Annotated in this window: 46 protein-coding genes, 3 rRNA genes and 2 pseudogenes (2 of these 51 only partly in view); 5 read left to right on the forward strand and 46 right to left on the reverse strand. The window is 45.7% G+C overall.

All coding sequences use genetic code 11. The features are described 5' to 3' along the window. The 6 genes in view from hemL to hemA are tightly spaced (at most 2 nt apart) and all read right to left on the reverse strand, a layout consistent with a single transcriptional unit that may run on beyond the window. Positions 1-1,202: the 5' portion of a glutamate-1-semialdehyde 2,1-aminomutase gene (gene hemL, locus V9W66_RS01845; RefSeq protein ID WP_144095279.1), read on the reverse strand. It extends 79 nt beyond the left edge of the window; the window shows 1,202 of its 1,281 coding nt (coding positions 1-1,202); its start codon is at positions 1,200-1,202; its stop codon lies beyond the left edge, outside the window. Beyond that, a complete protein-coding gene (hemB, locus tag V9W66_RS01850; RefSeq protein WP_022426908.1) occupies positions 1,202-2,185 on the reverse strand; it encodes a porphobilinogen synthase in 984 nt (327 codons plus the stop codon). The genes hemL and hemB overlap by 1 nt, the downstream gene beginning before the upstream one ends. A gap of 2 nt (positions 2,186-2,187) precedes the next feature. Further along, on the reverse strand, positions 2,188-3,693 hold the full coding sequence (cobA, locus tag V9W66_RS01855) for a uroporphyrinogen-III C-methyltransferase (protein WP_144095281.1): 1,506 nt from the start codon (positions 3,691-3,693) through the stop codon (positions 2,188-2,190). Then, complete coding sequence (gene hemC, locus V9W66_RS01860; RefSeq protein WP_334296091.1) at positions 3,690-4,583, reverse strand: hydroxymethylbilane synthase; 894 nt, start codon at positions 4,581-4,583, stop codon at positions 3,690-3,692. The genes cobA and hemC overlap by 4 nt, the downstream gene beginning before the upstream one ends. Further along, complete coding sequence (locus V9W66_RS01865) at positions 4,570-5,061, reverse strand: precorrin-2 dehydrogenase/sirohydrochlorin ferrochelatase family protein (protein ID WP_015525267.1); 492 nt, start codon at positions 5,059-5,061, stop codon at positions 4,570-4,572. Before V9W66_RS01865 ends, hemC begins: the two co-directional genes overlap by 14 nt. Further along, positions 5,051-6,280, reverse strand: coding sequence for a glutamyl-tRNA reductase (gene hemA / locus V9W66_RS01870; protein ID WP_144095285.1), 1,230 nt, complete (start codon positions 6,278-6,280; stop codon positions 5,051-5,053). The genes V9W66_RS01865 and hemA overlap by 11 nt, the downstream gene beginning before the upstream one ends. Positions 6,281-6,481: 201 nt before the next feature. Here hemA and V9W66_RS01875 point away from each other — a divergent pair, with 201 nt between their 5' ends. Beyond that, positions 6,482-7,279 carry a sirohydrochlorin cobaltochelatase gene (locus V9W66_RS01875; protein ID WP_144095287.1) on the forward strand — a complete coding sequence of 266 codons (798 nt, stop codon included), beginning with the start codon at positions 6,482-6,484 and terminating at the stop codon, positions 7,277-7,279. A 122-nt stretch (positions 7,280-7,401) separates the two neighbouring features. Here V9W66_RS01875 and V9W66_RS01880 read toward each other — a convergent pair whose 3' ends face one another. Together V9W66_RS01880 and V9W66_RS01885 are read right to left on the reverse strand one after the other, a co-directional pair. Then, positions 7,402-8,613, reverse strand: coding sequence for an NADP-dependent isocitrate dehydrogenase (locus V9W66_RS01880; RefSeq protein WP_059085918.1), 1,212 nt, complete (start codon positions 8,611-8,613; stop codon positions 7,402-7,404). 164 nt (positions 8,614-8,777) lie between these two features. Further along, positions 8,778-9,602 carry a S8 family peptidase gene (locus V9W66_RS01885; protein WP_015525272.1) on the reverse strand — a complete coding sequence of 275 codons (825 nt, stop codon included), beginning with the start codon at positions 9,600-9,602 and terminating at the stop codon, positions 8,778-8,780. A gap of 282 nt (positions 9,603-9,884) precedes the next feature. Here V9W66_RS01885 and V9W66_RS01890 point away from each other — a divergent pair, with 282 nt between their 5' ends. Continuing rightward, positions 9,885-10,046, forward strand: a complete 162-nt coding sequence (locus V9W66_RS01890) for a hypothetical protein (RefSeq protein ID WP_015525281.1) — start codon at positions 9,885-9,887, stop codon at positions 10,044-10,046. Between the two features lie 36 nt (positions 10,047-10,082). Here V9W66_RS01890 and spoIVA read toward each other — a convergent pair whose 3' ends face one another. The 4 genes from spoIVA to V9W66_RS01910 form a co-directional block, all read right to left on the reverse strand. Continuing rightward, on the reverse strand, positions 10,083-11,552 hold the full coding sequence (gene spoIVA, locus V9W66_RS01895; RefSeq protein WP_144100359.1) for a stage IV sporulation protein A: 1,470 nt from the start codon (positions 11,550-11,552) through the stop codon (positions 10,083-10,085). A 145-nt stretch (positions 11,553-11,697) separates the two neighbouring features. Beyond that, a complete protein-coding gene (locus V9W66_RS01900) occupies positions 11,698-13,395 on the reverse strand; it encodes a [FeFe] hydrogenase, group A (protein WP_144095291.1) in 1,698 nt (565 codons plus the stop codon). Positions 13,396-13,407: 12 nt separating this feature from the next. Next, on the reverse strand, positions 13,408-15,279 hold the full coding sequence (locus V9W66_RS01905) for an NADH-ubiquinone oxidoreductase-F iron-sulfur binding region domain-containing protein (RefSeq protein WP_144095293.1): 1,872 nt from the start codon (positions 15,277-15,279) through the stop codon (positions 13,408-13,410). Beyond that, positions 15,279-15,761: a complex I 24 kDa subunit family protein gene (locus tag V9W66_RS01910; RefSeq protein WP_144095295.1), complete on the reverse strand. Its 483-nt coding sequence runs from the start codon at positions 15,759-15,761 to the stop codon at positions 15,279-15,281. Before V9W66_RS01910 ends, V9W66_RS01905 begins: the two co-directional genes overlap by 1 nt. A 400-nt stretch (positions 15,762-16,161) precedes the next feature. On the opposite strand from V9W66_RS01910, the gene V9W66_RS01915 reads away from it, so the two are divergent. Next, positions 16,162-17,670, forward strand: coding sequence for a 4Fe-4S dicluster domain-containing protein (locus V9W66_RS01915; protein WP_144095297.1), 1,509 nt, complete (start codon positions 16,162-16,164; stop codon positions 17,668-17,670). 424 nt (positions 17,671-18,094) lie between these two features. Here V9W66_RS01915 and V9W66_RS01920 read toward each other — a convergent pair whose 3' ends face one another. The 16 genes and pseudogenes from V9W66_RS01920 to V9W66_RS01995 form a co-directional block, all read right to left on the reverse strand. Next, entirely contained in the window at positions 18,095-18,856 is a 762-nt protein-coding gene (locus V9W66_RS01920; protein ID WP_330418283.1) for a glucosaminidase domain-containing protein, read from the reverse strand. A gap of 30 nt (positions 18,857-18,886) precedes the next feature. Then, positions 18,887-19,738: a bifunctional 5,10-methylenetetrahydrofolate dehydrogenase/5,10-methenyltetrahydrofolate cyclohydrolase gene (locus V9W66_RS01925; RefSeq protein WP_015525289.1), complete on the reverse strand. Its 852-nt coding sequence runs from the start codon at positions 19,736-19,738 to the stop codon at positions 18,887-18,889. A 14-nt stretch (positions 19,739-19,752) separates the two neighbouring features. Beyond that, positions 19,753-20,382: a cyclodeaminase/cyclohydrolase family protein gene (locus tag V9W66_RS01930; RefSeq protein ID WP_021977714.1), complete on the reverse strand. Its 630-nt coding sequence runs from the start codon at positions 20,380-20,382 to the stop codon at positions 19,753-19,755. A 99-nt stretch (positions 20,383-20,481) separates the two neighbouring features. Beyond that, a complete protein-coding gene (locus tag V9W66_RS01935; protein WP_144095299.1) occupies positions 20,482-22,167 on the reverse strand; it encodes a formate--tetrahydrofolate ligase in 1,686 nt (561 codons plus the stop codon). 96 nt (positions 22,168-22,263) lie between these two features. Further along, entirely contained in the window at positions 22,264-22,926 is a 663-nt protein-coding gene (locus V9W66_RS01940; RefSeq protein WP_144095301.1) for a DUF3786 domain-containing protein, read from the reverse strand. A 27-nt stretch (positions 22,927-22,953) separates the two neighbouring features. Further along, positions 22,954-24,894 carry a corrinoid activation/regeneration protein AcsV gene (gene acsV, locus V9W66_RS01945; protein ID WP_144095303.1) on the reverse strand — a complete coding sequence of 647 codons (1,941 nt, stop codon included), beginning with the start codon at positions 24,892-24,894 and terminating at the stop codon, positions 22,954-22,956. Between the two features lie 148 nt (positions 24,895-25,042). Beyond that, positions 25,043-25,828 (reverse strand): carbon monoxide dehydrogenase/acetyl-CoA synthase methytransferase subunit, encoded by a 786-nt coding sequence (gene acsE, locus V9W66_RS01950; protein WP_015525295.1) that lies wholly within the window; start codon positions 25,826-25,828, stop codon positions 25,043-25,045. A gap of 110 nt (positions 25,829-25,938) precedes the next feature. Further along, positions 25,939-27,285 carry an acetyl-CoA decarbonylase/synthase complex subunit gamma gene (gene acsC, locus V9W66_RS01955; protein WP_118753227.1) on the reverse strand — a complete coding sequence of 449 codons (1,347 nt, stop codon included), beginning with the start codon at positions 27,283-27,285 and terminating at the stop codon, positions 25,939-25,941. A 21-nt stretch (positions 27,286-27,306) separates the two neighbouring features. Continuing rightward, positions 27,307-28,248 carry an acetyl-CoA decarbonylase/synthase complex subunit delta gene (gene acsD, locus V9W66_RS01960; RefSeq protein WP_144095305.1) on the reverse strand — a complete coding sequence of 314 codons (942 nt, stop codon included), beginning with the start codon at positions 28,246-28,248 and terminating at the stop codon, positions 27,307-27,309. Positions 28,249-28,420: 172 nt separating this feature from the next. After that, positions 28,421-30,550: an acetyl-CoA decarbonylase/synthase complex subunit alpha/beta gene (acsB, locus tag V9W66_RS01965; protein ID WP_144095307.1), complete on the reverse strand. Its 2,130-nt coding sequence runs from the start codon at positions 30,548-30,550 to the stop codon at positions 28,421-28,423. A 17-nt stretch (positions 30,551-30,567) separates the two neighbouring features. Next, positions 30,568-31,118, reverse strand: a pseudogene (locus tag V9W66_RS01970) (nucleotide-binding protein). Between the two features lie 44 nt (positions 31,119-31,162). Further along, positions 31,163-33,055, reverse strand: a complete 1,893-nt coding sequence (gene cooS, locus V9W66_RS01975) for an anaerobic carbon-monoxide dehydrogenase catalytic subunit (protein WP_119240556.1) — start codon at positions 33,053-33,055, stop codon at positions 31,163-31,165. 117 nt (positions 33,056-33,172) lie between these two features. Beyond that, positions 33,173-33,943, reverse strand: a complete 771-nt coding sequence (locus tag V9W66_RS01980) for a nucleotide-binding protein (RefSeq protein ID WP_144095309.1) — start codon at positions 33,941-33,943, stop codon at positions 33,173-33,175. A 112-nt stretch (positions 33,944-34,055) separates the two neighbouring features. Further along, positions 34,056-34,988: a methylenetetrahydrofolate reductase gene (locus V9W66_RS01985; protein ID WP_144095311.1), complete on the reverse strand. Its 933-nt coding sequence runs from the start codon at positions 34,986-34,988 to the stop codon at positions 34,056-34,058. 24 nt (positions 34,989-35,012) lie between these two features. Beyond that, entirely contained in the window at positions 35,013-35,195 is a 183-nt protein-coding gene (locus V9W66_RS01990) for a CooT family nickel-binding protein (protein ID WP_118369144.1), read from the reverse strand. A gap of 64 nt (positions 35,196-35,259) precedes the next feature. Beyond that, a complete protein-coding gene (locus V9W66_RS01995; protein ID WP_021650179.1) occupies positions 35,260-35,652 on the reverse strand; it encodes a hypothetical protein in 393 nt (130 codons plus the stop codon). 346 nt (positions 35,653-35,998) lie between these two features. Between V9W66_RS01995 and V9W66_RS02000 the strand changes: the two genes are divergently transcribed. Beyond that, the gene (locus tag V9W66_RS02000) at positions 35,999-36,826 is read left to right on the forward strand and encodes an aldo/keto reductase (RefSeq protein WP_186290108.1); all 828 of its coding nucleotides are present in this window, start codon (positions 35,999-36,001) and stop codon (positions 36,824-36,826) included. A 154-nt stretch (positions 36,827-36,980) separates the two neighbouring features. Here V9W66_RS02000 and V9W66_RS02005 read toward each other — a convergent pair whose 3' ends face one another. Genes V9W66_RS02005 through V9W66_RS02020 form a run of 4 tightly spaced genes read right to left on the reverse strand, consistent with a single transcriptional unit; the run spans position 36,981 to position 41,335 of the window. Beyond that, a complete protein-coding gene (locus V9W66_RS02005; protein ID WP_144095313.1) occupies positions 36,981-37,997 on the reverse strand; it encodes an NAD(P)H-dependent glycerol-3-phosphate dehydrogenase in 1,017 nt (338 codons plus the stop codon). 12 nt (positions 37,998-38,009) lie between these two features. Further along, on the reverse strand, positions 38,010-38,657 hold the full coding sequence (plsY, locus tag V9W66_RS02010; RefSeq protein ID WP_144095315.1) for a glycerol-3-phosphate 1-O-acyltransferase PlsY: 648 nt from the start codon (positions 38,655-38,657) through the stop codon (positions 38,010-38,012). A 4-nt stretch (positions 38,658-38,661) separates the two neighbouring features. Next, positions 38,662-39,987 (reverse strand): ribosome biogenesis GTPase Der, encoded by a 1,326-nt coding sequence (gene der, locus V9W66_RS02015; RefSeq protein ID WP_015525309.1) that lies wholly within the window; start codon positions 39,985-39,987, stop codon positions 38,662-38,664. Next, the gene (locus V9W66_RS02020) at positions 39,950-41,335 is read right to left on the reverse strand and encodes a DUF512 domain-containing protein (protein ID WP_144100361.1); all 1,386 of its coding nucleotides are present in this window, start codon (positions 41,333-41,335) and stop codon (positions 39,950-39,952) included. Before V9W66_RS02020 ends, der begins: the two co-directional genes overlap by 38 nt. 144 nt (positions 41,336-41,479) lie before the next feature. On the opposite strand from V9W66_RS02020, the gene V9W66_RS02025 reads away from it, so the two are divergent. After that, a complete protein-coding gene (locus tag V9W66_RS02025) occupies positions 41,480-42,652 on the forward strand; it encodes a ribose-phosphate pyrophosphokinase (protein ID WP_015525311.1) in 1,173 nt (390 codons plus the stop codon). Here the strand turns inward: V9W66_RS02025 and pgeF are convergent. From pgeF to V9W66_RS02095, 14 genes and pseudogenes are all read right to left on the reverse strand, one after another. Continuing rightward, complete coding sequence (gene pgeF, locus V9W66_RS02030; protein ID WP_144095317.1) at positions 42,639-43,484, reverse strand: peptidoglycan editing factor PgeF; 846 nt, start codon at positions 43,482-43,484, stop codon at positions 42,639-42,641. The two genes, V9W66_RS02025 and pgeF, sit on opposite strands and share 14 nt — an antisense overlap. Before the next feature lie 18 nt (positions 43,485-43,502). Next, entirely contained in the window at positions 43,503-43,862 is a 360-nt protein-coding gene (locus V9W66_RS02035) for a YraN family protein (protein ID WP_144095319.1), read from the reverse strand. Positions 43,863-43,907: 45 nt separating this feature from the next. Next, a complete protein-coding gene (locus tag V9W66_RS02040) occupies positions 43,908-44,663 on the reverse strand; it encodes a ribonuclease HII (protein ID WP_144095321.1) in 756 nt (251 codons plus the stop codon). After that, a complete protein-coding gene (ylqF, locus tag V9W66_RS02045) occupies positions 44,663-45,520 on the reverse strand; it encodes a ribosome biogenesis GTPase YlqF (RefSeq protein WP_144095323.1) in 858 nt (285 codons plus the stop codon). Before ylqF ends, V9W66_RS02040 begins: the two co-directional genes overlap by 1 nt. 42 nt (positions 45,521-45,562) lie before the next feature. Beyond that, positions 45,563-46,171 (reverse strand): signal peptidase I, encoded by a 609-nt coding sequence (gene lepB, locus V9W66_RS02050; RefSeq protein WP_144095325.1) that lies wholly within the window; start codon positions 46,169-46,171, stop codon positions 45,563-45,565. Between the two features lie 96 nt (positions 46,172-46,267). Further along, the gene (gene rplS / locus V9W66_RS02055; protein ID WP_015525316.1) at positions 46,268-46,615 is read right to left on the reverse strand and encodes a 50S ribosomal protein L19; all 348 of its coding nucleotides are present in this window, start codon (positions 46,613-46,615) and stop codon (positions 46,268-46,270) included. Positions 46,616-46,753: 138 nt separating this feature from the next. Then, positions 46,754-47,629, reverse strand: a complete 876-nt coding sequence (locus V9W66_RS02060; protein WP_092072034.1) for a methionyl aminopeptidase — start codon at positions 47,627-47,629, stop codon at positions 46,754-46,756. 196 nt (positions 47,630-47,825) lie between these two features. Next, a complete protein-coding gene (locus tag V9W66_RS02065; RefSeq protein WP_144095327.1) occupies positions 47,826-48,989 on the reverse strand; it encodes an RNA-guided endonuclease InsQ/TnpB family protein in 1,164 nt (387 codons plus the stop codon). Further along, a pseudogene (locus V9W66_RS02070) lies at positions 48,919-49,451 on the reverse strand (IS607 family transposase). The gene V9W66_RS02065 and the pseudogene V9W66_RS02070 overlap by 71 nt, the downstream one beginning before the upstream one ends. Before the next feature lie 400 nt (positions 49,452-49,851). Continuing rightward, entirely contained in the window at positions 49,852-50,550 is a 699-nt protein-coding gene (locus tag V9W66_RS02075) for an energy-coupled thiamine transporter ThiT (protein WP_144095329.1), read from the reverse strand. 429 nt (positions 50,551-50,979) lie between these two features. Then, positions 50,980-53,866 (reverse strand): 23S ribosomal RNA (locus V9W66_RS02080). 395 nt (positions 53,867-54,261) lie between these two features. Next, positions 54,262-54,379: ribosomal RNA gene (rrf, locus tag V9W66_RS02085) — 5S ribosomal RNA — on the reverse strand. Positions 54,380-54,439: 60 nt separating this feature from the next. Then, positions 54,440-55,969 (reverse strand): 16S ribosomal RNA (locus V9W66_RS02090). The 16S, 23S and 5S rRNA genes sit together here, the layout of an rRNA operon. Before the next feature lie 1,548 nt (positions 55,970-57,517). After that, positions 57,518-57,671: the 3' portion of a hypothetical protein gene (locus V9W66_RS02095; protein ID WP_144093687.1), read on the reverse strand. 110 nt of this gene lie beyond the right edge of the window; only the last 154 of its 264 coding nucleotides appear in the window; its start codon lies off the right edge, out of view — the gene reads right to left on this strand; its stop codon occupies positions 57,518-57,520.

The raw sequence follows: 57,671 nt of genomic DNA on the forward strand, positions 1-57,671 counted from the left end.
ATCGCCTCAAACTGGGAAGGTGCAAGATGAATGCCTCGTTTCAGCATTCCCTTGAAATATTTTGCAAAAAGCTCCAGGTTGGATGTTTTTGCAGAAACATAGTCTTTTACCTCCTGGTCTGTAAAGAAAATACTTGCCAGAGAAGAATCATAGTTTACCTGATATGGAAGACCTTTTTCCTCCACGATCTTCTTCAAGCCGCCGTAAAGCTTCTCACCTTTGGCAGCCAGATCTTTGTAGATTTCCTGATGCTCATAGAGATATTTCAGCTGTGTGAAACCTGCAGCCATGGCAACCGGGTTTCCGCTTAAGGTACCTGCCTGGTATACAGGACCACACGGTGAGATCAGATCCATGATCTCCTTACGTCCGCCATAAGCGCCTACCGGCATTCCTGCGCCGATTATTTTCCCGTAGGTGACAAGATCCGGACGGATACCAAAATACTCTGCTGCTCCGCCAAAGGCAAGTCGGAAGCCTGTGATCACTTCATCAAAGATCAGCAGACAATTGTGCTCATCGCAAAGCTCACGAAGCCGCCTTAAGAAACCTGGTTTCGGAGGAACCACACCCATGTTTGCTCCTACTGCCTCCACGATCACGGCTGCCACATTTCCCTCTTCCTGTTTGAGAAGTGCTTCCACACTGGCGGCATCATTGTAGGTAGCCGTCATGGTATCCTGTGTACAGCCCTTCGGAACACCGGCGCTGTCCGGAATACCACTTGCCATGACACCGGAGCCGGCACTTACCAGAAGGCAGTCACTGTGTCCGTGATAGCAGCCTGCAAATTTGATGATCTTGTCTTTTCCGGTAAAACCTCTTGCTGCACGGATGGCACTCATAACAGCTTCTGTTCCTGAGTTTACCATACGGATCATATCTACATGTGGAATATGTTCACAGATAAATTCTGCGATCTCTACTTCAATTCCTGTAGCACAGCCAAAGCTCAGGCCATTTTCGCAGGCCTTGATCACATTCTCGCGGATCTCCGGGAAATTATGTCCCAGGATCATCGGGCCCCAGGAATCAATGTAATCCACATAACGGTTTCCATCTACATCATAGATGTAGCATTTATCTGCTTTTTCAATAAAACGAGGTGCCTCACCGATGGCTCCGTAAGATCTTACCGGGCTGTTTACGCCTCCCGGGATTCTTTTTACCGCACGCTCAAATAACTGTTCTGATCTTGTCATCAGCCGATCCTCCCTTCATCCATAAGTCTTGCCAGAAGCTCCGCATAATAGGTAAGATAGATCTGCGCGCCGGAACGGAATGCTCCTGTAGCCATCTCACCCACGATCCTTTCTTCGTCGATCCAGCCGTTTGCAGCTGCTGCTTTTACCATTGCATACTCACCACTGACACTGTATGCGGCAACCGGAACGTTTGTGATCTCCTTTACCTGCCAGATCATGTCCTGGTATGCAAGAGCCGGTTTTACCATGATGATATCTGCACCCTCTTCCACATCTGCAAGTGCCTCTTTCAGCCCTTCTCTGCTGTTATGCGGATCCATCTGGTAGCTTTTTCTGTCCCCAAAAGACGGAGCAGAATCTGCTGCCTCACGGAACGGGCCATAAAATGCAGAAGCATATTTTACTGCATAGGACATGATCGGTGTTGTATAATGTCCGGCCTTGTCCAGGCACTGACGGATCGCTGCAACACGACCATCCATCATATCAGACGGAGCAACCATATCTGCACCTGCCTCCACGTGGGAAAGTGCTGTTTTTGCGAGAAGCTCCAGCGTCTTGTCATTGTCCACATCATGACCGCAGAGAACGCCGCAATGGCCATGGGAAGTGTACTCACACATGCATACATCTGTTACATAATAAAGCTCCGGAAATTTCTCTTTTGCAATGCGAAGAGCTCTCTGAACGATCCCCTCCGGATCATAGGCACCGCTGCCCACTTCATCCTTATGGTCAGGAATACCAAAAAACATCACACTGCCTACACCGGCTTTGGAAAGCTGCTCCAGTTTATACGGAAGACGGTCCAGGCTGTAACGGTACTGCCCGGTCATGGACGGAATTTCTTCTTCCTTATTTTCTCCTTCCATTACGAACATAGGATACATAAGAGAAGATTTATCCATTCTTGTCTCACGTACCATCTTACGAAGGTTTTCGCTACCTCTTAATCTTCTTGGTCTTTTTGTCAGTTCCATGATCATTCGCTCCTTTTCATATCCTCCACCAGCTTGACAAGACTGTCAATGGTGGCTTTTTCTGACATATATGCTTTCATTCCAAAGCTCTCAGCAGCCGCCTTCGTCTGTCTGCCGATGCAGGCCGCCTTAACCTTTGAATAATCCAGTCCTTTTGTTCCCTCCACAAATCCCTTCACAGTGGAGGCACTTGTAAACACCGCACAGCTGATCTGTCCTGTTTCAAATTCCTTCTTCTCATCGATGAGCTGGCTCTTTTCGTAAAGAGTCTGATAGGTCGGAACATCCTCGACCACAGCACCTGCCTGTGCAAGAAATGCTGTGAGCTTTTCATTACCCTTTTCTGCCCGCGGGATAAGTATCTTTTCTCCACCGGAAAGAAGCTCTGAGAGTTCCTTTCCAAGAGTATCCCCGTCATATACCGACGGCACAAAATCTGCCAGCAATCCTCTTTCCTGCAGGGCCTTTTTTGTTCCCTCCCCGATCACGGCCAGACGGGCATTTCCCATGGCACGGATATCTTTTCCATGGCGGATCAGTTCTTCAAAAAATACCCTTACACCTGTAGGGCTGGTAAATACAAGCCACTGATATTCCTCCAGGTGATCCAGTGCTTTATAGAGACGGCTCTGGTCTTCCATGGGGACAGTACGGATCGCCGGAAGCTCCAGAACCTCCGCACCTTTTTCACGAAGCTTGTCCGCAGTTCTGGAAACAAGCTCTTTCGGTCTTGTGACAAGAACCTTCCATCCTGAAAGCGGCAGTTCTTCATACCAGGCAAACTTCTCTGCCAGTGTACACACCTTACCCACCACAATGATCGCCGGTGTCTCGATCCCCTGGCGTTTCACCTCTTCTTCCAGGGTAGAAACTGTTGCTACGATCCGTTTCTGACCTGCTGTAGTTCCCTTCTGCAGGATCGCCGCAGGCATATCCTTTTCCATTCCTGCGCCTATAAGACCCTCGCAGATATCCGGAAGTGCGGACACCCCCATCAGGAATACAAGCGTTCCCTTTGTATCAACAAGTGCATGGAAGTCTATATCGTATTCTTCTCCGGCTTTCTTGTGTCCTGTAATGATGTGGACTGAAGAACAGAAATTCCTGTGTGTTACCGGAACCCCGTTATATGCCGGTACTGCAATGGAGGAAGTAACACCCGGAACAACCTCATAAGGGATCCCATTCTCCCGAAGAAGCTCCAGCTCCTCTCCCCCTCTTCCAAAGAGGAATGGATCTCCGCCTTTCAGGCGCACCACACGAAGACCCCGCTGTGCCTCCTCAAGAAGTACCTGATTGATATTTTCCTGACGCATGATATGGTGACTGGCACGTTTGCCTACATTGATCAGCCTGGCATTTTCCGGGATTCTTGACAGAACTCCCTGACCTACCAGACTGTCATAGACGACCACATCTGCCTGTTCCAGCACTTTGAGGCCTTTTAATGTAAAAAGGCCGATATCGCCAGGACCCGCTCCTACCAGCCATACTTTTCCTGTTTTCATCTGTTTTCTCCTTTTTTCCGAAGAGTTTCTGCCAGTTCCCTGCCTAAGCTTTCCGCATCTGCCTTATTGCCACGCAGTGTTCCTGTTACATAGGAACCGTCTTTTTCATCATAATAAAGCCCTCTGAGATAGATCTCATCCCCGAGAATTTCCGCATGGGCAGCCACCGGAGAAGAGCATCCTCCATCCAGGAGCTTTACAAAAGCGCGCTCCGCACTTCCCGCGGTCCAGGCATCCTTATCGCAGTAGCCCTCCAGGAAATCATAAGCTTCCCCTTTTCTTCCCTGTACAGCAAGGATTCCCTGACCAGCAGCCGGAATGATCTCATCTGCTGTAAAATACCGGTTGATCCTGGATTCCAGTCCAAGTCTCTTAAGGCCGGCAGCAGCCAGGATCAATGCACTGTACTGTCCTTCATCCAGCTTCCGGAGTCTTGTCTGAAGATTTCCGCGGATACTTCTGACATCCATATCCGGATACAGTTTTTTAAGCTGTAAGGTTCTCCTTAAGCTGGAGCATCCAAGTGGCTTGCTTTTATCAAGTTCAGAAGCTCCCTCAGGAAGAACCAGTACGTCTCTCGGATCTTCTCTTTTGGAAAAAGCCAGAAGCGGCAGTTCCTCCGGAACCTCCATAGGCATATCTTTCAGGCTGTGTACAGAAAGAATACTTCTTCCAGCTATCAGTGCTTTATCCAGCTCCTTTACAAAAAGCCCTTTTCCGCCAACCTTATCCAGTGTACGGTCCAGAATGATATCCCCGGTAGTTTTCATAGTGAGGATTTCCACTTCCAGATCCGGATTTTTTTCTTTTATGTAGTCACGGACCATTTCGCTCTGCAGCACTGCAAGCTTACTCTCTCTGCTGCCGATCACGATCTTATCTCTCTTCATCTTCATCCTGCTCTCCCAGTACTTTTTCCAGCGCATTCTGGATCTCTTCCCTTACACGCTTTGCTTTTTTATGATCCAGTCCGCTGGCTGTAACTCCAACTACCATTTCATCCCGCATATATACGCCTGGGAAATAAAAATCACAGGCTTCCCGGTCGGAGGCTACATTAACATAAATGCCCTCCTCTTTACAGACACGGTGGATCTCATCATTCAGCTTCCAGTCATTGGTGGCTGCGATCACCATATATGCATTGGCAAAATCAGAACGTTTCACGGGACGGATATACAGAGTCACGGTTCCTGCTTTCCCGAGATCCATAAGCTCCTGGGTCACTTTTGTAGCCACTACCGTGATATTTCTTGTAAATTTCAGAAGAGTTTTTATTCTTCTGGTAGCAATATTACCACCACCTGCCACAACGATATTTTTATCGGACAGGTCTATAAACATGGGGAAATAAGGTTTATTCTTCATAAAGTTTCTCCAGTCCTTCCACACATTCCAGAAAAGCATCCTGGTTCAGACTGTCCCGAAGCCCGAAGATCAGCTTGTTCACAACCTTTCCGGCTGCAGTATCCACTGCTTTTTTCAGGTTTTCTCTGTCTGAATCCTCCATAGGAGTTTTCCGGAAGATTTTTTCGATCCTCAGGTTCAGATCTTCCACAGCATCCGCTTTGATCTCCTGGATGCGCGGGACGATATCACGACCTTCCAGCCACTGGAAAAATTCGTTCATCTGGGCCCTCACAATGGATCCTGCTGCTTCCAGGTTATCTGCAAGTTCCTTCGGTGTCTCACCGGTTCGGAAGCTGTCCATATCATAAAGTGTGATGTTATCTTTTTTTCGGATCTCCGGATCAATATCTCTTGGAACTGCCAGATCGATAAGGATCATAGGTCGTTCCACACGTACATCCTCAAACAATTCTTCCGTCAGTGTATAATTGGGGCTTGCTGTTGCGCTGACCACCAGGTCACACTCCGGCAGATAATCCATTCTTTCACCATAATTGATCCTGCTGCATCCAACAGGAATGCTCACAACACCACTTCTGTACTGACGGATCGTAACCGTCACATCCGCTCCTGCTTCACGCAGTGTCTGGGCAGCCATCTTCCCCATCTCACCGTTTCCGATCACCATACAGACTTTATTGCGAACATGATAACCACCCTCTTCCAGAAAACGGATGGCCTGATGGATCACAGAAGGATTTCCATGGGAAAACGGCACTTCCGTTTTGATCTTCTTGCCTGCAGTTACCGCCATACGGAAAAGCACCTCCAGAACACTGTCTGTGGTAAACTCATCCCTTGACATACTCAACGCATCTTTTACCTGGGTCAGGATCTGATCTTCCCCCAGGATCTGGGATTTCAGTCCGCTGGTAAGATAAAAAAGGTGCTCCACCGCCTCTTCGTTTTCTCTGCTGGTAAAATACTTCTGGTATTGTTCTCCCTGCACACCTTTCAACGAGCAGAGCCACTGATACAGGTCCGGCTTCTCCTCATCTGCAGTACTTACCCACAGTTCCAGACGGTTACAGGTCGACAGAATAATACACCCGCAGATCCCAGCTTCTTCTTTCAGCCTGTGCAGCGCCTCTCCGGTATTTTTACGGGTAAAAGCAAACTGCGCTCTGACATCTACAGGTGCCATATTATGATCGATTCCAAGCATGAATATACTCATGTCCTACGTTTCTCCTTTGTTTCCACAATCTTTTATAATGATAAACATTTCCGTAAGGAAAGTCAACTACGATTGACAATGTCAGCCCTCCCTTTTATAATATCTTATGGTAGAAATTGCGGATCATCTTTATATTCCAGCGGAGAAATATAAAGAGTTTATCATAATCACCATAATTATCAGGATGGAGGAAATCCCCGTATGAACTCAGCTTCAAAAAAAGCGATCCTAGTAGTAAGTTTCGGCACAAGCTATGAAAACACCCGTAAGCTTACCATCGAGGCCATCGAGCACGATATTGCCGATGCATTCCCGGCCTGTCCCACCTACCGTGCATGGACAAGCAAAATGATCATTGCCAAACTGAAAAAGCGGGACGGTCTTACGATCCACACGGTAAAGGAGGCTCTGGAACAGATGCTTCTGGATGGTATCACCGATGTGATCGTACAGCCGACTCATGTGATCAACGGTATCGAAAATGATCAGATGAAAGCCGATGCGCTTTCTTTTCGTGACCGTTTTTCCAGTATTGTTTTCGGAAATCCTCTTCTCACAACAGAAGAAGATAACCAGGCGATCGTCCGGGTAGTTGCAGATGAATTCCGGAACATGAATCCGGACACTGCGCTTGTACTGATGGGACATGGAACAGAGCACTACGCAAACACGGTTTATGCTGCTTTGGATTACCGTTTTAAAGATACCGGACATAAAAATATTTTTCTTGGAACTGTAGAAGCCTATCCGGCCCTGGACTCCCTTCTCCGGGCTGCCGACAGCTTTCATCCGAAAAAGATCGTGCTGGCGCCCTTCATGATCGTAGCCGGCGAACATGCACAGAACGATCTGGCCGGTGCAGATCCGGACTCCTGGATGAACCGTCTTTCTTCCGAAGGATATGAAGTCACCCCTGTACTGAAGGGACTTGGAGAATATCCAAAGGTCAGGCAGATCCTTGTGGAACATGTACAGCAGGCCATGAACGTTTCGGTCTGACAGAGATCAGATGATCCATATATATCCCTCATAAAAAAACTGCACCGTGATCCATCCCAGGATCTTCCGGTGCAGTTTTTTATTTTTTATGAAATTACTTGAAGTTCTGAACTTCCTGGTATTTATGCCATCAGTTCATCCAGTTTTGTCTTTACAGCAAGGATAAACTCTTTGCTGTTCAATACCTGTACCTCTTTCAGAGAAGTGATCAGTGCAAGATCCTTGGTCATCTTTCCGCTTTCAATGGTATCCAGTGTTGCTTTTTCCAGTTTTCCTGCAAAATCAGCAAGTGCTTCATTTCCGTCCAGCTCGCCTCTCTTGCGGAGAGCTCCTGTCCATGCAAAGATCGTTGCAACGGAGTTTGTGGATGTTTCTTTTCCCTCAAGATGACGATAATAGTGTCTCTGAACTGTTCCGTGGGCAGCCTCATACTCAAAATATCCCTTCGGGGATACCAGTACAGAGGTCATCATGGCAAGAGAGCCAAATGCGGAAGATACCATGTCGCTCATAACATCTCCGTCATAGTTCTTGCATGCCCAGATAAAACCGCCATCTGCCTTCATAACACGGGCTACGATATCATCGATCAGACTGTAGAAATAGGTCAGGCCGGCTTCCTCAAATTTATCCTTAAACTCTGCATCAAAGATCTGCTGGAAAATCTCTTTAAATCTTCCATCGTATGTTTTGGAAATGGTATCCTTGCTTCCGAACCATACATCCTGCTTTGTGTCCAGTGCATAATTAAAGCAGCTTCTCGCAAAGCTCTTTACGGAATCATCAAGATTATGCATGCCACGGAGAACACCTGCCCCATCAAAATGCTGGATCAGCTCCTTACGCTCTTCTCCGTCTTCACCCTCAAATACAAGATATGCATCTCCCGGCTTGTCAATATAAAATTCTGTATTCTTATAGATATCTCCATATGCATGACGTGCAAGTGTGATCGGTTTCACCCAATTCTTTACACATGGCTCGATTCCCTTTACAACGATCGGCGCACGGAATACAGTTCCATCAAGAATGGCACGGATCGTTCCGTTTGGACTCTTGTACATTTTTTTCAGGTCATACTCTTCCATTCTGGCTGCGTTTGGCGTGATCGTGGCACATTTTACGGCTACTCCGTATTTCTTGGTTGCTTCTGCTGCATCAATGGTAACCTGATCATCTGTCTCATTTCTGTGCTCAAGACCAAGATCATAATATTCTGTATTCAGTTCCAGATACGGTGTGAGAAGTTCATCCTTGATGATCTGCCACAGGATACGTGTCATCTCGTCTCCGTCCATCTCAACTAAAGGTGTCTGCATTTTGATTTTTTCCATATTATTTTTCTCCTTTTGAGGTTTATTCTCCTGTTCGGATTCCAGGTGCTCTTTCCTTTAGAATCTTTCTTCAGCACTTTTACTGTACATTGTACTCATATTTTCCGGTTCCGTCAACGCTTTTGTGCTTTACCGCACTATGTTTATAAGAATTGTATAATAATTCAGCCTGCCAACAGTTTTTCACAGTTAAATTTTCCCCATCCCTGCTGATTTCTGGGAAGTCCCATATCTTCTGCATTTTCTCTTAACAACATCTTTACCTCTACATTAGAAAGCCGGGGATCTTTTTCCAGAAGGCAAGCGATTCCTCCTGACACCAGAGGCGTCGACATGGAGGTTCCGCTTTTGAGCCCATATGAGTACGGCAGTCCCGGTGCACAGGCAATGACCTGGCTTCCCGGCGCTACCAGATCCGGTTTGCACACACAGTCAAAAGTAGGGCCTCTTCCGGAAACTGCCTTTCTGCCATTCAGCATATCACTGGAGCCTACGGTAATGATCTTCCGGCTGCTTCCCGGTGCTGTTACCGTGCCGGCCCCCGGTCCCTGATTTCCTGCTGCAGCTACCACCACAAATCCCAGATCCCAGAGTTTTTCCACTCCTTCAAGAAGATCTGTCTGTTCCTTATGATCCCGGGATGTTGTTCCCACTGAAATATTAACGATACGGATATGATAAATGCTTCCAAACTCCATGATCCACCGAAATGCCCGCATCACATCCTCCCTGCTTCCGTTCCCGAAACGATCCAGAACCTTCAGAGCAGCGATACTGCAGCCAGGTGCAGCCCCTTTATATTTTCCACCTGATGCAGTTCCGTCCCCTGCAAGGATCCCGCTGACATGAGTCCCATGTCCGTTATCATCATATGGGCTGCGTCTGACTCCTGTAAAATCACGAAACACGGAAATACGGCTGCCAAAATCTATATGAGGAAAAATACCGGTATCCAGAACCGCCACGCCTATCCCTTTTCCTGTATACATCCTTTTATACCTTTCCAAAGCTCTCCCGTCGGACAGCTGACCTTTCTTTAGCTTATTCTGCGGACATCTTTCCCGCTACTCGTTTTATATAAAAAGACCCCGGGATCTTTGCTGTATATTTTATTTAGGTTCCGCGATCAGCTGTGGAAAAAATGAGATATACAGAAGCTGTTTTAAAAATCTCCATACCCGGTGATAATTATATTTTCTTGCAATATAATGTATAAAATACATTATCTCCTCCAATACTTAACATATCTGAAAAATAAAGGAGGTTTTTCTATGCTTCTCTTTTTTCTTGTATTCTTCGGACTCCAGATCTTTGTTCTTTTCTGCTGTGCCGCTGCAGGAAATGACGCCGCTTCCCAGGAACTATCTGACCAGGAACAGCTTCAGTTTATCGCAGAATGGAAAAAACAACATCAAAAAAAGGACGTCTGCTGAAGAACGTCCTTTTTGCTTTGCAATTCTATTCTCCATTCATATGATGATACACACCAGTCCGCCTTTGCTGTCATTTACGATCTTCTTCATAGTATCCTGAAGCTTCACCTGACTTTCTTCGCTGATCATGGCCAGCTTGTTCCGGATTCCGTCTTCCACCAGCTGCTGGATGGATTTTCCGAAAATATTGGTCTCCCAGATACTTTCCCCTCGCTCCGGGCTTTCTCTGATATACTTTATCAGATCCTCCGCCTGCTGTTCTGTACCAACGATCGGAGCGATCTCCGTTTCGATCCCCGCCCGGATCATATGAATGGACGGACTTTTTGACCGGATCTTTACTCCAAATTTATTTCCCTGACGGATCACCTCAGGTTCCTCAATAGTGATCTCGGAAAGCTCAGGCACCACAACCCCATACCCTGTTCCTTTTACCGCTTCCAGGGCAGCCTGGACTTTTACAAATTGTTCCTTCATACCGGCAAGCTCTTTTATGGTCTGGATCAGTTCATATTCGCTTTCCATGGATATCCCGCTCATTTCACTGAGCATCTGATAATAATAAATGTCTTTTACTGCGATTCGGATACGGACTTTTCCATCGGAAAGACTGACCTGCTCAAGCAATGTGTCTTCCACATATGGACTTTCCAGATATACTGATTCTCTGCTTACATCACGCACATGAGTAAGTCTGGTCATCTTTTCCCGAATCTCATTTAACAGAGCCGCCTTTACCTCATGTTCCGGAGAAAGCATCTCCACCCATCTGGGAACAAAAAGCTCTATCTCACTGACCGGGAATTCATAAAGGATCTTCTCCAGGATTCTGGTCACATCCTCTTTTCGAAGCTGTTCACAGTTGACTGCCAGAACGGATACTCCAAATTTCTCTTCCAGATGTTTTACAGTTTTTCCGGTTTCCTCACTGTAGGGAGTCTGGGAGTTTACCAGGATCAGAAAGGGTTTTCCCTGGGCTTTCAGCTCTTTTATCGTCTGCTCTTCTGCCGGAATAAAATTTTCTCTGGGAATTTCCCCGAAGCTTCCGTCTGTTGTGACTACAATTCCGATGGTGGAATGCTGGCTGATTACTTTTTCCGTCCCGATCCGGGCCGCATCATGAAACGGGATCGCTTTTTCCTGCCATGGTGTTTTGACCATCCGTTCCCTGCCTTCTTCCACATTTCCGGATGCATCCTTTACCAGAAAGCCCACACAGTCAATAAGCTTCACCCGGATCTTCTGGTTTTCCCCTATGGATACCTCCACCGCTTCTTTTGGAATGAATTTTGGTTCTACGGTTGTGATCATTTTCCCGGCACCACTGAGCGGCAGTTCATCCTGAAGCTCTGCTCTTTTTCCCTCACTAAGCGCAGGCAGTGCCACCAGCTCCATGAATCTCCGGATAAATGTGGATTTTCCTGTACGGACCGGGCCCACAACCCCTATGTAGATATCCCCGCCCGTCCGTGCCTGGATATCACGGTAAACCTGAAAGTTTTCCATATAAAAAAGCCTCCCTGCATATACTGGCCTGTAAGTTCCGGGAAACGTCTTAAAAAAGACAGTTCCCGCATACCACAGTATATGCCCGGAAGGCTTCTTATATGCTGCTGTTCACCGGGAACAGCAGCTCTTTGTATTCCTCATATCAGTCTTTGATATAGAACTCATTGTGAAGCAGATGATGCTCTTTGCCTTTGAGGAGTCCCTCATAAAGCTCCAGAACCAGTGGGTTCTCATCGGATTTCTTGATGATCATGGTATTGTCTGCATTGTACAAACCTCTTGCCCTGGCTGCCTTGGTTCTGTCACCGGATCTGGTCGGCTGACCTCCACCCATGATACATCCACGGCGGCATGCCATAACCTCGATCAGATGATAGTTTGCCTCGCCGTTCTTTACACGTTCCATAACGGTTCTTGCATTTGCAAGGCCACTGGCTATGCATACATTGATATCCATTCCCTTGTACGGTACGGTAAATTCCTTGATTCCCTCTTCACCACGAACACCGCACTCTGCAATCTCATGCATGGCTTCCTTGCTGTGATCCGGGCTCAGTCTTCGAAGAACTGCCTCGGTAACACCACCGGTAACACCGAAGATAACGCCACCGCCGGAACCAAATCCAAACGGCATATCGCATGCTTCCGGATCCAGTGTTGCAAAATCAAGACCAAAGTTATCGATCATGCGGAGAAGCTCTGTGGTTGTGATAACGATATCGGTATCCTGCTCGCCATCGGTAAAGCTGTTCGGGCGGATTGCCTCTGCCTTCTTGGCTGTACATGGCATAATGGAAACCATAACGGTCTTCTTGCCTGCTGCATGCTCCGGATCACGGAAATACTCTTTGATGACCGCAGACATCATTCCCTGTGGGGAACGGCAGGTAGAAATGTTCGGAACATATTCTTTATATTGATCAGTGATAAACTTCACCCATGCAGGACAGCAGGAAGTCAGAAGCGGAAGATTCTCACCCTTCTCCACTCTGTTTAGGAACTCCTTGGTCTCTTCCATGATGGTAAGGTCGGCACTGAAGGTTGTATCATAAACTTCATCAAAGCCCATTCTGTGAAGTGCATTGACGATTTTTCCCATTACACTCTTACCTTTTGTCAGCCCGTAATGGTCACCAACAGCAACTCGAACAGCCGGAGCGATCTGTGCGACAACACGGACATTCGGATCTGCCAGTGCTTCCCAGACTTCATCCATATGTGTCTTGATCGCAATCGCACCTGTCGGACAGTATACACGGCACTGTCCACAGTTTACGCACTGTGTATCAGCAATTTTTTTGTTAAATGCAGGCATTACGATAGCTTCTGTTCCACGGAAAGCAAATCCTAATGCGCCGATTCCCTGAATTTCCTCACAGGCACGTACACAGTCGCCACAGAGAATACATTTGTTTGGATCACGCACCAGAGACGGAGAACTTGTATCCAGTTCATAGTGTTCTCTGGTATTTTTGAAACGGATATTCTGTACTCCCAGTCTGTGAGCAAGCTCCTGTAAAACACATTCACCGCTCTTTACACAGGTTGTACAGTCACGGCAATGTGCTGCAAGAAGCAGCTCCACGATCAGTTTACGATATTTTTTGATACGTCCGGAATTGGTGTAGATCACCATTCCGTCTCTTGGTTTCTCAGAACATGAAGCAAATGTTTTTCCTCTGTCATCTTCTACTGTACACAAACGACAGGCACCAAAAGTGGATACCTCTGAATGATAACATAATGTCGGAATGTTGATGCCGGCTTTGCGGATGACAGTCAGTACATTCTTTTCATCGGTAAATTCTATTTTTCTTCCATCAATGATCATTGTACCCATAACTCACCCCTCCTATGCTTCGATATAAATGGCATCAAATGAACAGTTATCCTTACATGCCCCACATTTGATACAGATATCATTGTTGATCACATGCGGCTGTTTCTTCGCGCCTGTGATCGCACCTGCCGGACAGTTTCTGCTGCACTTTCCGCAGCCAATACAGAACTCAGGATTAATAATAAATCGTCTGAGAGCTGTACAGACTTTTGCACGGCACTTCTTGTCAACGATATGTTCTTTATACTCATCATAGAAAGTATTCAGGGTACTGATAACCGGAAGAGGAGCACTCTTTCCAAGTCCGCACAGAGCCATGGAACGGATCATCTCTGCAAGTTCGGAAAGTTCATCAAGATCACTTTCCTCACCTTTTCCGCCTACGATCTTCTCCAGGATCTCCAGCATACGTTTGGTACCTTCACGGCACGGAACACATTTACCGCAGCTCTCACGCTGTGTAAAGTTCATGAAGAAACGGGCTACTTCTACCATACAGGTATTTTCATCCATAACTACCAGGCCACCGGATCCGATGATCGCATTATATTTCTTTACGGAATCAAAATCAAGCGGGATATCCAGGTGCTCTTCTGTCAGACAGCCACCGGATGGTCCTCCGATCTGAACACCTTTAAATCCTGCGTCACCTTTAAGGCCGCCACCGATATCATAGATGATCTGACGGAGAGTACTTCCCATAGGAACTTCGATCAGACCGGTGTTATTTACATTTCCTGTCAGGGCAAATGCTTTTGTTCCCGGACTTCCTGCTGTTCCGATACCCTTATACCACTCGGCTCCGTTGTTAATGATCATCGGAACATTCGCATAGGTTTCAACATTGTTCAGCACAGTAGGTTTGCCAAACAGACCCTGCTCTACTGTACGAGGGGGTTTTACACGAGGCATACCACGGTTACCTTCGATCGATGCGGTAAGTGCACTTCCCTCACCACATACAAAAGCTCCTGCACCACGGTTAATATGGAACTGCAGTGAAAAATCTGTTCCCAGAATATGTTCACCTACCAGACCATATTCTTCTGCCTGTGCGATTGCCTTACGGAGACGTTCTACTGCCAAAGGATACTCTGCACGAACATAGATATACGCATTCTGTGCTCCTGTCAGATAAGCACCGATCAGCATACCTTCCAGCATCTTATGCGGATCACCTTCCATGATGCTTCGATCCATAAACGCACCCGGATCACCTTCGTCACCGTTACATACCACATAACGTTCTGTTTCTTTCTGGCGTGCCACCTGTTTCCATTTCTTTCCTGCCGGGAATCCGCCGCCTCCTCTTCCGCGGAGATTGGATTCTTCCATGAGATCCAGGCCTTCCTCCTTGCTCATATCAAAAAGAACTTTTTCAAGGGCTTTATATCCACCGACTGCAATATATTCTCCGATATTCTCGGCGTCAATATGTCCGCAGTTTTTCAAAACCAGACGGGTCTGTCCTGCATAAAACGGAATGGACTCCTCGCTCTGATATACCTGGCCATCTTTATGATAGAGAAGTCTTTCAATAGCTTCACCATGACAGACTGTTTTCTCATAGATTTCTTCACAGTCTTCCGGTTTTACTTTCAGATAAAGAATTCCAAGAGGCTCAATTCGCATCAAAGGTCCCATCTCACAGAATCCATGACATCCACTCTTCTTAATCTCAGGATGTGGTACTTCACCGCCAAAATCAACGGAAACATTTTCATTGACCTCGGCAAGATTTTTCATTTTTTCATAGATCTCTTTGGAACCGCTGGCTATACATCCGGTTCCTGCGCAGATAAGGATACGGATCTTCTGAGCATGCAGTGTTTCTTCAGCTTTTTTTCGTAATTCCTGAAGTTCTTCACGATTATGTAATAACATTATTCGGCACCTCCCTTTTTCAGATTACGGATAATTTCCACAGCAGCATCTGGAGTCATTTTGGGATGTACTTCATCGTTGATGGTCATTACAGGTGCAAGTCCGCAGGCACCGAGGCAGGATACGATCTCTATTGTAAACATCATATCATCTGTTGTATGTTTCTTGTGAGTTAATCCCAGTTCCTTCATAAGTGCCTCGCGCACCGGAACAGAATTACGTACATGACAGGCAGTACCGTCACAAACCTTGATCACATATTTTCCTTTCGGTTCAAAGGAAAAATTCTCATAGAAAGTAGCTACACTGTACGCCTTCGCTTCTTTTACACCAATCTGTTCCGCAACATAAGTAAGAAGCTCTCCCGGAAGATAACGGTACTCAGCCTGAATATCCTGCATGATCGGAATCAGTGATGCAGCTTTCCGGCCGTAGTGCTCGATGATCTCGTCCGTTTTTCTGTAATACGTCTGGTCTAACATTCGGTTCCCTCCTTGTTTCTCATAGATTTTCCACTTGATCAACCTGTTCCACTACAGGTTAATGCTTTAACACTCTGTCAGTGCCGCGCATTTATGCAAATCATTATTTTGCACTATTTCATGCTTTTGATTATAACTTATATCGTCATTTTTCACAAGCAGTTTTTTTGCTTTTTTCAGAATATATCGAAATGTTTATAACGGCTTACTGATTTTGTATCTATTTTCCATAAAATATGTTCAATTTTTAACAGCTTTGATAATAAAGATACAAATCTGCTCTTTGTTTCTGCACAAAAACATTAAAGCCAGTTATTGATTTTATCTCTCAATTACTTTAAGATGGATAAAAAGTGCGTGGAAAACATTTAATTAATTTATTTTGTAAAGGAGAACATCTATGCGAAATCTTGACACACCAGTAAAACAGATCCGGCGAAAGATTTTTACCGAAATTGCTAAGATCGGATTTGAATCCACGGACGAATCAATGATCCATGATATCGAATCCATTCCCTACAATATTGTAGAGGAACGCGCGAAATACCGCGAAAGCATCTATCGTGAAAGAGCTGTTGCAAGCGAACGTGTCCGTCTTGCCATGGGACTTTCCCTCCGCCCGGAAAATCGTTCCGTCCACCTTACCGATGGCGTGAAGGCCAGCAACATTGACGAGAAATATTACGAACCACCTCTTATGCAGGTGATCCCTTCCGCATGTTCCGCATGCGAATCCAACAAATACGAAGTCAGCAACATGTGCCGCGGCTGTGTCGCACATCCCTGTTTACTCACCTGCCCCAAAGGCGCCATTTCCATGGTAAACGGAAAATCCTTCATCGACCAGGACAAATGTATCCATTGCGGAAGATGCAAAGCTGTCTGTCCTTACGATGCCATCGCCCATAAAGAACGCCCCTGCGAACGTGCCTGCGGTGTAAAAGCCATCGAGAGCGATGAACAGGGACGCGCCTCCATCAACCAGGATAAATGCGTATCCTGCGGCATGTGCATGGTTAGCTGTCCATTCGGAGCTATCTCCGACAAATCCCAGATCTTCCAGCTGTCCCACGCCCTTCGAGAAGGAACTGAGATCATTGCAGAAATCGCCCCCGCCTACATCAATCAGTTCGGCGAAGACGTCACCCCGGGCCAATTCCGCTCCGCTCTCAAACAGCTGGGCTTCTCAAACATTTATGAGGTAGCACTGGGCGCAGACATCGGCTGCATCTCTGAAGCACACCACTACGCCAAAGAAGTAGCAACCGGCCACCTCCCCTTCCTCCTCACCTCCTGCTGCCCGTCCTGGTCAGTCATGGCAAAGAAATACTTTCCGACCATGATCGACAACATCTCCCAGGAGCTGACCCCGATGGTAGCAACCGCCCGGATCGTAAAAAAAGAGCACCCCCATGCGAAAGTAGTCTTCATCGGACCATGTGCCTCCAAAAAACTGGAAGCCATGCGTCATTCCGTAAGAAGTGATGTAGACTTCGTGATCACCTTCGAGGAACTCTGGGGCCTGTTCGACGCCAAAAGCATCACCCCATCCACCTGCGAAGAGCTCCCGGAAGAAACCCAGGCTGCAACCGCCGCAGGACGAGGCTACGCCATCGCCGGCGGCGTAGCTGGAGCCATCGAAAACTGTCTGAAGGAATACTATCCCGATGTACCAGTCCACATCGAACACGCAGAAAGCCTTGCCGAATGCAAAAAAGTCCTCACTCTGGCAAAGGCCGGAAAACTCAAAAACTGCATGATCGAAGGAATGGCCTGCCCCGGAGGCTGCATCGGAGGCGCCGGAACCAACGCCGGCTTCGCAAAAACCTCCAAGGCCCTCAAAAAATACGTAGACAGCTCAGAATCAAAACTCCCCTCACAGGAACTGGAAAACCTGGAGTTGAACTAACTACCCCCAATATATCGAAATACTTTTTAAGCATTATTAAATAAAAAACGGAGATGCAACCTAGATGATTAAAAATCCAGGTTACATCTCCATTTTTTATCAACCAGGACAGGGCAAAGCCCGCCTCCATCCCTCATCCACATCCTTCCCCATAGCCAGACAACCTAACACCGCCAACGCACAGGCCCGGAAGGGAGTGCGGTACTGTCTGCGGACGACTCTGCAGGAGGTGTGCTGGATCTTAGGCGGCGGGAGTTCTGCGTTATTTTTCAAAAGCCAGCTGTCTGAGCGGCAAAAAGCCGCGAGTTCTGGCTTTTGGAAAATGGTTTTAGCAGAATCCCGGCGCCTTAGATCCAGCCGCCGACGAAGCCCGGCCGCGGACAGAACCGCACTCCCTTCCGGGCCGTCCCGTTCGCCACCACCACTACTTCTCCACCGTCTCCGTACTCTCCGGCCAGGTATACTCCTCCCCCTTCAACTCCGCCAGAAGACTCCTAAGCTTATATCCATAATTCCTCCCGGCGGCCCATCCGCCCCCATAAGGATTCTCCTGGATCCCAAGCCACTCCACATAAGGCGCACTCTCACGGGAAACATACTGGAACCGATTATCCACACAAGCCTGATTCAGCTCCTCCGAAGAAGCATAAGCCTTCAGATGCTGCACCTGCGCCCGGATCCCCGTCCTTACATCAGGAAAAGAATTACCGGCAACACCACCACCGGTAGTTCCCAGCCCCGAAAAATTAAACTGCCCCGCACTGGCATCCCCACCAAACTGAAGCCATCCGGTCTCAAGCATGGCCTGCTCAAAAACAACCTCTCCACGGACGCCCTCCGCATCCGCTTCCTCTATCACAATCGTGCAAAACGTATCAATATCCGGTGCACCACCCTCCGTCAGGATGCCGGAAGGATACTCCACATTCTGCGCCTCATACTGCACTACCATATCCTCCGCATCCACTGTGGTACACCCCATGATCGTATAATATCCATAAGTATTATCTGTGGAATCATCCACAAAACCCTCTGTATCACTCTCTCCAGATGACTGAGGCTTCGAAATCTGACCCTCCATAGAATGATCCGCTTCCTCTGCCAAAACACCTGCAGGCGTTCCAAACACCAGAACGCCTGCAAGTACCATCATCCGTAAACAAAAACTATTTCGGAATCTGTACATATATCAATGATCAATCCTTTATTACTGTTATTACTGCGCTTTTCTCATTGCAGCTTCAACCACATGACCTACAAGAACAGAAGTTGTAACACTTCCTACTCCGCCAGGAACCGGTGTAATCGCATCAACGATTGGCTCAACTGCCGCATAATCAACATCACCACAAAGCTTACCCTCTGCATTAACATTGATACCTACATCGATAATGGTCTGTCCCTCTCTGACATAATCAGCACCGACAACACCAGCACGGCCTGCTGCAACGATGACGATATCCGCCTCTTTTGCAACAGACGGCATATCAACAGTTCTTGTATGGCAGATAGTAACTGTCGCATTCTTCTTAACAAGCATCATTGCAGCCGGTTTACCAACTACAAGGCTTCTTCCGATTACAACCGCTTTTTTGCCTGTGCAGTCAATTCCATAATGATCAAGAATCTCCATGCAGGCCTGCGGTGTGCATGGTGGGAATCCGATCTTCTTGCCTGTAAATACACCAGACATGGAAAGATCTGTCATACAGTCAACATCCTTCTCTGCTGCAAGTGCATTCTCGATCACTGCCTGATCCAGATGTTTTGGCAGCGGACGGAACAGTAGAACTCCGTGGATCTTATCATCTTTGTTTACTTTATCGATGGTTGCAAGAAGCTCATCCTGGGAAACATCCTCCGGAAGAAGGATTTTCTCACATGCAACACCAAGAGTCTCACAGCGCTTTGTAGCACCTCTCTCATAGGAAATATCGCTTGGATTCTCACCAACACGGATAATGCAAAGTGTAGGATCTACACCTTTTGCCTGAAGCTCTGCAACGTTCGCTTTGATCTTTTCATTGAGAGCCGCTGTTACTTCTTTACCTAATAACTGCTTTGCCATTTGTCTGGTTCCTCCTATTTCAGTCTTCCGAGAACACTGTCAAATGTCTCGTCTGCGATCTTTGTATATTTCTCAAGCATAGCGTCTGCTTTTTTGTTTAATTCCTCTGCATACGCACGGTCAGCCATAGATTTTGTGTTAATGTACACATTCAGGCTTGCTCCCTTAAGAGCTGCTTTGCAGAATGCAGCACCTACACCAGCATCACTGATTGCAAGCTTAGAACCTTTTGCTCCGAACTCAACGATAAGTTCAATAGCCTCGCAGCATTTCTCCATGATCTCCATAGGAACAGAGCATGCTTCCTTGAGGGCAGCTTCCATTACCCGAGCCTTCTCAGCCTTCTCTTCTTCTGTCTCTCTCGGCATTCCGTAAGCCTTGGAAAGAGGCTCAAAAACTTCCGCATCTCTCTCGATCAGATGAAGGAAATCTTTCTGAAGCTGATCACATTTCTTTTTCAGCTCCCACATTTCATCTTCTACATCTGCATATTTTTTCTTACCGACAGTAAGGCTTCCAACCATGTTTCCAAGAGCTGTACCAACAGCACCTACAAGGGCAGATGCACCGCCGCCGCCTGGAACCGGTGCCTTGGAGCTTAATACCTCGACAAATTCAGTACAAGTACTTGTAGAAAATCCCATAGGACTCTCCTCCTCATATTCTTATTTTAGCACTCCTGAGAGCCCATTGGGGGCCTTATAAAAAGCCCCCTCCGGTTGTTTCATAATCTTATATTGTGATTAGAAGAGACCTGTGATCTTTCCTGTCTCATCTACATCAATCTTAGTTGCAGCCGGTACTTTCGGGAGACCTGGCATAGTCATGATCTCACCTGTAAGAGCTACGATAAATCCTGCACCAGCAGAGATCTTAAGGTTACGTACTGTTACCTCAAAATCTTTTGGCGCACCAAGCTTTGTCTGATCATCTGTCAGGCTGTACTGTGTCTTAGCTACGCAGATCGGGCAGTTACCAAATCCAAGTGCCTCAAGCTGTTTTGCCTGTTTCTGAGCATTCGCTGTAAGAACAACTTTCTTACCACCATATACTTTCTGTACGATCTGGTTCAGTTTATCTTCAATGGAACCCTCAAGCTCGTAAGCATATGTGAAATCGTTTGGCTCCTCAACAAGACGGATAACTTCCTCGGCAAGCTTCAGGCCGCCCTCGCCGCCTTTTGCCCATACTTCGGAAAGTGCAACATTAACACCAAGCTCTTTACATTTTGCCTCTACCAGGTCAAGCTCTGCCTTGGTATCTGTCGGGAATGCGTTGATTGCAACAACACATGGAAGCTTGTAAACGTTCTTGATGTTGTCAACATGTTTCAGAAGGTTCGGGATACCCTTCTCAAGAGCCTCAAGGTTCTCATTGTTAAGATCCGCTTTTGCAACGCCGCCGTTGTATTTCAGCGCACGTACTGTTGCAACGATAACAACTGCACTTGGTGTAAGACCAGCCATACGGCACTTGATGTCAAGGAATTTCTCAGCTCCAAGGTCAGCACCGAATCCAGCCTCTGTGATCGCATAATCAGCAAGCTTCATAGCCATCTTTGTAGCTGTTACGGAGTTACATCCGTGAGCGATGTTTGCGAATGGTCCGCCATGCACGATTGCAGGAACATGCTCCAGTGTCTGTACAAGGTTCGGTTTCAGAGCGTCCTTCAGAAGCGCTGTCATAGCACCCTCTGCATGAAGATCACCGGCTGTTACCGGTTTCTGCTCGGAAACTTTACCATAGGTGTATCCGATAATGATTCTGGAAAGTCTCTCTTTCAGATCCTTGATGTCACTTGCAAGACAGAGAACTGCCATGATCTCGGATGCAACTGTGATATCATATCCATCCTCACGCGGCATACCGTTTGTTCTTCCGCCAAGGCCGTCTACCACATTACGAAGCTGACGGTCGTTCATATCAACGCAACGTCTCCATGTGATCTTTCTCGGATCAATATTCAGCTCATTGCCCTGGAAGATATGGTTGTCGATCATTGCTGCAAGAAGGTTATTAGCTGCACCGATCGCATGGAAGTCGCCTGTAAAATGAAGGTTGATATCTTCCATCGGAACTACCTGCGCATATCCGCCGCCTGCCGCACCACCTTTTACGCCGAATACCGGTCCGAGGGACGGCTCACGAAGTGCAACCATTACACTCTTTCCAAGTTTCTGCATTCCGTCAGCAAGACCAACTGTTGTAGTTGTTTTTCCCTCTCCTGCCGGTGTCGGGTTGATAGCTGTTACAAGAATCAGCTTACCATCTTTTTTGTCACTCTCGTTTAACAGATTGTAATCAATTTTTGCTTTGTACTTTCCGTACTGCTCCAGATATTTGTCGTCAATACCTGCCTTCTCTGCAATCTGTGTAATTGGAAGCATTTCGCACTCCTGTGCAATTTCGATGTCACTTTTGAATCCCATAATGTTACCTCCCTTTAGGTATTTTTACAGTTTTTAATCCCTTAAAACTGCATCTCTATAAAAACAGGTCCCATCCTGTTCTTAACTATTTTTAATTTAAAGACATTTCAGAAACGCCTTTAAAGACCCAATGATAACGTCTCCCATAACAGCCATGTCCTCGGCTGCAAAGGAAACCGGAAAATTATCGGAAAACAAGATCTGCGAAGACGGCGGGAACTCATCATCTCCCTCCCAGAGGATCATCTGAACTACATATCCCGGAAAGATCTCCACCTGGTATGCAATATCTCCATGATCCACAGGAACCGCATGGAGGTGTTCCATGATCTCCTTGAAATCCTTAAGTCTGTTTCCGTATGTGAAAGCCAGGCGTTTGATGCACCTGCCATCAAACTGACGGAGATAAACCTCTCCCCAGGGCATTTCCCTGTATGTTTTAAACCTTCCGCTTCCCTGAGATACATTCCCGTTCAGCAGAAAACGGATAGCAAGGATCTTTGCATAATGCATTTCCTCAAGAGGATAAAATCCCGCATCATCTTCCTCATGAGTTACCTGAAAATCCGGCCAGGAAATATAATAAACGCTTCCCAGGAATTTCAGAGTCAGTTCTTTCTTCTCTTCGTCATAAGGAAGCGAAAGACGTCCGGCAATTTCTGCCGGGTCTGCCTTAGCGAACTCCTCTGTATAATGCTCCCAGGGCATTCTTTCTTTGCTGTCTTTTTCATAATTCAAGTCATTTATACTAAAAGCCATGTTTTACCTCTGCTGTTTTAGTCTGCTTTATCTCTTCTGCTGTTCTTCCATAACAGACGGAAACAGATTTGTGTCCGTATGCGGAATAAAGCATGCACCTACAAACTCATCCATATAGGTAGGAACTGTAGAAAGTTCCAGGTAAGTCATATTTGAAGCCAGTTCATAGGTTTTCTTCTCTGCTGATGTGGAATGAAGCATCAGATAAGCACCCGTCAGAGAAGAGTTCCCAATGTAATGGAACTTCTCAAGAGGGATATCCGGGAACATTCCGATATGCACTGCATTAGCCATATTGATCCCGCTTCCGATTCCACCGGCAACATATACGTCATCGATCATGGACACATCGAAATCAAGAGAATTCAGCATAGTACGGATTGCAGAGAAAATAGCACCTTTGGCACGGATAAAATTATCAATATCTACTTCTGTGATCTCAACATCCTTGGCAGAACCGGCTTCCTCTTCAAACGCGATCACATAGCTTCCCATGCCATAATGATCGTGACGGATTCTTTTGCCCTCACGGACAAATTTTCCCTTCGGATTGATGATTCCTGTCATAAAAAGTTCACTGATCACATCAATGATACCGGAACCGCAAAGTCCTACCGGTTTGGTTCCAGGTTCACCTACAACCTTATATGTCGGCTCCATAGTTTCTTTATCAATGGTACATGCCTCAATAGCACCGTCTGTAGCACGCATACCGCAGCTGATATCTCCACCCTCAAAGGCAGGACCTGCAGAACATGCACAGCTCATCATAAAATCGGAATTACCGAATACAAGCTCTCCGTTAGTACCAAGGTCGATAAACAGAGAAAATTCCGGTCTGTTCCAGATCATACTTACCAGTGTACCGGCAGTGATATCTCCACCTACATAGCTTCCGATATTCGGAGCCATGATAATATGTGCATCCGGATTGATCTCAATTCCCACATCGGATGCAAACAAGGAATTTGTTTTGAAAAACGTAGGAATATACGGTTCCATACGAAGCGGATCCGCATTGATCCCTGCAAACAGATGATTCATGGTTGTATTAGAAGCAACACACATCCGGTAGATCTGTTTCTCCGGGAAATGAATGCTTCTGCACATCTCATGGATCATCGGGTTAATGGTCTCTTTGATCACCGCGTCCTGAAGTTTCTTCTTTCCGCCAGGTTTCTGAGATTCGATGATACGGTTGATAACATCCGCACCAAAACGGATCTGTCCGTTTCCGGAAGAACTCTTGGCCAGGATCTCTCCTGTTTCCATATTGATCAGGACTGCCGAAACGGTTGTGGTACCGATATCTACAGCAAGACCACCGATCACAACATCTTTCTTACTGTCAAAAATATCATAAACATACATGTCATTTGGTGCTGTACGAACCACGCACTTCACAGAAAATTTACTCTCACGAAGTACATCTGGAAGCTTCTTAAGCACCGCATACGGAATTCTGACACGCTTCAGGTTCATAAACTTCTGAAGTGCACGGGTCAGTCTTTCATTATCCGGCATGGTATCATCCAGTGATGGAATATCCATCTGAAGTTCCACAACATCAAGACTGTTTGTAAGTTCTATGCCAGCCATCTCGACTTCATGCTTGGCATTTTCAAAAATAGCGATTTCTTCTTTTGAGCTCAAATCAGCCACTTTCATTCGGCTCTTATATGCGGATGCAATATCCGGAACAAGAACCTCCACATCTGCACTGATCTTGCTCATACAGGCCAGACGCCAGCCTGCGCCATATTCTTCATCCGAAATATGAAGAGTTTTCTTTGAGTCCAGTTCTCCGCCTTTTAACTGTACCCGACATTTTCCACAGGCTCCGTTTCCGGAACACGGTGCATCGATAGCCACATTGGCACTACGAGCAACCTCCAGTAAATTATCCCCCGCATTGGCAAATGCTTCTACCGTACTGCCATTTTCAAAAGCAAAAGTCACCTTAAACATTCGGCAACCACCTTTCTCGCCTCGTAAAAGTTATTCGTCTTCCACCTGTGGCGTTGGGAGTTAGACTAAACTATATTAGTAAAAAAGAGGCTGAAGGCCGAAGCCCCCAGCCTCTGAAACAGCGCTCCTGTTTTGTTCACACGCCAAATTAGATCTCAAGGTAAGAATCTGCGTAAAGTGTGTTACCCTTGAATACGTCACAGGATTTGATTGTCTCCATAAGACGAAGGTCGTTAGGGTTAACGATTGCAGATGTAAGACCATTCATCATAGCCATTGCTACAAGAGCAGAGTCCATGATCGGACGGATATGTTTTGGCATACCGTTACTGTTGTTGGAAAGACCGCCAGTGGAGTTCAGACCCATCTCGGAGAACATCTTGATTGCCTCAAGAACTTCCATCTGTTTGTCCTGCATTCCTTTTACAACAAGGAAAAGCGGATCAAACCAGAGATCCTCTGCTTCCATGCCAAGGCCAAGACCTCTCTCAAGCATGTTCTGGCAGTGCATCATACGCTCGTCATTGTCTGATGCAACCATACCGGAAGAGCAAAGTGCGATACAGATCGCATCGTTAGCTGCTGCAAGGTCGATATTGGAAATTCTGTCTCCAGCATCTGCAGAGTTTACGATCGGTTTTCCCTTACTTCTGTTGTATACGGAAATACCAGCCTCAATAGCTTTCTGATTTGTAGTATCCAGAGCAAGCGGAACATTGTCAAACTCAGACTGAAGGAGCTGTACTGCCCATTTCATAAGGTCCTCTCCATCGTTCTCAGCCGGTCCGATGTTTACATCAAGATATGTAGCGCCCGCATCAAGCTGCTGTTTTGCTCTTTTGATGATCGGCTCAGGATCTCTCTCAGTAAATGCTTTATTTACTGCCGGTGCTGTTGTTGAAAGTCTCTCCCCAATTGTTACAAATTTTGCCATACTCGTGTTCTCCTTTACATATTAGTAGGATATGGCTGTGCAGCAAACCTGCACAACCGCTTATAACTGTCGGCGCTATTACCGGACAGCTGATTTCTTAAACCTTAAATTTATGCATCAAGGTCTTTTAAGAATTTCACAAGCTGTACTGCTTCTCTTGGTCCTACGATGATCTCCCATCCAGGAAGCTTAGCCTCAAGATCGCCCTTAAGAACTGCTACTTTACCAGGAATAACCAGTCTTCTGCATTTAACCTTCGGCTCAACATTCTCTTTGATGTACTCGGAGATGCTGTTTCCGGAGAATTTACCTGCTGCCCAGGATGTAAGTACGGAAAGTCCGCCTGCATCATTGATCACTAGGTTAAGCGGAACACCGGAACGCTCCAGCTCGCCAGATACTACGAAATATGTAAGAGCAAAGTCTACTGTTGTTACAACGAGAGAATTCTCGTCTGCTCCGTTCAGAGGATAAATACCCGGCTCTACCTTCATTGGCTTCTGAGGATCTGTAAATACATTCTGACGAAGTCCGAACAGCGGAAGTGCCTCTGCATATGTCATCTGCTCCATAACGATGATAGAACCATATTTCATAGTAAACATGGAAGCAAGTGCTGCCTGTAAATGTTTGTCACCCTTCGCAAGTTTAACAAGGTTAACGATAGAAGGATAACCAAATGTTCTGTCCTGATTCTTAAGAGCTGCACGACGAACCTGTACAGTATTTGCAAAGGTCTCTTTGATGTCAGCTCCTGTTGTATCAAGTACGAGATTCTTGTTGCCAAGTTTCTCAATAGCTGCTGTAGTATCATATAATTCATTGATGTCCTTACCGGATACACCGAGAACTACGCCTGCATCTGTAGCAACCTTGCTCATTGCCTCGTAGTTGGAAGCGTTTGCTCCGTTAAGAACCGGTTTGCTGTCCTTACATACTTCAAGGGCAGCTTTTGCGATCTCAGGATCTGTACAGCCAAGGATCAGTGTTTTTCCAAGACCTTTAGCCTTCTCTACAAGTGCTGTAAATTTTGCAGCATCTGCATTCTCATCGCAGTTTACATAAACAAGCTCTACATGCATTCTCTCACCGATACGATCATAGTCAACGTGTGGGATCTCTGCAAGTTTTGCTTCTACTTCTTCATCACTCATACATGTGCAAAGTGATACGGCATATCTTGTTTTGCTTACAAATGTCTTCTCATGTCTGAAAAGAACAGTCTCGCCACCAAGTGTAAACTCTCCATCGCCTGTTCCGATTTTGATAGTTTTCATTGGCGGTGCAGTTGCCTCAGAAAGAGATGCTAATGCATCCTCTGACATATGTGGACACTGCTCAATTTTCATAGCGCCCTGTGCAACTTTCATAGAGAAAGCCATACATGTAGGGCATCCACATTCCTTACAGTTTTTCTTTGGTGTTAATTTAAAGATCTGAATACCATTCAGTGCCATAGCTCTTTATCCTCCTATTTATTACGCAAGTGCTTTGATCAGCTTGGAAATTGTCTTAACAGATTCCGGATGTCTTAAGATAACTGCATCAGAACCAGCTGCAAGATCAGCTGCTGCTGTCTCAACTTCCATGTCGATTCCACGCTCGTCCTGTGGTCCCCATGCAGGCATGTCTGCTTCGGAAGCCATTGCCTCTTTAACATTCCATGTCTCAGCGGATACAGGTGTAATAATAGGCATCTGCAGCATGTTATCATTCTGGCCTAACGCGGCACCTTTGATACGGTCCATAGTAGATACTACGTACTCATATCCATAACCAACTGCTGCACTACCGATATTCATAACGATCTTCTTTGCATCTACACCAAGCTGTGTAGTAACAACGTTAAGCTGTTTAGCAAGGTTGATATCAACGGCAGACTCAGCGCCTACGATCTGATTGTAAGCAAGACCTGCTGCTGCACCGATCGCTTTGTAGTTCTCCTCTTTCTCGGAAAGGATCAGTGCATTTCTGCCCTGAAGAGCCTCTGCAACCTTCGGAAGGAGCTCTGCATCCTTCTCAACATTCTTGCAGCCCTCTACAACCAGCGGACAGTCAACTGCATCTGCAACTTCTTTAACAACTGCGATCAGCTCATCGATAGATTTGTTAACACCGTTCGGGTCGCCGCCCTCAAGAATAAGTGCAACAAAGTCAGCACCCTCCATAGCTTCAGCTTTCTTAGCAATGTCAGCCATTGTAGTAGCACCTTCATAGTAAGCTTTGATACCTTCAGATACGCCCTCAAGGCCCATATCAGAGATCTCTACACCGATCTTCGGGCAGTTCTCTGACTCTGCGTCAAAGGAATAAAATGGGAATGTACAATCCCCACCAATTGTCACAGTCTTATCTCCGCTTCCGATTGTGACAGCATTAATCTTTGCATTGAACTTTTGTGGTTTCTGATTAAACGGCATTTTTCGTTAGCCTCCTTAAAAATAATAATTAAAAACTACAGAGCTTCTTATATTATACTACATAGCACCAGTTATTGGCAAGATGCAGCACTATATTTCCGTTAAAAAATCGACAAACTTTTTAACAGTTTACAGGAGAAAGGATGTCCGCACATCCTTTCTCCCGGATAAATTACATCATCGGATCAAGTCCGAGAGCCGGATGTCCTTTTTCTGTAAGGAATGCAACCAGTGTCTCCGGATCTTCTGCAATCGTCTCATCACCGATCATGTCTGTAAAGTTATCGATTCCGTAAAGCTCTTTTGCAGTCTTATTAAGTCTGTCAGCTACGAATTCTTTCAGTTCTTTCGGCATCCATACGATACGCTCGATACCGCCCTCAGCCTTCATGAACTTCTTGGAGGAAATGAAATGTTTACCATGTCCCATGAATCCAGGTGTCTGAACTCCACCACCTGTCATGGATGCCATCTCAGGGAATGTCATTCCAAGTGGTGTCATGCCTGCATACTCACGGTTAGCAATAACAACACCGTTGGAGAATGGCTCGATACCACAGATACACTCGAAGCATCCGCAGGAAGTCATCGGATCCTGCATGATGGAGTACAGGGTAACGTGCTCCAGAGCACCCTGGGAGAATTTCTGAACTGCCTCATCAACGTCCTCATAAGCACCAAGATTCTCATCGATCGGACGCTCTTTTGTGATGATCTGGCAAGGACCAGCCGGGTCAAGCTGATGTGTAGCTTTTGCATCCAGCCATGAAACCGCACCGCAAAGACCAAGTCTCTCAGGTGTTACTACACATACGTGGCTTGGTGCGAATGCCTGGCAAAGGATACAGCTGTAATATACGTCAACAGACTCATCTGTCAGAGTATCAAGACGCTCATCACGTTTGTCAAAAATCGGAATTGCAACCTCATGACGGATTCTTGTACACTCAGCAGGATCTGTATAGATAACAACCTCACATTTATCAACAACTGCATCGAACTCATTCTTAACAGATGCATAAAGAACCTCACCGATATGTTTGATTCTGAAGCCTGCATTAAATGCATCAATGCTGATACGGATACGCTGCATATCACGCTGTCCTGTATGGTATACACCCTCGATACAGTTGATATAGTTGTGGAATTTACGCTCGATAACCGGCTCAAAATCAGCCTGCATATTCTTACCTGCAACTTTAACAACATATGCAATGCTGTTCTTGCTGCCGAATTCCATCTCATCTACTTCAGGTCCGATTACTGTGATCTTGTGATCCTCGATCTCAGAAGCATCACAGGTCTGTACAAGCTCTGCACAGTCTACACGGGAACCATCGAACTCAACCTGCATGTCTTTACGACGGATGATCTCACCCTCGAATGCAGATGCGAAAGCAACCGGAATATCGATATTTGTGATCTTGATCTTAATATCACGCGCCTCAAGAGAAGTAGCGTTAAATTTGCTTACGTCCTCCTGAACGATAAGGCTCTTCGGTACACGGAAGATATTCTCTGTCTCATTTGTAACAACCGGGAATCCAAGTGCGATAGCGCCTGCACCGCATGCTACGATCACATCATCCAGAGGTTTGAATGCGTTAACAAATGCCGGTACACGATCCATTGTGTATTTCATAAGTGTTCCTGCATCTCCAGGTGTTACGTTACCGAAGATCAGAGCTGCACGGATCGCAACGGAAACTACATGGACAACAGATGTAACATCTTTTCCAAGAGGAATAACACGAACGTTGGCACCTGTCTTCATTCCGGCTTCTGCAACCTGATCAATAATTCCGCCAACAAGTGTTACCAGGATACCCTGTGCCTGATAGCTCTTTACAAGAGCAACACCCTCTTCTGTAGTAGGAGCAGCACCAAGGATAACAGCAACGCCTGGGATATCGCCTGTTACAAGCGGTACACCGAGCTCACGGATAACAGCATCACCAAGATGTCCATAGCATGGCTCTTCATAAGGAGTTGCTCCGTCGATATATTTCAGAACCTCGATGAACTCTGCGCAGAGTGCTGTAGCAACACCGGACATGAATGCATCGTTCAGTCTTTTCTCTCTTGTCATAAGTGTTTTTACAACGCCAAGAGCTTCTTTTAATTCTTTTAATGTTGTAACTTTTGTTCCTGTTACAGCATAGTAGCAAGGAAGGCTGTAAGCGGTATTCGGGAAGCTGACAGCTTTGTCTTCGCCATACTGAGCGATTGCGCCGTCAATAGCACCCTCTGTTAAACCATATACAGCATCGTTTCCGCCGAATACTCTATCAAATAAAGTCACTGTAATACCTCCTATTTTTACAGAATTGAATTCTGATCAATTTTGTCTTTGATTTTTCTGATTTCAGCTGTTACAGTTTCACTGAAATCGTAGGGAGATTTCCCCTGACGATCAGCATCTATAACTTCTGTATTATAGTGGATCATTCCAAGCAGATCCTCTGCCGGGATCTTACTCCGGATAAATTCCTCATCCTCCGGATTTCTTACCTTATTGGCCACGACCTTAACCTGAGAAACTCCCAGATCCTTTGCAAGACGTTTAACATTCTTATATGTCTGTACACTTCTTGCCCCTGGTTCGATCACTACAATAAATTCATCCATGCTCTCCGTGGTGCCCCGGCCCAGATGCTCCAGGCCGGCCTCCATATCCATGATCACCACATCATCTCTGTGGATCACAAGGTTATTGATCACTCTTTTAAGCATCACATGTTCAGGACAGACGCATCCGGATCCACATCCGCCGCAAGGACTTTTTTTCCCTCATCTGCGTATAGTCTTGCAAGTGTTGCTGCGAAAGTTGTCTTTCCTACTCCGCCTTTACCGGTTACTGCTATTTTCATTTTACGTCTTCCACCTTTTATAACATTTTAAAGATCGTAACGGATTAGATTCCTAATGCTGTTCTCTTCTCTTCAATTCTCTCGATCATAAGATCAACTAATTTCTCGATGTCTGTCTCTACTGTATAAGCAGCACCTGTCCATTTTCTTGTTCCCTCTGTAAGAAGCTCGCACATTTCTGAAGAACCGGAAACATATGGATCAACACCAAGGAATGTATCAATACCAGTACCAACTACGTAGTTACCAATGGATACAGCTTTTTCAGACATCCACTCAGGAGCACATCCTACTACAGGAAGCTGATTGATCTGAAGTCCTGAATCTTTTGCAAGTTCAGCAGCCAGGATCATCATACGGGAGATATCTACGCAGGATCCCATATGAAGTACTGGTGGGATATCAGCCAGCTCGCAGACACGTTTCAGACCTGCACCGCAGAGATCTCTTGCGGATTTGTCCATCAGACCAGCTTTAGCAGCTGCCTGTGCGGAACATCCGGAAGCGATGATAATGATATCATTTGCGATACACTTCTTCATCAGTTCGATATGTGCATAGTCAGGACGGATCTTAGGATTGTTACATCCAACCATAGCGACAGCACCACGGATAACACCGGAAGTGATGCACTCAAGTAATGGTTTGGTTGTTCCTGTTACATCAACCTGAGAGTTTGTAACACCATCAAGAACTTTAACGATCGCTTCTACTGAATAACCAACAGTAGCTTTCTGTTTCAGCTGTGGGATATGTACAAGCTCAGGTTTTCTGTTCTTGAAGTTATCGATAGCCATCTTAACGATTGCTTTTGCATTTTCTCCTGCTGTCTCAGCGTTGAATCTGATAAATTCAGAATCCGGCATCTGAGCGATCGGAGAAGTTGTAACAAATTTAGTATGGAAGCATTTGCTCAGAGGTCCTAATGCAGGGAAGATACACTGAACATCAACTACGATCGCCTCGCAGGCACCTGTCAGTACTACGTTCTCCTGCTGCAGGAAGTTACCAGCCATCGGAACACCACGACGCATAGCTACCTCGTTAGAAGTACAGCACACACCGGAAACGGTGATTCCTTTTGCTCCTACAGATTTTGCATAATCGATCATTTCTTTGCTGTCTGCATACTCACAGATCATCTCAGAAAGACTCGGATCATGTCCGTGTACAACAATGTTTACGTTCTCTTCAACCATTACTCCAAGGTTAGCCTCTGTATCAAGTGGCTTCGGAGTTCCGAATAATACATCAGAGAACTCTGTTCCCATCATGGAACCGCCCCATCCATCAGCCATACCGCAGCGAAGAGACTGTTTTACAAGTGCCTCCGGAAGAGATGAACATCCCATATGAGACATATGCAGGGAGCTTGCAACCTCACGGTCGATAGCACGTGGTGCGATTTCGTTCTCGATCAGTTTTTCTTTCTGTCCTGCAGGCATTCTGTCAAGGAATCTCTGATATCCGAACGGTTTACCATATTCCATAAGACCGATCTCAGCCATCTCATGAGCCAGATCATAGATATCCTTGCCTTCTGTTTCCACGCCCCACTCTTTAGCGATGCGAAGCAGTTTCTCAGGATCTTTTACCTGATAATTTCCGCCCTCTTTTGCACAGTACAGTGTATGGCAGATCTCACGACCATGATCGGAGTGAGTAGCTGCACCACCGGCTGTAAATTTAAGGAAGTTTCTTCCTACGATACCATGGGCATCACATCCGCAGACTCCTCTTGGAGCCTTCGGTGTAATACGACACGGTCCCATTGCACAGATACGGCAGCAGATACCCTGCTCACCGAATTTACAGTGCGGAGTCTGGTTCTTTGCACGGATCTGCCATGCATCTGCTCCTACCTTTGCACCTGTCTCGAGAAGACGGGCTGTAGCGGCTTCAAATTCCTCCACTGTAGTTAATTTGAATTCACTCATTATAGACCTCCTTTAATAGCACATCTATTTTTATTTTTCTTTTTATAATAAGCCCAGGGCAGGAACCCATCCCCACCCATGGGTTATTTTCTTTTTTAAAAAAAGGTTTATATTTCGTTATAAACCTAATTTATCAAAAATTTCAAAAGCTGCTTTTCGCATCGGATTATCCTCAGGAAGAGTAACAGTCGGTTTCCCGTCGCAGTCATATTCATAAACTGCCTCATCCTGTGGTACCACACCGATCAGATCGAGTCCCTGATTCCGGATCTCCTCAAGGATTCCTGGATTCAGTTCTGCTTTTGGCGCGCGATTGATAATAAGACCTACTCTGGAAGGCTTCATATCGCATTCCTTAATAAGTTCTGCGATCCTGCCAACTGCCTGAACGCCTCTTCTGGAGCAGTCACTTACAAGAATTGCTGTCTCCATGCTCGGAAGGATTCCTCTACTGATATGTTCCATTCCGGCTTCGTTATCCACAACAATATACGGATAATTTTTCTGGTATTTGGCAAGCTGCGCCTGAAGCAGACCATTTACAAAGCAATAGCAGCCTTTTCCCTGTGTTCTTCCCATCACAAGAAGATCATAATCATCTTCCTCTGCAAGAGCATCCTCAAAACGTACCTCCGCATAATCTGCCTTGGACATTCCTTTGGGGATCGGGCTTTCCTCTGCTATCTCAGCATGTGCGATCTCCTCGCGGACATCGCCAAGAGTCGTATCTACTTCTACGCCAAGAACCTCATTCAGATTTGAATTGGCATCTGCATCTACAGCCAGTACAGGTCCTTTTTTCTTTTCGCAAAGATACTGGATCAGCATTCCGCATAATGTAGTTTTTCCAACGCCGCCTTTTCCGGCGACTGCAATAACATGTGCCATAAAACGGGTACCTCCTGATTTTATATCTGTTATGCCGGCGCATAAGGGAGGTGCCTGATACTGTTCTGACACCTCCGCATCGTGCCGGAATTCTTATTTATTTCGTTGATGATTAGATAAGTGTACGAAGTCCGGATCTGTCAATGATCTCGGATACATCTTTCCATTTGTTTAATGCATAAAGATGGATACCGTCAACACCAAGAGCGCGATACTCATCGATCTGTCTGATGGTGTATTCGATTCCTTCTTCTTTGAATCGTTTAACCTTGTCCTCATAGAACATGTCAAATGGTTTACCATCAGCATCTTTAGCGTTAAACGGATTCGGGAACAGCCAGTTTCTGGAGATCAGCCTGCAAAGCTCACTGTCCATTACACAGCCGTTACGTGAAAGAGCCATATTAATGGTAGCTGCCTGATCCAGGATCGGCATTACACCAACATCTACAGGCATTGTCACTCCAGCCTCGCGGATAGCGTCCAACCAGTATTTAAACTGTTCCATATCCCAGCAGAGCTGGGTCATGATATAATCAGCACCATTGTCCTGTTTCTGTCTCAAAACAGCAATATCAGCATCCAAGCTTCTGCATGCGATATGGCCTTCCGGTGAACCGGCTACTGCGATCTCGAACTTATCGCCAAATTCATCACGGACAAATTTAACAAGGTCTGTCGCATAATTGAAGTCTCCGCAGGTTGTTGTCTCACCAAGTGGAATATCTCCGCGAAGTGCCAGCATATGGTTAACGCCATCTGCCAGATACTGTTCCAACTGCTGTCTGATCCCTTCTTTTGTGTTCTTGATCACTGTGAAGTGTGTTACAGGAACAGTTCCTGCATTCCTGATCATCTGGCATACTTCCCTGTTGGCACCGACATTTCCGCCGCCTGCACCGTATGTACAGGAAATATACTCCGGTCTATACTTCATGAGATGTTCAATGGTCCCCGGCAGGTTTGCCATACCTTTTTCTGTCTTTGGCGGAAAAAGTTCAAAGGAAAGCAGCATTTTTTCTCTCATTGCTTCAGATAATTTCATTGATCGTCCCTCCACATATTTGTATCAGTCACACTGCAGTTTCACGATGCTGTTTGCAAGATCCACCATAAGGATACTGCCTTCTACCTCGCGCTCATCTCCCATGATATCTCGAAGGATCAATTTATTTCCGTCCACATCAATCCGGCTTACATTCTTAAAGATCACAGAATTATCTTCTTCCTTATATACTGTTGCAAGACACATAATCATTCCTCCAAATAAGTGGCATCATTTAACCACTATGCTGTCAAAACTGTTCTGTCGGTTTTTATTTCAGCTCTTCCTTAACAAGTGTAAGGGCAAGTCCAAGTCTCATATTGCCTTTCTGAAAATCTGCAACTGCCTCTTTGATCGTCTTCGCAGCTGCATCCATGTTAAGTTTCTTAAGATTGTCAGCCATCTGATCAAGTTCTGCGGCATGATGCTCGTTATGCTGCAGCATGTAGGTAAGAAGTGCTACAGTCTCATTCTTGCAGTCACCGTTCTCGCAGGAACCGCAGTGTCCATCACCGTGTGTATGACAATGGTTATCTCCTTCCGCATGGCTGTGTGTATGGCTGTGAGTCACACCGTCCTCATGGGTGTGCTCATGTGTATGTTCATGGCTGTCTGCATGTCCATGCTGAACAAGATTGCCATTCTCATCTTTGATTAAATGCATAAATACCCCTTTCCTGTATCCGCCGGGCGGACACTCTCATGACAAGAATTTATCAATTAAATTCATTATACATCTTTTCACTGTTATTATCAAGAAAATAATTATAAAATATAGCCAAAATTATATGCTGTTTTTCCTATTTTTCCAAAAACTTTGACAGTAAATTAACTCGATTGTTTCATTTTTAACGAAGTTAGTTTCTTCAAACCACAACTTATTACTCAGTCTGCACGTCTGTCCAACTCTAAGCTTTATCACTTTTGTAATATAATTGATGTGATTCTTTCATATTTTTGTGCTATAATAGCAAAAGCATGGAAAGCAGAACATACAAGGAGGAATTATTTTGAAAGAAACTGTTTTTCTGAACAACGACAGAGAAATGCCTCTTCTGGGGCTTGGCGTATACAAGTTGCCCGATGACGTACAGGCCGAAGCAGCAGTCACTTCTGCTATTTCCGCCGGCTACCGCATGATCGATACCGCTTCTGTTTATAAAAATGAAGAAAGCGTTGGACGTGCCATTGCCAAATGCGGAGTTCCCAGAAAGGATCTTTTCATCATCAGCAAAATCTGGAACAATGCGCAGCGTCTCGGCGATGTCCAGGGAGCTTTTTCCCGTAGTCTCGACCGTCTGAAAGTCAGTTATGTAGATCTCTATCTGATACACTGGCCGGTTCCCGGCTGCTATTTGAGCACCTGGAAAGAGCTGGAATCCATTCTGGAATCTGGACGTGCCTTAAGTATCGGCGTCAGTAATTTTGATATCCGGCATCTGGAAGAGCTCCGTAAGATATCCGGGGTTATTCCTGCGGTAAACCAGATCGAGTGCCATCCTTTGTGTTACCCTGCTGAACTGATCGAATACTGCAAGGCTTTCGGTATTCAGGTACAGGCTTATGCTCCTCTGGCAAGAGGTGCATATTTTGATAATGATGTAATGTGTGTTCTGGGGACCAAATATGCCAGGACTCCTGCACAGATCGGGCTTCGCTGGGCAATACAGAAGGGAATTTCTGTCATTCCGAAATCCATCAACCCGGAACGAATCCGCAGTAATGGAAACATCTTTGACTTCAATATCGAGGATGAAGATATGGCGATCATCGATACACTGAACGAAGATCTGCATACTTCTCATGTTCCAGAAGATCTCCGTGATATTCAGTTTTAATTTCCATAATAATGCAAAAAAGATATCTGTCAGATCATAAGTGATCGTCTGGCAGATATCTTTTTATTTTTTCTTTTCAGTTGATACGGCGATCCTGTTATTCCCAGCTTAGCATTTCACATATCTGAAACCCGGAAATATTTAGCTGATCCGCTCACGCATTTTCCCACGGGAGCATGGGCGTTTCCACTTTTTTATCACGCAGCATCAGGTCCATTACTGCTTCCGCTGCTGATTTTCCTTCAAACAGTACGCGGTTCACTTCCGTTATGATAGGCATCTCCACCTCATATTTCTCCGCAAGTTCTCTTGCAGCTCTTGCAGAATAAACACCTTCCACAACCATCTGCACTTCTTTCATAGCTTCTTCCATCGTATATCCCTGGCCGATCAGATATCCGGCCTTTCGATTACGGCTATGCTTACTTGCACAAGTCACGATCAGGTCGCCGATCCCGGACAGGCCGTAAAAGGTTTCCATCTGCGCCCCCATTTTTTTACCAAGCCTTCCTATTTCCGTGATTCCCCTGGTGATCAGTGCCGCCTTGGTATTATCTCCATATCCAAGGCCGTCGGCAGTACCTGCTGCCAGTGCGATCACATTTTTCAGTGCTCCGCCAAGTTCCACCCCAAGGATATCCGGTGTTGTATACACGCGGAACACAGGGCTCATAAAAATACTCTGAAGGTATTCCGCAGTTTCCTGTGTATGTGCGCTGATCACACAGGTTGTAGGAAGTCCGCGCCCTACTTCTTCCGCATGGCTTGGACCGGAAAGTACAGCTACATTACCCTGCGGGATTTCTTCTTCGATCACCTCGCTGAGTGTTTTCAGTGTCTTTTCCTCAATACCTTTAGCAACATTGACGATTTTCTGATCCCTGCACACAAACGATGCCATCTTGTGTGCAATACTCCGGATATACGGGGAAGCTACTGCCAGAACTGTTACATCCACATCCTTAAGCGCACGCTCCAGATCTGTCAGGACATCAATTTCATCCGGAAGCCGTACCCCCGGAAGCCTGTCAGGATTTTCTCTTTTTTCCCGGAGTTTCCGGGCATTCTCCGGTCTTGCTGACCAAAGAAGGACTTCATGGCCATTATTATGCAACAGGAGTGCCAGGGCTAATCCCCAGCTCCCCGAACCCAGTACACTGATTTTTGCCATAAATCTTACCTCTTATTTTTTATTCTTACTGCTTAAAAACACCTTATTCTCTGTTCCATGAAACAGTCTTACAATGTTTGCCCTGTGTCTGTAGAACGCCATTGCTGTAAGAACCGCCATCACGATATAAAGCTCAACCGTATGCGCCTGATCCATCCCATATTTTCCCATATGTCCAAAAACAAGGACCAGGATAAAAGCCACCGCATATGCACTGAGAGAGCAAAGTGATACATAATGAGTTATAAAGAACAGCGCAAAAAAGACAGCTGCACATACAATAAATATCTGCCAGTCAAAAGCAATGATCATACCCACAGAAGCAGCAATTCCCTTTCCACCGCGAAATTCCATAGAAATCGGAAAATTGTGGCCAAGGATACATCCCAATGCTGCATAAAGGGTAAGAAGCGGAAGGATAACATTCATGGAATTTCCATAAACCATTCTTACGATCACGATAGCCAGTACACACTTCAGGCAGTCTCCCAGCAGGGTGATCGCTCCCGCCTTCTTTCCAAAGGTCCGGAAGGCATTCGTAGTACCCGCATTCCCGCTTCCATGCTTTCTGATATCTGTCTTGTGGACTTTTCCAACAATATAGCCTGTCTGAAAAAGCCCGCATACATAACCGATAACAAGACAAATAATACGTTCCATACTTTTATTCCTTTTCCCCGCGCTCGCGGATGATAAATTTCAGGGAAGTTCCGGAAAATCCAAAAGCATCCCTGATCTTGTTCTCCAGATATCTTACATAGGAAAAATGCATCAGTTCCTTGTCATTGACAAAGATAACAAATGTCGGCGGTTTTACCGCAACCTGTGTCATATAGAAGATCTTCAGTCTTCTTCCTCTGTCAGACGGCGGCTGCTGAAGAGCGACTGCCTCAGAAAGGATCTCATTAAGAACACCTGTCTGGATACGAAGTGTCTGATTTTCGATAACTGTATCAATATTTTCGAAAAGCTTTGGAAGTCTCTGGCCTGTTTTTGCAGAGATAAAGATGATCTGTGCATATGGCATAAAGGAAAGGATCTGACGGATCTTTTCCGTATGCTTGTAGATGGTCTTGTCATTTTTCTCAATGGCATCCCATTTATTTACCGCTACGATGATACCCTTTCCTCTGTCATGGGCGATTCCCGCGATCTTAGCATCCTGCTCGGTAACGCCCTCGGAGGCATCGATCACAACTACAACCACATCTGCACGCTCTACAGCTGTCACAGTACGGATAACACTATAGCGCTCGATTTCTTCTTTTACCTTACCCTTGCGTCGAAGTCCTGCAGTATCGATAAAAATATAATCTTTTTTGTTCCAGGTAACCTTTGTGTCAATAGCATCACGTGTGGTTCCTGCAATATTGGATACGATCACACGCTCCTCTCCGAGAAGCTTGTTGATCAGAGAAGATTTTCCCACGTTCGGCTTTCCTACAATGGCGATCTTCGGAATATCATCCTGATCTTCCTCTTCACTCTTATCCGGGAACTCTTTGATCACCTCATCCAGCATATCTCCAAGGCCTTGTCTGTTAGCTGCGGAAATCGGGATCGGTTCTCCGATTCCAAGATTGTAAAACTCATATACGTCCATCATATATTTCTGGTGGCTGTCTACCTTGTTAACTACAAGACGTACCGGCTTGCCGCTGCGGCGGAGCATATCTGCCACCTTGGCATCGGAATCCACAAGACCCTGGCGGACATCTGTGATAAAAATGATCACGTCTGCCGTATCAATGGCGATCTGTGCCTGCTCTCGCATTCTGGAGAGGATGATATCGCTGCTGTCCGGCTCGATTCCGCCTGTATCAATCAGAGTAAATGTCCTGTCAAGCCATGTGACATCTGCATAAATCCTGTCACGGGTTACTCCTGGTGTATCCTTTACTATGGAAATATTGTCACCTGCCAGAGCGTTAAACAGAGTGGATTTGCCTACATTAGGCCTTCCCACTATCGCTACTACTGGTTTGCTCATAAATTTGTCTCCTTCTTGTTTGTTTATGTTCCGGAGGGTAGATCACGGCTTCCACCAGATCACGTCCTCCTGTGTCTACGATTACAATTTCTGTATTCAGTGCTTCCGAAAGCTCTTCCAGCGTCATGTTATCCAGAAAAATCTCCTCATCACCTTTCAGCATGCTGCATGGGATCAGAAGCTTCTCTCCAAGGTCAAGACCGGAAAGCTGCTCTTTCAGATCCTGCCCTGTGATCAAACCGGACACTGTGATCTTTTCACCGAAAAAACGATTCTCGATGGTTGTGACTGAAATCTGCACATTGGGATATTTCTTCTGGATCTCTTTTATATAGCGTGCGATAAAAGGCGCTGCCAGTTTTCCTGTGGCGATCCTGCCTGTCACCTTACGGTCGTCACCGGAAAGCCCCTCCAGCGTTTCTTTTATTTCCGTTTCCAGAAGTCTGAGCATTCCCACGCCATTCTCAAGCTGCAGATATCCATCATATTCATCCTCACAGGGAAGCTCCCTGTCTGCCAGAATATACCATTCGTCTGAAGCATGGATAAAATGGATCCCGTATTTCTCCATCATGCTCTTCTGCCAGCGTGCGATCTGCCCCAGGACTTTTTCAGCATCTTCCTTATTAAAAGGCTCCAGAGGATAGAGACCTTTTCTGTATTTGGTAAGTCCTACCGGTACAACAGAAACGCTCTGAAGGACCGGCGCATAAGCGGAAAGCTTTTCAAGGCTGTATTCCAGCTCGTCTCCGTCATTGACACCCTTACACAGTACGATCTGTCCATTCATGGTGATTCCTGCATTGTACAGCATATCCACCTTATCCAGAGCTTTTCCTGCAAAACGGTTATGCAGCATTTTACACCTGAGTTCCGGATTCATTGCCTGGAACGAAATGTTGATCGGTTCCAGATGATAGCGGATCACACGCTCAATATCCTTCTCACTCATATTGGTAAGCGTAACATAATTTCCCTGAAGAAAGGAAAGCCTGGAATCATCATCCTTAAAATACAGCGTCTCGCGCATACCTGGCGGCATCTGATCAATAAAACAGAACATACACTTATTTGAACAGGAGCGATAGTCATCCATCAGTCCTCCGTTCTCAAATTCTATTCCAAGGTCTTCCTCATATTCCTTCTCTACCTCCAGCTCCCACTCTTCACCATCAGGCTTCTCTACCAGAAGCACCACGAGCTCTTCATTCATGAGATACCGGTAATCGAAGACATCTTCCACAGGCTGTCCGTTTACAGACACAAGTCTGTCTCCCGGCTCCAGCCCCAGCTCCTCGGCAATACTGTCGGGCAGCACCCTGGAAATCATATGCTTTCTTAATTTCATCATTATCTCCCTTTTCTATCCCGTATATAATAACAACTTTGCTCTTAAAAATCAACACTTTGAGAAAACACCTTGACTGACACGTGGGTCTGATGTTATAAATAGACTGAGAATTTTTAATGACATACACTTAGGAGGAATATTATGCCAAACATAGAATTGCTGGAAAAGTCTATGCCTGTTGCCCCGATCCGAATCGCCGCACTTGCCGGATGCCGCGAACTGGCCGAGGAGGTTGACAAAAAGCTGGTTAAATTCCGTAAAGAACTTGTAGCCGCCAAGAAATCCACCATTATCCCACAGGGATATGCAGAAAAATCTTTCCTTGTAGATTGCGAATGCCCACGTTTCGGAACCGGTGAGGGTAAGGGTTACATCAAGGAATCTGTCCGCGGAACAGACCTTTATATCATGGTAGATGTGACCAATTACAGCCTTACTTACAGCGTATGCGGTCATGAGAACCACATGTCTCCGGATGACCATTACCAGGATCTGAAGAGAATCATCTCCGCAGCCACCGGTAAAGCACACCGCATCAACGTTATCATGCCATTCCTTTACGAGGGACGTCAGCACAGACGCACCAAGAGAGAATCTCTTGACTGTGCACTTGCACTTCGCGAGTTAAGTGCCATGGGTGTTTCCAACATCATTACTTTTGATGCTCATGACCCACGTGTACAGAACTCTATTCCGCTGAAGGGCTTTGATAACTTTTTCCCCACATACCAGTTCCTGAAAGCACTGGTCAAAAATGTCCCTGATTTCAAGCTTGACAATGATCATCTCATGATCATCAGCCCGGATGAAGGTGCCATGTCCCGTGCTGTATACTTCTCCAATATCCTTGGAGTCGATATGGGTATGTTCTACAAACGCCGTGATTACTCCACCGTGGTCAACGGAAAGAACCCGATCGTTGCTCACGAATTCCTCGGAGATTCCGTAGAGGGCAAAGATGTTGTCATCATCGACGATATGATCTCTTCCGGAGAAAGCATGCTGGATGTTGCCCGTCAGCTCAAAGAGCGTAAAGCCGGACGTGTATTCGTCTGCACAACCTACGGTCTGTTTACAGATGGCGTAGCCAAATTTGATGAATATTACGAAAAAGGCTGGCTGGACAGAGTCATCACAACCAACCTTAACTATCGTATTCCTGAGCTTCTTGACCGTCCATACTATATCGAAGCAAACATGAGCAAATATCTTGCAAGTATCATCGATATCATCAATCATGATGTATCTGTCGAGAAGGTTCGTTCCAGCAACGAAAAGATCATGGATCTCATGAAAAAAGTCAACGAACAGTAATAAATGCTCCCAGGTTTCCACGTTTCCCGTGAGAAGCCCTGTGTGAGTAAAGAAAGAGCGGATTACAGCAGGTGCAGATGCCCGGCATTGAGATCCGCTCTTCTTTTATGCCTGCATCCAGAAAGAGCCTTCGGTTCGCCTCCCACAGATTCAGCTGGTATTTCCCATCTGGTTTTCTGTAGAAAAGCACATCCCAGTATTTTTCTTCAAACGCCTCTCTAAACTGATCGATCACATCTTCACTGACTTCATAGCAATCCTGACAGATAGAAGGACCAATGGCTGCATAAAGCTCTGAAGGATCTGTCTGAAATTCCTCAGTCATCTTCTCCACCGTCACTTTTCCGATCTTTCCTACAGTACCTCTCCAGCCGGAATGAGATAATCCCACAGCTCTATGTACCGGATCTATAAAGAAAAGTGGTACACAGTCCGCATAAAACGTTGCCAGCACCAGTCCCGGCACATTGGTGATCATTCCATCCACATCCGTATAAGGTCTTGGTTTTGTGATCCCATTTCCTCTGTCTTCTTCCGTGACCACACGTACATTGGTGGTGTGTGTCTGATCAGAGGTTACGATATCTTCCATGGAAAATCCCATAGCAGCAGAAAGTCTGCGGTAATTTTCCCGCACCGCAGACTCTTCATCCCCTCTTGTGAAGCTTAAGTTCATAGATTCATAAATCCCCTGGCTTACTCCTCCCAGACGGGTACTGAAGCCATGTACGATTCCGGAAAATTTCTCAAAAGCAGGATATGTAAGCCAGGTAACCTCGTTCTTCTGATTTACATTCATTAGCTGTTTATCTTTATACCATTTTATTTTCATCTTATGTGACCAGTCCTTTCAACTGCAAAAATCAAAAGCATTTTTTATCCAGTGGATGTTCTCTCCATCAATTCCTACTACGTCAAAACGGCAGGGAGGCAGCTCCCGGTATCCATGTGCAATCAGATAAAACATTGCCACTTTGCTGATGATCCTCTGTTTTTCTCTCCCTACCGCTGAAAAAGGATTTCCACTCTTTCCGTTCTTTCTGTATTTCACTTCAATAAACACCAGATATCTTCCATCCTGCGCAACAAGATCGATCTCACCACTTCGGCAGCGAAAATTTCTTTCCTTGATCTGCAGCCCCTTTTCTTCCAGGAACGCTGCAGCAATTCCTTCATAATAGCTGCCCTTCTGTCTTCTATTTTCCTTCAGATAAACAAAACCTTTCTGTTTTTGATGTCGGTATCTTAAGTATTTTTACGATAAATGTGTGATAAACGTTTTTCTGTGTATCGGACTTGGTCCATATTTCTTCAGTGCTTCAATATGCGCTGCAGAACCATATCCTTTATTGGAGGCAAATCCGTATTCCGGAAGAACCTTATCATATTCTTCCATCATCCGGTCTCTGGTCACTTTGGCAACAATACTTGCTGCCGCAATGGATACACTTTTTGCATCACCTTTGATGATGGGTACCTGCGGAATCTGGATTTCCGGTATGGTAACCGCATCGTTCAAAAGCAGCTGAGGCTGTACAGAAAGCCTGCTCACTGCCTGACGCATTGCCTCATAGGTTGCCTGCAGGATATTGATCTCATCAATCCTCTCCGGACTTGCCATTCCAATTCCAACAGAAACTGCTCCCTCCAGGATCACATCGTACAATTCTTCTCTCTTCTTAGCTGTAAGCTTTTTAGAATCATTCAGCCATAAAATATCGCAGTCTTTCGGAAGGATCACCGCACAGGCGACTACCGGTCCGGCAAGAGGGCCTCTTCCCACCTCATCGATCCCGCAAAGATATCCAAGATGCTCATATTCATGTTCATATTTCTTCATGCTCTCTGTACGTACACGCTCATCCTCCAGAGCCTGAAGCTTTTTGTGATACTGCTGGATCAGTTTCTGTACACCGCTTCTCTCATCATTTTCATAATGACGAAAAAGGGCGTTATATTCGCCCTCCTTCGCTGACGCAAAACGCGCCTTGATATCTTTCATTGTTTCCATTACGCTTCCTCCGGTTCTTTTGGAAACTCAAGAGTCACTTTTCCCAGTTTTCCGGAACGAAATTCTTCCAGCAAAAGGCGGGATGCTTTCTCATAATCAAGCTCTTCGCCCTTTTTCAGACATCCTCTTGCTTTCGCAACTGCAGTAAGGATATCCAGCGGTTTCAGCTCTTCTTCTACATTGTATCTCTCTCTGATCGCTGCCGGATAAAACTCCTGCAGATATCCGATCAGACCCAGGGCAAGTTCTTCGATGTTCAGAATATCGTCCTTGATCGAACCGATATAGGCAAGACGCATTCCAACTTCCTGATCTTCAAATTTCGGCCAGAGAATTCCAGGGGTATCCAGAAGCTCCACACTTTTATTCAGACGTATCCACTGTTTTCCTTTTGTAACTCCTGGTTTATTACCAGTCTTGGCACAGGCTTTTCCTGCAAAGGTATTGATAAATGTTGATTTTCCAACATTAGGGATTCCTGCAACCATCGCACGTACCGGACGGTTTTTGATTCCTCGTCTCCGGTCTCTCTCTGTCTTTTCCTTACATGCCTCTGTGATTGCCGCAGAAACGGCCTTCATAGATCCCTTATTGCGGGAATCAATACTTACCGCATAGATTCCTTTTTCTTTGAAATATTCCATCCAGGCACGGTTCTGTCTCTCATCGGCAAGATCTGCTTTGTTGAGAAGGATCATACGCGCCTTGTTTTTTCCCAACTCATCAATATCCGGATTTCGGCTGGAAAGAGGAACTCTTGCATCTACAAGCTCAATGATCAGATCGATCAGCTTGATATCTTCCTGCATCTGACGCTTCGCCTTCGTCATATGGCCTGGATACCACTGTACGTTCATAATTCACCTCATTTATCTATACTTTAATCTGTTTACTTTGATCTATTTTATAAAACCTATTTTATTTTTCGGAGAAACTGTAAACCAAACTTTCCCGACAATGTACTTCTTACTGATATTTCCTATATCGCTGAAGCGGCTGTCCTCACTGTTATTGCGATTATCACCAAGGACAAAATATTCCTCGCTTTCCAGAGTTATAGCACTATTTGCAAGTCCTCCATCTGTCATATCCTGATAAGCTCCGTTTTCTTCATAAACCTTGCCGTTGATATAGATCTTCCCGTCTTTAACCTGAACAGTCTCCCCGGGAAGGCCGATCACACGTCGGATATGCAGGGCTGCCGAGTCACTGGCGCTTGTTTTAAAAACGATCACATCTCCACGTTTTGGTGAACTGACCTTATATAAAGCCCTGTTTACAAAAAACTTTTCATTTACAGAATACGTGGGTTCCATGGCACTTTCCTGCAATGTCACAGTCTGAAATGCAGAGATTGCAACCAGCACAGCAAAAACCAGGGTCACAATAATTTCAAACACCCATTTCACGATTCCTCTTGTCCTGTCATCACGAAGCTTCTCCCTTGCTTCGGAAACAGCTCTGTTTTCCTTCAGATTTTCGATATTAATCTTCTTATTTAATCCCATATTCTATCCCCTGTATGTGTCTTTACACGCATACGCACTGATGTAAAAAGAGGGACAATAGCAAATGTTATTGTCCCTGCCTCTTTACTTATGAAATTATTTTACAAGCTCTTTAACCTTAGCAGCTTTACCTACACGATCTCTCAGGTAGTTCAGTTTCGCACGGCGTACTTTACCATGACGGATAACCTCAACCTTAACTACATGTGGGGAATGAAGCGGCCATGTTTTCTCAACACCAACACCGTTGGAGCTCTTTCTTACTGTGAAAGTCTCTCTTGTGCTTCCACCCTGTCTCTTAAGTACTGTACCCTCGAAGATCTGAACACGCTCACGTGTTCCCTCTTTGATCAGTGCGTGTACTCTTACTGTGTCTCCTACGCGGAACTGCGGTACTTCAGCTTTCAGCTGAGCGGACTCAATGTTCTTAATAATTTCGTTCATTTCTTTCTCTCCTTAATTATACTGGATGTTCTTAATACACATATGGTAACAGAGGACCATCTTTTTTCACAACATATGTGATTATACACTAGATAACTTCTCATTGCAAGGACTTTTTTTCCGGATTTTCGATGGCTTTTACCAGCAAAGGACCTCATGTCCTGTTTCTGTGACAAGGACCATGATCTCCCACTGTGCCGATGGCAGACCATCCTCTGTCCTCACTGTCCAGTCATCGATCTCATCTGTATAGATTTCATCAGATCCCATATTGACCATTGGTTCAATAGTAAAGATCATTCCAGGTACCATGAGTACACCTGAATCTTCCTTAGATGTGTAGCTTACCCATGGATCTTCATGAAACTCAAGACCTACACCATGTCCGCCAATTTCTCTCACAACTGTATAGCCGTTTTCCACTGCATGTTTGTGTACAGCACTTCCCATATTTCCGATCGGTGTCCATGGTTTTACCTGTTCAAGGCCAAGCTCTATGCATTCTTTTGTCACACGGACAAGCTTCTCCTTCTCCGGACTTACCTGTCCAATACAGAACATACGGGAGGAATCAGAAAAATATCCCTGATAAATGGTGGATACATCTACATTGACAATATCACCTTCTTTTAAGACAATTTCTTCATCCGGGATTCCGTGGCATACTACCTCGTTGATAGATGTACATACGCTTTTTGGAAAACCTTCATAATTAAGTGGTGCCGGAATTCCGCCATGACGTACTGTTTCTTCATGTACCCAGTCATCAATCTGCTGTGTCGTCACGCCTGGTCCGATATGCTCTGCAACATAATCAAGAACTGCAACATTGATCTTGCAGCTCTCTTTGATCTTCTCGATCTGTGCAGGTGTCTTGATCAGATCATGGTCAAGAACTGCATACCCCTTCTTTTTCATGAGTTCCATTTTTTCATCAAATGCTTCATGACATTTTTTATATTTTTTTCCGCTTCCACACCAGCAGGGATCATTTCGTTCGATTTTTTTAGACATCTTTTTCTTCTGCCACTCAAAATATGTGTAAATATACTCACATCGAGATAACGTAGACTCTCACGAGTTCTACTTACTGCTTCACCGTGTATGTTTTTGATTGACCGAAATCATATCTACTCACAAGTTCTTGTACACTCCGCAGTCGTAAATTCCCGAAAATAGCCTTCGGTACATACTTACGTTTGCGTTTTAGTTATGCAACTTCGTAAGTTATTGCATCTCTCAAATTAAGTGCAGCATTGAGATCTCTGTCTTCGACATAACCGCAACTGCATTTGAATATTCTATCTGAAAGCTTTAAATCTTTTTTGATAGCGCCACAGCAGTGACAGGTTTTAGATGATGGATACCATCTATCTACTATTCGAAGTTCGATCCCATTTTCATTGCATTTGATTTGCAGCTTTGTTCTAAATTCATAAAACTTTTGTGATGCAACTGCTTTTGAAAGATGTCGATTCTTCATCATACCATTTACATTTAAGTCCTCGATCGTTATATAAGATGGCTTGGTTTTCACTATCTCAGCGATTGTCTTGTTAATGTAATCAGTACGGATATTATCTATCTTATGATGAAGTTTCTGTACCTTGAGTTTTTGTTTTTGTATATTCGCCCTTTGAGTGACTTCTCCTTTCTTTAGATTTTCATACTTACGGGAGAGACATCTCTGTTCCCGAATAAGTTGTTTCTCAAGCTTTTTCAGTCTTGCTGACTTGTTGATGTTCTTATAAGTCTTACCATTAGAAACAATGGCAAAATCCTTTAATCCCAGGTCTATGCCAATTCCTGCATTGGAATTATCAGCAATCTTGTTATCAGAAATTTCTACAAGAACTGAAACATAGTATCTGTCAGCTTTCATTGAGACCGTGCCACTTTTAACCACATATCCGTCTTTAGTTGTTGGAATATATCCTTTTTCTTTGATACGGACCCAACCAAGTGACGGAATATTGATTCTATGCCTTTCGCAACGACAATCCTTTGGATTATTCTTTACAAAATACATCTTTACATCAGATCTGCCTTTCTTTTTGAACTTAGGAAAAGCACTCTCGTGATTGAAAAATCTTGTAAAAGCAGTTTGTCCATTATTTACTGACTGTATTACTGCTTTTGAATAAGCTTCCTTGATCCACGAATACTCCGGATGCTCAGAAAGATATTCATTGTTAAGCCAGACTCTAAACCTGTTACTGCTCATAAACTTTTCACCGTTGTTGTAAAGTTCTTTATTATGGGCAAGATAGAAATTATAAATAAATCTACAAGTTCCTATCGTCTTATGAATCTTGACTTTCTGTTCCTCTGACGGATTTATTTCCGTCTTGAAGCTCTTTAGCAATTTCCACATCCCTTTCTATTTGTTTTTTATACTTACGAAGTCCGTACAACCTGCAAGAGAACACATGGAGTATTGAAACAATATCCTGCACGAGGTTTTGATTTTTTGTTCCATCACTTCATCTAATAATTCGTTCCACTTTTTACGATTGTAATTAAGGCCACTTCCATAATCTTCAATACACTGGTCTACAATAATACCTTTGGCATTACAAAACTGTCGTAAAAATGCAACCTGGTTTTGTAAATCATCTTTTTGATTTCTTGTAGATACCCTGGCATAAATAACTACCTGACGTTGGTCATCTTCAGTACTTATTCCTTTGAATTGCAGATATTGGTCATAAGTGTAATAACGTCTATCAGTTGGAGTTCGGTTTGCCTTTAGAGTTCCGTCTCTATCCCAACGCTGTAATGTTTTTACAGATACACCTAACAGTTCAGCAAAATCTTTTGGCTTGTAATTTGTGATATTTGATGTGTTCATAATAATTTACTCTTTTGAGTACTTTTAAACATATTTGATCACATTAGTCAACAAATTTGATTACTTAAGATATTCTCCTTTTCGCAACTGTATGGCTGCTTTTTCTTTTGTATTTTATATGTTCAGATTATATCTGTCTGAAATATTTTAACCGAATCAAAGAAGTCTCCTATGTGGTTGCGAAAAGCAATAAACTGTAGGTGGGGACTTGCCTTCATCCGTTTGAATGGGAAATTATTCCGCCTGATTATCATAGCACAACTTTCTTTAGGTGAAAAGTATTCTTTGTGTTTTTGGTTTGTTTTATATAACTTTTTGTGATTTTTCAATAAAAAAAGATCGTAGTAGCTTGAACGATCTATTTTTATTTATGTGTCTGTATTAATTATTTTTCGGTGGCTGCAGATTGTCGGTTTCCACCAGTTGCCATTATTCGCATTCGCCCAAGTGCACGGGATACTGCCGGAATAGAAATTACTACGATCGTCAGTACACCTTCCAGAAGAATATAACTGTAATTGTAAATAATCGGATACAAAGCTGTCAGAGACTTCGGAAAATTATCCGGCATATAATCCATCCAATAAAGATATCCACCAAGTGCATGGAATGCCCCTCTTGCCAGAATTGCTAGTATGTATGCTTTAAGAAGACCATGTTTTCTGGATTTTGTAAATAATCCGGAAAGCCCCATGGCTCCAAATGCCAGAATGTAATCACAGCATACCTGAAAAAATGAAAGGACATATGGCTCCTGGAGGAACTGAAAAATCCCATATACAAGACCGGTAAGAATTCCTACCTTAATGCCATACCAGTAACCGATCAGAACAATAAACAACATACTGAACAAGGTCACAGATCCGCCAAATGGCAGTTTAAATATCTTAATGTAGGAAGTTACATATGCAAGTGCCAATGCTACTGCACAGGTAACCAGCTGCTGTGTGGTAAATTTTAATGCAGATGTGTTTTTCTGAAGTAATACTGCTACCAGAATTATCAAAATCAGGACTGCAATAACAGATACGCCATATCCTGCCGTTGTGAGACCGCCTTCGGCAGTCACAAGAAAATTAAACATCCTCTTTTCTTTCCTCCTTACGATTAAATTGCCCAAATCAAGTTCAAAGGTCAAAGCCTGCACCTCTTCACAGCCTGGTCAGGCTCCTTTGGTCTTACCTATTGTAGCATATGGAAAAAGAGATGTAAATGGTGGGAGATGTATGATCATATATAACAAAAGCAGGAGAAAAATCCATGTACTGATTTTTCTCCTGCTTTCCTCTTTCCCTTTGTACCTTAAAAACTACATACATGCTTTGTTGATGGTTAATCAAACTTTTTGAATCAAATTTAACCTGCGTACCGATACTACAGCGGTAGTCATCTCACGACTCCGTCGTTCGATGTCATTTGCTTCGCAAATGTTCAGGAATCATCATGAATGCCTCTCCACAAGCAAGCTTGTTCCGATCCATTCCTGCTGTTTCCTGCCCGCTTCCTCGGCTTTTTGGTCAAGCCCTCACCCGATTAGTAACAGTCAGCTCCATGTGTTACCACACTTCCACCCCTGCCCTATCTACCTCGTCGTCTTCAAGGGGGTTTACTTCATAAGAATGGGATATCTCATCTTGAGGGGGGCTTCACGCTTAGATGCCTTCAGCGTTTATCCCTTCCGGACTTGGCTACCCGGCCATGGCTTTGGCAAGCCAACCGGTCCACCAGCGGTCCGTCCATCCCGGTCCTCTCGTACTAAGGACAGCTCCTCTCAGATATCCTGCGCCCACGCCGGATAGGGACCGAACTGTCTCACGACGTTCTGAACCCAGCTCGCGTACCGCTTTAATGGGCGAACAGCCCAACCCTTGGGACCTACTACAGCCCCAGGATGCGATGAGCCGACATCGAGGTGCCAAACCACTCCGTCGATGTGAACTCTTGGGAGTGATAAGCCTGTTATCCCCAGGGTAGCTTTTATCCGTTGAGCGATGGCATTCCCACTTAATACCACCGGATCACTAAGCCCTACTTTCGTACCTGCTCCACCCGTCGGTGTCGCAGTCAAGCTCCCTTCTGCCTTTGCACTCTTCGAATGGTTTCCGTCCATTCTGAGGGAACCTTTGGGCGCCTCCGATACCCTTTCGGAGGCGACCGCCCCAGTCAAACTCCCCGCCTGGCATTGTCCCACCGCCGGGTCACGGCGGCTGGTTAGAAGCCCAATATCACAAGGGTGGTATCCCAACAGCGGCTCCGCGGCAACTGACGTTACCGTTTCTCAGCCTCCCACCTATCCTGTACATGCAACACCGGACCCCAGTGCCAAACTGGAGTAAAGCTCCATGGGGTCTTTCCGTCCTGGCGCGGGTAGCCAGCATCTTCACTGGCACTTCAATTTCACCGGATGTATTGCCGAGACAGCGCTCAAATCATTACGCCTTTCGTGCGGGTCGGAACTTACCCGACAAGGAATTTCGCTACCTTAGGACCGTTATAGTTACGGCCGCCGTTTACTGGGGCTTAAATTCAAAGCTTCGCGTTACCGCTAACCTCTCCTCTTAACCTTCCAGCACCGGGCAGGCGTCAGCCCATATACCTCACCTTTCGGTTTCGCATAGACCTGTGTTTTTGCTAAACAGTTGCTTGAGCCTATTCTCTGCGGCCTGCTCTCGCAGGCACCCCTTCTCCCTAAGTTACGGGGCCATTTTGCCGAGTTCCTTGGCAATACTTCTTCCGCCGGCCTTAGGATTCTCTCCTCATCCACCTGTGTCGGTTTACGGTACGGGTACAATATGAACGATAGCGGCTTTTCTTGACGCATGGCTCACGGGCTTCGTTACTAAAATTCACTCCACATCACGTCTTCCCATTGCATGGCGGATTTTCCTACCATACTGGTACCTCGCTTGTACCGGGCTTTCCATTCCCGGCTCCCGCTCTCCTTACGTGTCCCCACAGTTCTGTCATACTGCAGTACAGGAATATCAACCTGTTGTCCATCGGCTACGGCTCCCGCCCTCACCTTAGGTCCCGACTCACCCAGGGCAGATCAGCTTTACCCTGGAAACCTTGGATATTCGGCCTAGAGGATTCCCACCTCTATCTCGCTACTCATTCCGGCATTCTCTCTTCCATGCAGTCCACAGCTCCTTCCGGTACTGCTTCTTCCCGCATGCAATGCTCCTCTACCAATCTTTTCAGATTCCTTAGTTTCGGTGGCGCGTTTCAGCCCCGGACATTTTCGGCGCAGGACCTCTCGACCAGTGAGCTATTACGCACTCTTTGAATGTATGGCTGCTTCTGAGCCAACATCCTGGTTGTCTTCGAAATCCCACATCCTTTTCCACTTAACGCGCACTTTGGGACCTTAACTGTAGGTCTGGGCTCTTTCCCTTTTGACCGCCCAACTTATCTCGTGCAGTCTGACTCCCGGTGATATCTACACGGCATTCGGAGTTTGATATTCTTCGGTAGGCTTTGACGCCCCCTAGGAAATTCAGTGCTCTACCTCCGCAAGACTCACACCGAGGCTAGCCCTAAAGCTATTTCGAGGAGAACCAGCTATCTCCGGGTTCGATTGGAATTTCTCCCCTATCCACACCTCATCCCCACCCTTTTCAACGGATGTGGGTTCGGTCCTCCACTACCTCTTACGGCAGCTTCAACCTGGACATGGATAGATCACCCGGTTTCGGGTCTACTCCTACTGACTCTGGCCCTGTTAAGACTTGGTTTCCCTACGGCTCCACACCTGAAGTGCTTAACCTTGCCAGTAAGCGTAACTCGCCGGACCGTTCTACAAAAAGTACGCGGTCGTGCTCATAAGGCACTCCCACAGCTTGTAGACACAGGGTTTCAGGTTCTCTTTCACTCCCCTCCCGGGGTCCTTTTCACCTTTCCTTCACAGTACTATGCGCTATCGGTCACTAAGTAGTATTTAGCCTTAGGGGGTGGTCCCCCTTACTTCCCACAAGGTTCCTCGTGTCTCGTGGTACTCCGGATCCTGCTCAGTCAGCTCTGTTTTCACGTACGGGGCTTTCACCCTCTCCGGCCGGCTTTCCCAAAACCGTTCTGTTAACTTCGCTGAATCTTAAATGCAGTCCATGACCCCGGCATGCACGCACACCGGTTTAGGCTCCTCCGCGTTCGCTCGCCGCTACTTACGGAATCGATGTTTCTTTCTTTTCCTCCGGGTACTTAGATGTTTCAGTTCCCCGGGTTCCCTTCCATACGTTATGGATTGGCGTATGGATGCATGAGGTCTGCTCATGCGGGTTTCCCCATTCAGACATCTCCGGATCACGGGATATTTGCTCCTCCCCGAAGCTTTTCGCAGCTTATCACGTCTTTCATCGGCTCTTAGTGCCAAGGCATCCGCCCTGTGCCCTTATTGCTTGACCTTTTGCCTTAGCATGCAAGTGGATCTTCCTGTGGATGATCTGCCTGCCGCTTAACATCACCCTAGCGTAGGTGATGCGGTCTCTTGATTCTCGTGTTACTACAGTAAGTGCTTTCTTCTCACGAAGTTTACACTCACGTTCGTAACGTATGTGTTTGATTACTCTGTTCATAACAGATAAATCGATGTCTTCCTATCTTTGCGTTTGCATTAATTTCTTAATACTTTGCGTTTAAGGATATTTGATTAACTTAATCAAATTTCATGTATGCAGTTTTCAAGGTACAATGCTGACTGATGTTTTATCAGCCATCTGAAAGGAAAATAGCTTTTTCTCTCAGATCACTGGTAAAACCAGCATCTATCTCATCAGGTTTCCCTGTTCTTCTTTTTTTGATCTGGCGCCCACCTGCTCTCCCACACCGTCTCCAGTGCAGTACCATCGGCCGATTGGGTCTTAACCGTCGTGTTCGGGATGGGAACGGGTGTGTCCCCCAACCGCATCGGCACCAGAAATCTTTCAGCTTGATAGCTAAACAGTAAAACACATTCTTACTCTCTACTTTTTCCTTAGAAAGGAGGTGATCCAGCCGCACCTTCCGATACGGCTACCTTGTTACGACTTCACCCCAGTCATCGGTCCCGCCTTCGGCAGCTCCTCCCTTGCGGTTAGGTCACTGACTTCGGGCGTTACTGACTCCCATGGTGTGACGGGCGGTGTGTACAAGACCCGGGAACGTATTCACCGCGGCATTCTGATCCGCGATTACTAGCGATTCCAGCTTCGTGTAGTCGGGTTGCAGACTACAGTCCGAACTGGGACGTTATTTTTGGGATTTGCCCACCCTCGCGGGTTCGCTTCCCTTTGTTTACGCCATTGTAGCACGTGTGTAGCCCAAATCATAAGGGGCATGATGATTTGACGTCATCCCCGCCTTCCTCCAGGTTATCCCTGGCAGTCTCCCCAGAGTGCCCACCTTATATGCTGGCTACTGAGGATAGGGGTTGCGCTCGTTGCGGGACTTAACCCAACATCTCACGACACGAGCTGACGACAACCATGCACCACCTGTCTCCCCTGTCCCGAAGGAAAGGAACGGTTAAGTTCCGGTCAGGGGGATGTCAAGACTTGGTAAGGTTCTTCGCGTTGCTTCGAATTAAACCACATGCTCCACCGCTTGTGCGGGTCCCCGTCAATTCCTTTGAGTTTCATTCTTGCGAACGTACTCCCCAGGTGGAATGCTTAATGCGTTTGCGGCGGCACCGAATGACTTCGTCACCCGACACCTAGCATTCATCGTTTACCGCGTGGACTACCAGGGTATCTAATCCTGTTTGCTCCCCACGCTTTCGAGCCTCAACGTCAGTTACCGTCCAGTAAGCCGCCTTCGCCACTGGTGTTCCTCCTAATATCTACGCATTTCACCGCTACACTAGGAATTCCGCTTACCTCTCCGGCACTCAAGACGGGCAGTTTCCAATGCAGTCCCGGGGTTGAGCCCCAGCCTTTCACATCAGACTTGTCCATCCGTCTACGCTCCCTTTACACCCAGTAAATCCGGATAACGCTTGCCCCCTACGTATTACCGCGGCTGCTGGCACGTAGTTAGCCGGGGCTTCTTAGTCAGGTACCGTCATTTTCTTCCCTGCTGATAGAAGTTTACATACCGAGATACTTCTTCCTTCACGCGGCGTCGCTGCATCAGGGTTTCCCCCATTGTGCAATATTCCCCACTGCTGCCTCCCGTAGGAGTCTGGGCCGTGTCTCAGTCCCAATGTGGCCGTTCACCCTCTCAGGCCGGCTATGGATCGTCGCCTTGGTAGGCCGTTACCCTGCCAACAAGCTAATCCAACGCGGGTCCATCTTATACCACCGGAGTTTTTCACACCGAGCCATGCAGCTCTGTGCGCTTATGCGGTATTAGCAGTCATTTCTGACTGTTATCCCCCTGTACAAGGCAGGTTACCCACGCGTTACTCACCCGTCCGCCACTAGAAACCAGCTAGATCTGCCGAAGCTTCAATAAAAGGTTTCCCGTTCGACTTGCATGTGTTAAGCACGCCGCCAGCGTTCATCCTGAGCCAGGATCAAACTCTCTGATAAAATGTTTGATTCATTTACTCAAGACAACCGTTTGGCTATCTCTCGTTTTTACTGCTTTTGGTTTGTTTAAACCGTTCTTTAAATGTAAAGAAATTTTCGAGAATCGTATGTGTTTCACTGTTTAGTTATCAAGGTTTGTTGCGTCTGTCTCTCAGACAGCTCTCTTATTTTATCTCATCTCTTTTTGTTTGTCAAGCACTTTTTTGAGTTTTTTTCAAACATTTTTGAGTTAAGATTTTGTTGTCGTTTCGTTGACGACTTGGATACTTTATCACATCTTCTGTCTTTTGTCAACTGTGAATTTCATTTTTCTGAAATTCTTTTTAATTGTTTGTTTTTTGAAAACAATTATTTGCGACAGCTCAGTTATAATACCACTGGGAGTTATGCTTGTCAACCATAAATTTCAATTTTTTTAGATTTTCCTGGAAGTTTATTTTTATAGGACAATTTTTTTATTCTTATTTGTAATTTTTAGGATTATTTTTATTGTTGTTTATTGTGTTGTTTTTTTAATGATAAGTCTCTTCGCTGGATGGCGCTACGCCGGTCGCATTTTCAATGCGGGAATATGCAGGGAGAAGGCCATCTCAGAGTTCCGTAGCTCGAAGGCCCTCCTCCTGCACCCCCACCCTCTTGGGCACGGAAGTAGTTCTTCGTTGTTGTGTGTGCTGCGTTGTTGACTTTTATCTGTGTGCTGCGGTACTCAGGATGGAACGTTGTGCCGATCTGGTTTCTGTATTCTTCGGTACTTATGGTGGTACGCTGTGCCGATCTGGTTTCTGTATTCTGAATTCTTTGATGTTTCTTTGATGTTTCTTTGATGTTTGCTTCTGTCCCATGCTCTGGCTTTTTCCTGTCGGTTGGAAATGTCAGCCAGAGGAAGGTGGCATCGGGCTGGGCTGCTGCGGAGGAGGGGTGATTACTACTTGGGCTGCGGGAGACGGCGTTATTGCGGCAGGGTCTGCTGTCTGAGCCGGAGGCGAGTTCTGACCCTGCCGCAATGCTTTTAGCCGTCTCACGGAGCCCTAGTAGTATCCCCCGACGGAGTCCCTGCCCGGACCGATGCCACCTTCCTCTGGCGTCCCTCTCTCCATCCACCCCACAAAACCTCAACAACATCCCCAACTGCATCCCCCACAGACCGATGCCACCTTCCTCTAGCGTCCCTCTATACCTCCAACAAAACAAAAAAGCCCCGGTGTCCAGCAAATACAACACTGCCAGACACCAGAGCAAAAAGAACAAATGTCAAGCGGATATTCACAATCCACTTCGCTACTTGCTCATAACCGAATAACTGCTCCACAGCTTATCGCTTTTCGCACCCCCTCAAGGAACTTACTTGATCCAGTTAAACCTCAATCACTTCCCATACACTGCATTAGACTTACACCCCGAAATATAAGCTTCATAATTCAACGCACTATCATAACGAGCCAAATGCCCCTGCATAACATACGGATTCCTCACAACTGACGCCACATATCCCCCAGACTTCTTCAGGCAGGCCAGATAAGTCCTCATCAGCAGCTGATAATCCCCAATCTACTGATTCGAAGCTCCACCATTATTCTTCGCCTGAATGATCTCATTCCGAAGCTGCATAGCAGAATTTCTCAAAGTCATCGTATTTGACACCGAAACCCATTCCTGCTTATAACCCTCGATCGTCGGTCCAGGGATCATTGTACCGGTAACT

The organism is Blautia massiliensis (ex Durand et al. 2017), assembly GCF_051861785.1.
Classification (GTDB): domain Bacteria; phylum Bacillota; class Clostridia; order Lachnospirales; family Lachnospiraceae; genus Blautia_A; species Blautia_A luti_A.

Excerpts from the sequence above, each read along its gene's own strand:
- V9W66_RS02025 (WP_015525311.1), top strand. The coding sequence starts at position 41,480 with ATGCCAAACATAGAATTGCTGGAAAAGTCTATGCCTGTTGCCCCGATC.
- V9W66_RS01985 (WP_144095311.1), bottom strand. The coding sequence starts at position 34,988 with ATGAAATTATCTGAAGCAATGAGAGAAAAAATGCTGCTTTCCTTTGAA.
- hemB (WP_022426908.1), bottom strand. The coding sequence starts at position 2,185 with ATGGAACTGACAAAAAGACCAAGAAGATTAAGAGGTAGCGAAAACCTT.
- V9W66_RS01900 (WP_144095291.1), bottom strand. The coding sequence starts at position 13,395 with ATGGGTACAATGATCATTGATGGAAGAAAAATAGAATTTACCGATGAA.
- V9W66_RS01920 (WP_330418283.1), bottom strand. The coding sequence starts at position 18,856 with ATGTACAGATTCCGAAATAGTTTTTGTTTACGGATGATGGTACTTGCA.
- pgeF (WP_144095317.1), bottom strand. The coding sequence starts at position 43,484 with ATGAAAATAAAATGGTATAAAGATAAACAGCTAATGAATGTAAATCAG.
- cobA (WP_144095281.1), bottom strand. The coding sequence starts at position 3,693 with ATGAAAACAGGAAAAGTATGGCTGGTAGGAGCGGGTCCTGGCGATATC.
- V9W66_RS02020 (WP_144100361.1), bottom strand. The coding sequence starts at position 41,335 with ATGAAATTAAGAAAGCATATGATTTCCAGGGTGCTGCCCGACAGTATT.
- rplS (WP_015525316.1), bottom strand. The coding sequence starts at position 46,615 with ATGAACGAAATTATTAAGAACATTGAGTCCGCTCAGCTGAAAGCTGAA.
- V9W66_RS01885 (WP_015525272.1), bottom strand. The coding sequence starts at position 9,602 with ATGTATACAGGAAAAGGGATAGGCGTGGCGGTTCTGGATACCGGTATT.
- plsY (WP_144095315.1), bottom strand. The coding sequence starts at position 38,657 with ATGGAACGTATTATTTGTCTTGTTATCGGTTATGTATGCGGGCTTTTT.
- acsE (WP_015525295.1), bottom strand. The coding sequence starts at position 25,828 with ATGGCAAAATTTGTAACAATTGGGGAGAGACTTTCAACAACAGCACCG.
- V9W66_RS01910 (WP_144095295.1), bottom strand. The coding sequence starts at position 15,761 with ATGTTAGACCAGACGTATTACAGAAAAACGGACGAGATCATCGAGCAC.
- V9W66_RS01930 (WP_021977714.1), bottom strand. The coding sequence starts at position 20,382 with ATGGGATTTTCTACAAGTACTTGTACTGAATTTGTCGAGGTATTAAGC.
- V9W66_RS02065 (WP_144095327.1), bottom strand. The coding sequence starts at position 48,989 with ATGTGGAAATTGCTAAAGAGCTTCAAGACGGAAATAAATCCGTCAGAG.
- ylqF (WP_144095323.1), bottom strand. The coding sequence starts at position 45,520 with ATGAACGTACAGTGGTATCCAGGCCATATGACGAAGGCGAAGCGTCAG.
- V9W66_RS01880 (WP_059085918.1), bottom strand. The coding sequence starts at position 8,613 with ATGGAAAAAATCAAAATGCAGACACCTTTAGTTGAGATGGACGGAGAC.
- V9W66_RS01925 (WP_015525289.1), bottom strand. The coding sequence starts at position 19,738 with ATGGCAAAGCAGTTATTAGGTAAAGAAGTAACAGCGGCTCTCAATGAA.
- cooS (WP_119240556.1), bottom strand. The coding sequence starts at position 33,055 with ATGAGTGAATTCAAATTAACTACAGTGGAGGAATTTGAAGCCGCTACA.
- hemC (WP_334296091.1), bottom strand. The coding sequence starts at position 4,583 with ATGAAGAGAGATAAGATCGTGATCGGCAGCAGAGAGAGTAAGCTTGCA.
- acsD (WP_144095305.1), bottom strand. The coding sequence starts at position 28,248 with ATGCCGTTTAATCAGAAACCACAAAAGTTCAATGCAAAGATTAATGCT.
- V9W66_RS02075 (WP_144095329.1), bottom strand. The coding sequence starts at position 50,550 with ATGTTTAATTTTCTTGTGACTGCCGAAGGCGGTCTCACAACGGCAGGA.
- acsV (WP_144095303.1), bottom strand. The coding sequence starts at position 24,894 with ATGTTTAAGGTGACTTTTGCTTTTGAAAATGGCAGTACGGTAGAAGCA.
- acsC (WP_118753227.1), bottom strand. The coding sequence starts at position 27,285 with ATGGCACTGAATGGTATTCAGATCTTTAAATTAACACCAAAGAAAAAC.
- V9W66_RS01990 (WP_118369144.1), bottom strand. The coding sequence starts at position 35,195 with ATGTGTCTTGCAACAGTATATAAGGAAGAAGATAATTCTGTGATCTTT.
- V9W66_RS01905 (WP_144095293.1), bottom strand. The coding sequence starts at position 15,279 with ATGTTATTACATAATCGTGAAGAACTTCAGGAATTACGAAAAAAAGCT.
- der (WP_015525309.1), bottom strand. The coding sequence starts at position 39,987 with ATGAGCAAACCAGTAGTAGCGATAGTGGGAAGGCCTAATGTAGGCAAA.
- V9W66_RS01995 (WP_021650179.1), bottom strand. The coding sequence starts at position 35,652 with ATGCATTTAATCAAAGATGAGAATGGCAATCTTGTTCAGCATGGACAT.
- V9W66_RS01940 (WP_144095301.1), bottom strand. The coding sequence starts at position 22,926 with ATGGCTTTTAGTATAAATGACTTGAATTATGAAAAAGACAGCAAAGAA.
- V9W66_RS02040 (WP_144095321.1), bottom strand. The coding sequence starts at position 44,663 with ATGGAAACAATGAAAGATATCAAGGCGCGTTTTGCGTCAGCGAAGGAG.
- V9W66_RS01865 (WP_015525267.1), bottom strand. The coding sequence starts at position 5,061 with ATGAAGAATAAACCTTATTTCCCCATGTTTATAGACCTGTCCGATAAA.
- V9W66_RS01935 (WP_144095299.1), bottom strand. The coding sequence starts at position 22,167 with ATGGGATTCAAAAGTGACATCGAAATTGCACAGGAGTGCGAAATGCTT.
- V9W66_RS02005 (WP_144095313.1), bottom strand. The coding sequence starts at position 37,997 with ATGGCAAAAATCAGTGTACTGGGTTCGGGGAGCTGGGGATTAGCCCTG.
- V9W66_RS02060 (WP_092072034.1), bottom strand. The coding sequence starts at position 47,629 with ATGTCTAAAAAAATCGAACGAAATGATCCCTGCTGGTGTGGAAGCGGA.
- V9W66_RS01980 (WP_144095309.1), bottom strand. The coding sequence starts at position 33,943 with ATGGCACATGTTATTGCAGTCGCCGGAAAAGGCGGCGTTGGAAAAACT.
- hemA (WP_144095285.1), bottom strand. The coding sequence starts at position 6,280 with ATGAGTATATTCATGCTTGGAATCGATCATAATATGGCACCTGTAGAT.
- spoIVA (WP_144100359.1), bottom strand. The coding sequence starts at position 11,552 with ATGGAAAACTTTCAGGTTTACCGTGATATCCAGGCACGGACGGGCGGG.
- V9W66_RS01915 (WP_144095297.1), top strand. The coding sequence starts at position 16,162 with ATGCGAAATCTTGACACACCAGTAAAACAGATCCGGCGAAAGATTTTT.
- V9W66_RS01890 (WP_015525281.1), top strand. The coding sequence starts at position 9,885 with ATGCTTCTCTTTTTTCTTGTATTCTTCGGACTCCAGATCTTTGTTCTT.
- lepB (WP_144095325.1), bottom strand. The coding sequence starts at position 46,171 with ATGGGATTAAATAAGAAGATTAATATCGAAAATCTGAAGGAAAACAGA.
- V9W66_RS01875 (WP_144095287.1), top strand. The coding sequence starts at position 6,482 with ATGAACTCAGCTTCAAAAAAAGCGATCCTAGTAGTAAGTTTCGGCACA.